Genomic DNA, 57,671 nt, shown 5'->3' with positions numbered 1-57,671 from the left:
CATGTCGAAACCGACACGGGCGATACGGCGGATTTCACTCTCGCTGTACGGCAGGGTGTCGTAGGCCTGACGCTCGCCATTTTCCAACTCGCGCACGCCCCGTGGCGAGCCGAAGTAGATACCGCCGGTCAGTTCGCGGACGATCAGGATGTCCAGGCCGGCGACGATTTCCGGCTTCAGGCTGGAAGCGTCCGCCAGTTGCGGGTAAAGGATCGCCGGGCGCAGGTTGCCGAACAGGCCCAGTTGCGCACGGATCTTCAGCAGGCCGCGCTCAGGGCGGATGTCACGTTCGATCTTGTCCCATTTCGGGCCACCCACGGCGCCCAGCAGCACGGCGTCGGCTGCGCGGGCACGCTCCAGGGTTTCGTCGGCCAGAGGCACGCCGTGCTTGTCGATGGCCGCGCCGCCGATCACGTCGTGGCTCAGTTCGAAGCCCAGGCTGTACTTGGCGTTAGCCACTTCCAGCACCTTGACCGCTTCGGCCATGATTTCCGGACCAATGCCGTCGCCAGGGAGAATCAGAATCTGCTTGCTCATGGGTTCCTCATTTCATCAAGCGACCCGCCCGTGGGCAGGTCGGGAAAAATTAATCAGCGTTCGGCCCACACCACCAGCACGTCGGTGCTGAAGGTGCCGTCGGCTTGAATCTCGAAATAATCGCGCACTTCCTGGCCCATTGCCTTTTGCAGCTCCAGGATCGCGGCACGCAATACCTCTGGGGTGCGCATGCGCTCGACCCACGAGGTGTATTCCAGGCGCAGGCGCTGGCGGCTGCTGTTGCGCACATGCAAACCGGCTTCGCTGAGCTGGCGCATCCACTCGCCGGCGGAATAGTCACGCACGTGGCTGGTGTCGCGCAGCACTTCGACGGTTTGCAGGTAAGTGTCCAACAGCGGGCTGCCCGGTGACAAGACGTCCACGAAAGCGGCCACGCCACCCGGTTTGAGCACCCGGCGCACTTCACGCAGGGCCAGGCCCAGGTCGCTCCAATGGTGCGCCGAGTAGCGGCTGAACACGAAGTCGAATTCGCCATCGGCAAACGGCAGGCGCTCGGCGGCGCCGTGCACGGTGCGGATGTTGTCCAGGCCACGGTCCACGGCAGCGGCGGCGACCACGTCAAGCATCTGTTGGGACAGGTCGTACGCCACCACTTCTTTAACCAACGGTGCCACGTTGAAACTCACGTGACCGGCGCCGCAACCCAGGTCCAGCAGTCGTGCAGCGCCCTGCCCGGCCAGTTCGGCCTGGAGCAGCGCGAACTCGGTGCCTTGAGCATGTACTGCGCTGCTCAGGTAGGCCGAGGCCTGTTCGCCGAATTGTTTTTGCACGACTTGGGTGTGGGCGGTGCTGGTCATGATGATGTCCCTGGTTTTTGTGTTGCTGTTGCTGGCCCTTTCGCGAGCAAGCCCGCTCCCACATTCGACCGAGTTCCTTCAGTTGAAATGCAATCAAATGCGGGAGCGGGCTTGCTCGCGAAGGGGCCAGTCCGGTCTACATGGAATCAAGCGTCACGAAATAACCAAGGCTGGCTGGCCCGGTGTTTGGTTTCAAACGCTGCAATCGCATCGCCGTCCTGCAAGGTCAGGCCGATATCGTCCAGGCCATTGATCAGGCAGTGCTTGCGGAAGGCGTCCACTTCAAAGTGATACACCTTGCCGTCCGGACGGGTCACGGTCTGTGCCGCCAGGTCGATGGTCAACTGGTAGCCCACATCGGCTTCCACCTGCTGGAACAACTCATCCACTTCGGCATCGCTCAAGATGATCGGCAGCAAGCCGTTCTTGAAGCTGTTGTTGAAGAAGATGTCGGCGTAGCTCGGCGCGATGATGCTGCGAAAGCCATATTCTTCCAGGGCCCACGGCGCGTGCTCACGGCTGGAGCCGCAACCGAAGTTTTCCCGGGCGAGCAACACGCTGGCACCCTGGTAACGCTCGGCGTTGAGTACAAAGTCCTTGTTCAGCGGGCGCTTGGAGTTGTCCTGGTAGGCGTAGCCCACGTCCAGGTAGCGCCACTCGTCGAACAGGTTCGGGCCAAAACCGGTGCGCTTGATCGATTTCAAGAACTGCTTGGGAATGATCTGGTCGGTGTCCACGTTGGCACGGTCCAACGGCGCGACTAAACCGGTGTGTTGAGTAAAAGCTTTCATCGGGTATTCCTCAGATCAATTCGCGAACGTCGATGAAACGACCGTTGACGGCAGCCGCAGCAGCCATGGCCGGGCTGACGAGGTGGGTACGGCCACCGGCGCCCTGACGCCCTTCGAAGTTACGGTTGGAGGTGGACGCGCAATGCTCGCCCGACTCCAAACGGTCCGGGTTCATCGCCAGGCACATCGAGCAACCCGGCTCGCGCCATTCAAAACCGGCTTCGAGGAAGATCTTGTCGAGGCCTTCGGCTTCAGCCTGGGCCTTGACCAGGCCCGAACCTGGCACCACGATCGCCTGCTTGATGGTAGAGGCGACTTTGCGGCCCTTGGCGATCACCGCCGCAGCGCGCAAATCCTCGATCCGCGAGTTGGTGCAGGAGCCGATGAATACGCGATCCAGCTGGATGTCGGTAATCGCCTGATTGGCTTTCAAGCCCATGTACTTCAAGGCGCGCTCGATGGAACCACGCTTGACCAGGTCGGTTTCCTTGGCCGGGTCCGGCACGTTCTGGTCAACGGCCAACACCATTTCCGGCGAGGTGCCCCAGCTGACTTGCGGCTTGATCTGGGCGGCGTCGAGGGTGACCACGGTGTCGAATACGGCATCGGCGTCGGACACCAGGTCTTTCCAGGCTTCGACTGCAGCGTCCCAATCGGCACCGCTCGGTGCGAATGGGCGACCCTTGACGTAGGCAATGGTCTTTTCGTCCGCCGCTACCATGCCCACACGGGCACCGGCTTCGATGGACATGTTGCAGATGGTCATGCGGCCTTCGATGGACAGGTCGCGAATCGCGCTGCCGGCGAATTCGATGGCGTGGCCGTTACCGCCGGCGGTGCCGATCTTGCCGATCACCGCGAGGACGATGTCTTTGGCGGTGACGCCGAAAGGCAACTCACCTTCCACCGACACCAACATGTTCTTCATTTTCTTGGCGACGAGGCACTGGGTGGCGAATACATGTTCCACCTCGGAAGTGCCGATGCCATGCGCCAACGCGCCAAACGCACCGTGGGTAGAGGTGTGGGAGTCGCCGCAAACCACGGTCATGCCAGGCAAGGTGGCGCCCTGCTCCGGGCCGATCACGTGAACGATGCCCTGGCGCACGTCATTCATCTTGAATTCGGTGATGCCGTATTCGTCGCAGTAATCATCGAGGGTCTGCACCTGGAGGCGCGACACGGTGTCGACGATGGCGTCGATCCCGCCTTTACGCTCCGGTGTGGTCGGCACGTTGTGGTCCGGGGTGGCGATGATCGAGTCGACGCGCCAAGGCTTGCGCCCGGCCAGTCGCAGGCCTTCGAACGCTTGGGGCGAGGTCACTTCATGGATGATGTGACGGTCGATGTAGATCAGCGACGACCCATCATCGCGCCGTTTCACTTCATGGGAATCCCAAAGCTTGTCGTAAAGCGTTTTGCCGGCCATCACGCGGTCCTCATCAGGTGTTTCTATGCCCCGGGCCTTGAACGATTCAATAACCCTTTGGCTTGTGAGGCTGATGGTATGGCGCTACATTAAATAACTCAAATTCATATTTTTTATGCTTTGGATTACCAACTGGAATAGCACAATGGACCTGGCCAACCTCAATGCCTTTATCGCCATCGCCGAGACCGGCAGCTTCTCCGGTGCCGGTGAACGCCTGCACCTGACCCAACCGGCCATCAGCAAGCGCATCGCCGGCCTGGAGCAACAATTAAAGGTGCGCCTGTTCGACCGGCTGGGGCGTGAAGTCGGCCTCACCGAAGCCGGACGGGCGCTGCTGCCCCGGGCGTATCAGATTCTCAATGTACTGGACGACACCCGCCGCGCCCTGACCAACCTCACCGGCGAAGTCAGCGGGCGCCTGACGCTGGCCACCAGCCATCACATCGGCCTGCACCGCTTGCCACCGGTCCTGCGCACGTTCACCCGGGAATACCCGAATGTCGCGCTGGACATTCAGTTCCTCGATTCGGAAGTGGCCTACGAAGAAATCCTCCATGGCCGCGCCGAAGTGGCCGTGATCACCCTGGCGCCGGAACCCCACACGCTGGTGCGGGCCACCCCGGTGTGGGACGACCCACTGGATTTCGTGGTGGCGCCGGAACACAGCCTGATCAGCAACGGCAGCGTCAGCCTGGCGGACATCGCCCGGCACCCGGCGGTGTTTCCCGGCGGCAACACCTTTACCCACCATATCGTGCAGCGGCTGTTCGAGGCCCAGGGCCTGACGCCAAACATCGCCATGAGCACCAACTACCTGGAAACCATCAAGATGATGGTCTCCATTGGCCTTGCCTGGAGCGTGTTGCCGCGCACCATGCTCGATGACCAGGTGGCACGCATCGCTTTGCCGGGCATACAGCTCAGTCGCCAGCTAGGCTATATCGTGCACACCGAAAGGACGCTGTCGAACGCTGCGCGGGCTTTCATGAGCCTATTGGATGCACAGGTCGATCTGCCAGGGAATCAGGCTTGAATCGCCGTGGCCCGTAGACCGTGGAACCCGCGCCGAACGCCCATCGAGCCAAGGCCCTTTGATAATGCGCAACCCCGTCGATACCGTGCCACCCCTGCCCCGCATCTACGCCCTGGACCCACAGGAGGCGGAGCAAAGCTGGGACAGCGCGCCGCAACTGCTGGCGGCGCTCAACGCTGCCCGGCTGGGCGCCTGGAGCTGGGAAATCGATACCGGCCGGATCAGCTGGTCCCGAGGCACTCAGGCCCTGTTCGGCTTCGACCCGCGCCAGCCGCTGCCTGAAGACCTGGAGTACCTGGACCTGCTGGCCCCCGAGGACCGCGCCAAGGTGGTCCGGGCCTTTCATGCGGTGCTGGCCGGCGAACCCGCTGTCCAGGCCATGCACCACCGTATCCAATGGCCCGATGGCAGCCTGCACTGGCTGGAAATCAACGGCAGCCTGCTACCGGACAAGGCCGGGCGTCGTCGAATGATCGGGGTGATCCGCGAAATCACCCACCAGCGCGAGCGCGAACACGCCCTCAGCCATTCGGAAAAGCGCTTCGCCACCCTGTTCCATTTGTGCCCGCTGATGGTCCTGCTGACCCGCCAGGCGGACGGCCTGATCAGCGAAGCCAACCAGTATTTCGAGAGCCTGTTCGGCTGGCCGTTGGCCGATGCCATTGGCCGCAGCACATTGGAGCTGGGCCTCTGGGTACACCCGGAACAACGCGCGCATCTGGTCAAGGCCACCCAGCGCAAAGGCGCCCCCATCACCATGGAAGTGCAGTTTCGCGCCAGCAACGGGCAGGTCCACGATGGCACCCTCAGCGCCCAGAAAGTCGAGCTGGACGGCGAGGACTACCTGATCAGCACCTTCCTCGACACCACCGAGCGCAAGAATGCCGAGCAGGCCCTCAAGGACAGCCAGGAGCGCCTGGACCTTGCCCTGGACTCGGCGCAACTGGGCACCTGGGACTGGCACATCCCCAGCGGCATGCTCTATGGCTCGGCCCGCGCCGCCCAATTGCACGGGCTGGAACCCCAACCGTTCCACGAATCCTTCGAGGCCTTCTTTGAAGGCATGCCCCAGGAAGAGCGCGAGAGCATGCGCAACGCCTACCGCACCCTGCGCGAAGGCCCGGCGGGCAACTACCAACTGACCTACCGCGTGCAACTGGAAGACGGCAGTTCGCGCTACCTGGAAAGCCGCGCCCGCCTGTATCGCGATGACACGGGCGTACCGTTGCGAATGGCCGGGACCCTGCTCGACATCACCGACCAGGTTGAACGTGAGCAGCGCCTGATCGCATCCGAAGAAAAATTCGCCAGCCTGTTCCTCGCCAGCCCCGACCCGATCTGCGTGACGCGCCTGGAGACCGGCCAGTTTATCGAGATCAACCCGGCCTTCACCCAGACCTTCGGCTGGACCGCCGCCGAGGTGCTCAACAACAACGCCGAGCAGATCGGCTTGTGGGAGGAGTCCAGCCAACGCCTGCAGCGCATCGAGCAGGTGATCCGCGAACAATCCCTGAGCAACGTGGCAATCACCGTTCATCACAAGAACGGCCAGACCCTGAACTGTGTGATATCCAGCCGCCTGATCCAGGTCAGCGACCAACCCTGCATCGTCACCACCCTGCGGGACATCACCCAACAACAGCGCTCGGAAGCGGCGCTCAAGGCCAGCGAAGAGAAGTTCGCCAAGGCCTTTCATTCCAGCCCCGATGCGGTGTCGATCACCGAGCGCGATACCGGGCGCTACGTGGAGGTCAATGACGGCTTCTGCCGCCTCACCGGCTACCGCGCCGAAGAAGCGATCGGCCTGACGCTGTACCAGATCGGCATCTGGGCCGATGAAAACCAGCGCGCGGCGTTATTGGCCGAGTTGCAGATCAAGGGCCGCATTCATCACCTGGAAATGCTCTGGCACAACAAGCGCGGCGAAGTGCTGGCGGTTGAAGTGTCGGTGGAGCCCATCACCCTCAATGAAACCCCCTGCCTGTTGCTGACCGCCCGGGACGTCAGCCTGCTGAAAAACGCCCAGGCGCAGATTCGCCACCTGGCCTATCACGACCCCCTGACCAACCTGCCCAACCGCGCCCTGCTGATGGACCGCCTGAGCCAGCAGATCGCCCTGCTCAAGCGCCACAACCTGCGGGGCGCCCTGCTGTTTCTTGACCTGGACCATTTCAAGCACATCAACGATTCCCTCGGCCACCCGGTCGGCGACACGGTGCTGAAGATCGTCACTGCACGCCTTGAAGCCAGTGTGCGCATGGAAGACACCGTGGCACGCCTGGGCGGCGATGAGTTTGTGGTGCTGCTCAGCGGCCTGGAAGGCACGCGCCCTCAAGTCAGCACTCAAGTCCAGGAGCTGGCCGATACCCTGCGCGAACTGTTATCCGAACCGATGTTCCTGGATGGCCACCGCCTGCAAGTCACCCCGAGCATTGGCGTGGCGCTGATCCCCGATCACGGCTCAACCCCGGCCGATTTGCTCAAGCGCGCCGACATCGCCCTGTACCGGGCCAAGGATTCAGGGCGCAACACCATCCAGATGTTCCACAACAGCATGCAGAAAACCGCCAGCGAGCGGCTGCGCATGGAAACCGACCTGCGCCTGGCCCTGTCCCGCGGTGAGTTCAGCGTGCATTACCAACCCCAGGTGGATGCGCGCGGCAACACCATCGTCGGCGCCGAGGCCCTGGTGCGCTGGCAACATCCGCAGTTGGGCGCACAGTCCCCGACGGAATTCATCAAGGTCCTGGAAGACAGCGGCCTGATCCTTGAAGTCGGCACCTGGATCCTCGACGAAGCCTGCAGCACCTTCGCGCAGTTGATTGCCGAGGGCCTGGTAGACCCGCTGAACTTCAGCCTGTGCGTCAACATCAGCCCGCGGCAGTTTCGCCAGAATGATTTTGTCGAACGGGTAGAACGCAGCCTGCGCACCCACCACCTGCCTTATACCCTGCTGAAGCTGGAGATCACCGAAGGCATCGTGATCCAGAATCTGGACGACACCATCAGCAAAATGCGCCGCCTGAAAAAGCTCGGCGTGAGTTTTGCGATGGATGATTTCGGCACCGGCTATTCGTCGCTGACCTACCTCAAGCGCCTGCCGGTGGATGCGCTGAAGATCGACCAGTCGTTTGTGCGCGACGCCACCCATGACCCCAACGATGCGGAGATCATCCGTGCCATTGTGGCCATGGCGCGCAGCTTGAACCTGGACGTCATTGCCGAAGGAGTGGAAACCCCTGAGCAACTGGCGTTTTTGCAGGGGCTTGGGTGTCATTTGTATCAGGGGTATCTGCACAGTCGGCCCTTGCCGGTGGAAGGGTTCAGGCAGGTACTGAAGCGAATGCCTCAGGCCACTTCATCGGAATAAGTCGCACCGGATTTTCCTGATGGGCAGCTGCTTTTTGAGCCTGTAGGTTCAGGTGCTTTCCATTTTCGGACACGCCTACCATGCAGGATGCAAAGCACTCCCCGGCGCTGCTGGGCGGCGCGACGCGTATGCCTGCGGTGCAACGGATGGTTGCCGCATTGTTTGGCCGTCTCCCCTACCGTCACCCATTGATGGTAGGCCTCGTTGAGGTGACGTGCATGGCCGTTGTCCGCCAGGGACAACATGCCGAACAACTGGTCGCGATCATTGTTTCCCCAGCTGCCGTCGAGATCAATAGGGGAAGGACCCGCATGGAAAGCCGGCTCGAGATAACCGGCGCCAGGGTTGATGGACACCATGGGAGCAGACAGGGCATACAGCCAATGCTGTTGAATTTCATCCATGACCAGGAGGTTCCAAGAGTCGATGAGAGTAGCCGAGGCCAACTACGTATGCGGACACAGATTGCAAGGCATATGCAGCCGGCCACCATCGGACTTGTCTTTTCTGCGCGCAGAAAAAAGACCACGAGATCTCGTGGCCTGTGTTTCTCAAACTTTGCACCTTTGAACCTAAACCAGCGTTAGCGCGGTGCCCTCTTCATCCATCCAGCTTGATGATTTCAGTGGGTGTTTATACCCGTAATCATCAAAAGCCCCATCAACGACGACAACAGAATGCATGAAGTTCGCCAACGTGCCGGTTGCACCATCTGCCAGCGCCTGGACGCTGCTGCTTCGGGTAAAGGCGAACAAACCCAGACGCCGCAGTGCATCACCGGGGGTCTCGCCATCATTGAGCGTACTCATCGCCGCTTCAAAGCTCTCGCCGGCACGAAACTCGTGGTTCTCCATTTGCGCCCGCTTGGCGCTGACGGCGTACAGGAAATTCGCATCCTTGAGCAGGCCGGCGTCGGTGCCTTTGAAATTCGAGTGTTCCCGGGCTGTTTTCAGTTCTGCATGGGTCAAGCTGACCTTGCTGGAATCGCGCATCGTCACGGTGTAACCGTCGCGGGTCTCGGTGATGTTTTTATAGATGCCCCGGGGACTTTGCCCATACTTCATCATCGCCGCCTTGATCGCCGATACCGTGACACAGTTCCCCTCGACGCCTTGATAGAATCCACGCCAGATATCCCCAGGCTTGACCCCGACCGGCACATTGGAAATAGGCAGGGGCCGCGAGCTTGAACCAACGGGCACTCCGTCCGGTACCTCCTCGGCGAGCATGTAGCCATAAGATTTGACGATCGATGGCTTGTCACCATTGCTGTGCTGCAGGCCATCCAGTACCAAGGCACTCGAATAGCCAAAAGTACTGACCACCCCGACCGCGCCCTGCTCCTGCATCTTGGCGGGTGGCACGATGCGCAAGAAGCCAGTCATGCCCAAGCCCTTCAACACGCGGTATTCCGTATCGCCTTTGAGCGTGTTCGATAAAACCTTTTCAAACGATGCCCCAGGGTCCTGGTCACCGCGGGTCATCTGCTTGCGCTTCGTGTACGCCGCCAGCATGAAGTTGGCCTGCTTCACCGCGTCGGGGTTGTTCCCAGCGAAACGCGAGGCCGTGGTCGCTTGCTGCAACTCTTGCAGGGAAAAATGCAGTTCGAAACCGTCCTTCATCGTGATGTCATAACCGTCTCCCGCCGGGGTGACTTTCTCGAACATATCCGTGGCGTCTGGACCAAACCTCATCATCATCATTTTTATGACGCAGGCATGGCTGCTGCCATCAACAACCTCACCGAATCCTCGCTCGGCCGCGTTAAATCCGCTGAGAATGTCAACGGGCTTGCGGCCACGCCGGGTGGACGGCGTATCGACGTGGGGAACATCGACCGGAGCAACCGGCACATCTCGCTTGACCGGCTTAGCCGTTTGCCCCTCCTTGTCCAGCACGTAGACGTAGGGACGGTCGGGGCGATATTGACGGTCAAACCGATGCGCCACCCCATCCCGAATCAACGCGGCACCGAAGTTATGCGCCTCCATGACGCCGACAGAGTTCTTGCCGACGAGTTGCTCCGAAGGGATCTGCTGCATAAAACGGCCCATGCCCATGCCCTTGAGCAGGTTCGATGCAGTCTCACCCTGTAAGGACGTGGTCAAGGCCGCGTTAAAGCTGCTGCTGATACGGCTGTCGGAACTGGACAATTGTTTGCGCTTGACGAAGACAGCCAATGCGAAATTCGCGTTTTCCACTGTACTGGCATCACCACCGACAAATCTCGACGCTGAGGCAGTGCCATGCACTTCATGATCGGCAACATGCAACTTATAACCGTCTTTCAGCGTAACGTCATACCCCGAGCCAACGCGCTTTACTTCATCAAATAGATCAGCGCGCGCAGGACCGAAGGTCGATATCATCATCTGGATAACAGCAGAATGGCTGCTCGTATCAAAATGCTCACCGAACTGTCGCTCGGTAGAATTCAAAGTACTTACACTGTCGACGGATTTATTTTCACCCCCGTATACACGCGCAGGATGATGGACCGCCGTACTCATTGCATAACCCGTATTCATCGAAATCATGGAGCACTCCTTTAAAGGGCGAACACACAATAGCCCGTGGTAAACGCTGCCACCTGCACGTTGCGTTCAGGCATTAAAAGAAAGTGCATGAACACGGCATACAGTATTTTCTGCACGCGATGAACTGCACTCAGTCAGATAATAAGTTCAACAAGATCTAGTTATAGATTTAACGTGTTGCGCAGCAACGATCATCTTCTTATTGTTTTATGGACGGCCCGTTAGCCAACCAATGCAATAGCCCGTCCAAACCGCGGTCTTCCCGCTTTAGTCCCATACATCTCCTCACACCCATCAACCACTGCTACAGAGTGCCTGCTCCTGTTGACCATACCGATCAATGATTTATCAGCAAACGCACTGACCGGAACTTCTTTCATATGCTGGCGCAAGCCCAGACGCTTGAAGCCTTCCCCGGGCCCCGTTTCGTCCTCACCGTCGTTGAGGCTGTTTATCGCGGATTGAAAGCTCCTGCCTGCAGTCCCGTCATTGTTTTCCAGCATCGCTCGCTTGGCGCTGACGGCAAATAGAAAGTGCGCATCCTTGAGCATGCCGGGATCGCGCATCGGGACAAACTTCGAGCCACGCCTGGCCTGGGCCAATTCATCCTTGCTCAAATCCAGCGCGTACCCGTCACGCATGACAATGTGATAGCCATCACCCTTGGCTTGAACAGACTTGAAGATATCAGTCGGGCTTTGACCGAACTTCGCCATCGCCGCCTTGATCGCCGAAATGGTCACGCAATTACCGTCAGGGCCCTGGCGAAAACCGTTCCATATATTTGCCGGCTTGGCGCCGTTGCGCTTATCGGACAGATCAGGAAGCGGCTGCGGTGTTGGATCCGGCAGGGGGGCATCCGGCTTGGGCAGCACTGCCGGCGGGGGCGCAGGCGTTACCTTGGTCGCCACTGTATTCGCCAGTTCCTTGCCCGCCAGCAGGCCTTGCAACTGTGTAAAAAACTGGGTGAACAGTTCGAGGAGCTTTGCTAACAGCGGGGTGTCGCTGGCTGTGTTCCCAGCGGTACTTTGATCGTTATTACCGAACGATGAGAGGACTTGGTTATTAACGAATACCGGCTGCACGGGAACCGATCGTCCTGGTGTGTTGCCGGTTTGCGAATGTTGATAATAGTTTCTGACCGCGCCCGCATTATTGATTTCTGAACAAGACATATAACCATCCTTCATCAAGGGCCCCCCGACGTTTTTTATCGGGAGCGCCTTGTTGAAAAAAACTGAGGAAGTGGCCGACTTACCTGCTTATCCGGCGGCCGGGATTAAACCGCCAGTCGTTGTCGAACGCTCGACGCCTGCCGCTGGTTTCGAACTCAAAGAAATCCTCAGACGGCCCTGGCGAAGTGATGTCCGGCTCCGGCTTATCCGGCTTCGGAGCATCTGGTTTAGGCGCATCCGGCTTCGGTGGGACCGGAGCGTCTGGCTTCGGCGGGACCTGTGCATCGGGCTTCGGCGGAACTGGCACGTCTGCCTTCGGCGGAACCGGTGCATCGGGCTTAGGCGGAACCGGCACGTCCGGCTTCGGCGGGACCGGTGCATCGGGCTTCGGCGGAACCGGTGCATCAGGCTTAGGCGGGACCGGTGCATCGGGCTTAGGCGGGACCGGCACGTCCGGCTTCGGCGGGACCGGTGCATCTGGCTTAGGCGGGACCGGCACGTCCGGCTTCGGCGGGACCGGTGCATCGGGCTTCGGCGGAACTGGCACGTCTGGCTTCGGCGGGACCGGTGCATCGGGCTTAGGCGGGACCGGCTTCGTTGCATCCGGGTGAGGACAATGGCAGTTCATCACTTGGACCGTGACGTTCACGTCGGAACTGCTCCGGGCGTTCGGCTGCACGTCCTTGCCCGATGCGGGGTCTGGCCTGCGGGGCTCTGGCAGGGGTTTAGGCGTTACCTTAACCTCGGAACTCGGGACCGCTGGATTGTTTGCTGGCTTGTCTTTCTGTACCGACACCTCAGGGTTGGGCCCGGACTTGTCCTTGAGTGCAGTGTTCAATACCGGCGAGTTGGTCTCGGCTTTGTCCTTGGCTACAGTGTTCGGCACTTGCGAGTCAGTCCCCGCCTTGTCCTTGGCCGCAGTGTCCGGCACATTCGACTTACTGTCCGCCTTATCCTTCACCGGAGTATCGCTACTCTTTTCGGGTTTAGGCAGCGGGCCAGCATCGGGTACCAACTTGGGCATCCCGCCCTGTCCGGACAGCATGTTCCGTATGGCCTTGAATGCATATTCAAACAACTCGAACAACTTCTCGAGTGCATCCTTGTTGAAGGTAACGGTTCCATCCGTCACCACGGCAGGATTGTTTTTCAATACTGTGCCGGGCGTGTTCGCCCGGATTTCGCCGGCGCTCTTGTCGACAGACTTTGGCAGGTCTGCATTCTGCTGATTGAAGTCATTAGTCAAGCGAGGGAAATTATTGACCGACAAATTAGACATAAAAAAATCCTTATTCAGTGATTGCCAAAACTACTTCAGCGGTCTGCAAACAGACCGTCCAGGTTCTGGACTGGAAACAAACCCGAGTGCTGCACACTCCCTACTTTCGTGGGTGTTGCGAGCATCGGGTTCCGAAAATCGGCCTTCACATAAGGAAATCAAATGAAAATAGAGACTTTATCCTATGGACTTTCCGTAAAACATCATGCTTACCCGGTGGTCGCCGTGGGCAAAATGGATATATCAGGCAACAGTCAGCCGTTAAGGCAAATTGATGAAATCACTCACCCACGCCAGTCATTCATATCTGTGTTATTGCGCGCGCCCCTCATACTCCAACTAACAAAACTTAAAAATATGCGCCGCTGACACCGCAAGACTCTGTAGCAAACAAGAAACTTGCTCACATATATAAAGCAATCAAAAAGCTCTAGTCACGTGCCCACAAACACTCGCTGTTAACGATCCGCGGCCTTATTTCAAGCAAAAAAAAGGGCGCCCACGGCACCCTTTCCTAGTGAATTGAAACGCTTATATATATGTACTCAATTTTGCAGCGCAACCGAATCAGGCACCCCTAACAATCGTCCTACCTGCTCCAGGTCGGTTTCCCGCCGCATCAGCGTAAATAGTTCAACTGCTTCGGGATAGTTGCGGGTCAGCATCGCCAGCCATTGCTTCAAGCGTCCCGGCGCCTGGCGCTCGGTCAATTGCTCAACGGATTGCCGCCAGAATTCCTGGAGCATGGGTTGCATCTGCGCCCAAGTCATCTCGACCACCTCTTCCCCGGCCCGCGCGGCAGCAATCTGCCGGGCCAGGTCGGGACGGGCCACCAGGCCGCGACCGAGCATGATGTCTTCGACACCGCTGATTTCGCGACACCGCCGCCAGTCTTCAACGCTCCAGATATCACCGTTGGCGAACACCGGCACCTTGACCACCTCTTGCACACGCGGGATCCACTCCCAGTGCGCCGGAGGTTTGTAGCCATCAGCCTTGGTGCGGGCATGCACCACGATATGCGCTGCGCCGCCTTCGGCCAGGGCCGTGGCGCACACCAAGGCACCGTCGGGGCTGTCGAAGCCCAGGCGCATCTTGGCCGTGACGGGAATATGTGCCGGCACCGCACGCCGTACGTGTTCGACGATCTGGTTAAGCAGCTCCGGCTCCTTGAGCAGCACCGCACCGCCACGGGACTTGTTCACGGTCTTGGCCGGGCAACCGAAGTTGAGGTCAACCACCTGAGAGCCCAGCTCACACGCCAGGGCGGCGTTTTCCGCCAAACACACCGGGTCTGAACCGAGTAACTGCACACGCAGCGGCACGCCGGCAGCGGTCTTGGCACCGTGCAGCAACTCAGGGGCGAGTTTGTGGAAATAGGCAGGCGTCAGCAGGCGGTCGTTGACCCGGATGAACTCGGTCACGCACCAATCAATACCACCGACCCGGGTCAGCACGTCCCGCAGGATGTTGTCGACCAACCCCTCCATGGGCGCCAAAGCAATTTGCATGGAAAACACTCAACGAAAAACGTGGCGCAGTTTACTGGTTTCAGACGCTGGCAGGTAATTCGCCTTGCAGCGCAGGGCCATAACCCTCAAGAAATTCCGACGGCATGCGCTTGGGCTTGCCGCTGGACAGTTCGATGCAGACAAAGGTGGTTTGCGCTCGCAGCAAGGTAGCGCCATCACGCGGGCGTACCAGCTGGAAGCGTCGGGTCATTTTCAGGCGCTGGTCCCAGTCGACGATCCAGGTCGCTAACTGCAGCTCATCGCCCTCGTAACCGGCGGCGAGGTAATCGATCTCATGACGCACCACGGCCATCGCGCGATCCAGCCTGCGGTACTCGCTAAGGTCCAGCCCCAGGCGCTGGGAATGGCGCCAGGCGCAGCGTTCGAGCCAGGACACGTAAACGGCGTTGTTGGCGTGCCCCAGACCGTCGATGTCGTCGGCACCGACCTGCAGATCAATGATAAACGGCGTTGCCAAATCCCAGCCCATGGGGTGCTCCCGGTCGATTAATGTCGGCGGCGAGCAGTGTAACCCATGGCTCAGGCGGTTTGGCGCTCCGGCACGTGGCGGCCGGCCAGCAGCGCCAGCACGCCTTCGATCACACGCGGATCCGCCAGCACTTTCTGGTGCCCGCCCTGCTCCAGGCGCAGCAGGCGGCTGTCGAACCAGGCGTCATGGATGACCTGGCAAGCCTTGACCGAGACGAAGGTATCGTCTTCGGCATGCACGATCAGGCCCGGGATATTCATTTGATAGTGGGCGACATCGAGGTGCTTGAGGGGCATGCCCATCGTCAGCTCGACCTCCTGGATAAACGCCGAACGCGCTCGCGCCGGCAAACCGACCATGCCGGCAAAGCCGCGCAGTACGTCGAGAAACCGCGAGGGTGCGGCGATGCTGACCAACGCCTTGGTGCGCAAGCCCAACTGCACCGCCAACATCGCGCTGGCCCCACCCATGGAGTGACCGACAACCGCATGCAGCGGTGGCAGTTCGGCAGCCGCTTCCAGCATGGCGCGGGCAAACAGCAGCACATGGGCTTCGCGCCCCGGCGAACGCCCGTGAGCCGGACCATCCAGCGCAACCACCGAATAACCCGCCTCCACCAATGCGCTGATCAGGCTGGCGAATTGCGTTGGGCGCCCTTCCCAGCCGTGCATCAACAGCACCGCAGGGCCCTGGCCCCACTTCAGCGCCGACAGGCCGAAACGCAAAGTGATGCGCTCGGACTGCGCCAGCAGCGGCAGCTCCCAGTCACGGGGCGGCAAATCGCGAGGCGTCATGAACACCCGACGCATCTTACTAGCCACCGTTTGCGGCGCCAGCCGGCCCAAGGTGCCATTGACGCCACGAATCCATTTCAACGTGCCCATCGCTCATCCCTCAGGCCAGAAGCCGTTCTTAACGCACTGCGGACTTGGCCGCACGCAACACACGATCCGATAACTCACCCGGGCCCAGGGCGCGGGCCAGCGACAAGCCACCGATCATCAGTGCCATGTCGGCCAAGGCCTTGTCGGTGTCTTCCGGGCTGGCGGCCAGCTGTGCTGCCATCAGTTCGCAGTGTTCGTTCAAGGCCTGGCGAAATTCGTCCGGCAGGCGGCTCATCTCGCCCACGGTGGACGGGATCGGGCACGCCTGGCTGGTGGAGTCACGGTGTTTACGCGACAGGTAGAACGCTGCGACCAGCGCGCGACGCTCTTCACCGGTCAGCGAGGAGTCCATGTCATCGACGGCGGCGCGACGCCGGGCCAGCAACTCGGTGAAGGCCTCCAGCATCAGTGCGTCCTTGCTTTCAAAGTGCGCGTAGAAACCGCCGACGGTAAGCCCCGCCGCGCCCATGACTTCACCCACACTCGGCTCGGCCGGGCCGCGTTGTACCAGGGCGGCGCCGGCAGCTTGCAGAATGCGTTCACGGGTTTGCGCTTTTTTATCGTTCATCGTTGCCTCCGAATCTCATGCTTCGAATATTATTACCATAATAATATTTCGCAAGCCACAGGCATGACCATTGGTCAGAAGAACATTCAGGGAAAAAGGAAGGAGGGTTGGCCAAACGCCAGACAAACAAAAGGGCCATTCAATAATTGAATGACCCTTAAAAATCCCGCAGAGCGGGTAATCGTGGCGTCCCCTAGGGGACTCGAACCCCTGTTACCGCCGTGAAAGGGCGGTGTCCTAGGCCACTAGACGAAGGGGACACAAACCTTCTGTACAACTGATCAGCGCTGAGAACTGATCGAATTCAAGGACGGTGTGGCCAGACCTTGAACCTGTAAATTGGTGGAGCTAAACGGGATCGAACCGTTGACCTCTTGCATGCCATGCAAGCGCTCTCCCAGCTGAGCTATAGCCCCGGATTTTTCGCCTCGCGGCGCAGCAGACCTTTCGAACTGCTTGTTGAAACTGGCGTCCCCTAGGGGACTCGAACCCCTGTTACCGCCGTGAAAGGGCGGTGTCCTAGGCCACTAGACGAAGGGGACACAAACCTTCTATACAACGTGATCAGGCTGAGTCTGATCGAATTCAAGGACGGTGTGGCCAGACCTTGAACCTGTAAATTGGTGGAGCTAAACGGGATCGAACCGTTGACCTCTTGCATGCCATGCAAGCGCTCTCCCAGCTGAGCTATAGCCCCTCGTCGGTGAGGACGGGGCGAATCTTAATGGCGTATTCGAAACGTGTCAAATTTATTTTCAACAATTTTCAAAATTTTTTGCCGAGATAACAATCACTTACCGAGCAAACCCCGGAAAACCGGGGTTTGGCCGTTACAACAGCGTGCTTAAGCGATAGCGCCGAGCAGCTTTTCCCATTCCTTGTTCTCTTTCTTCGACACACCACCAAGCAAATCAAGGGCTTGGCGCAGACGGAAGCGAGTCAGGTCCGGGCCCAGAATTTCCATCGCATCGAGCACCGACACCGAACTCGCCTGCCCGGTGATCGCGGCAAACATCAGCGGCATGGCATCGCGCAATTTCAGCTCCAGGGATTCAACCACCGCCTGGATAGTCGCGGTAATCGCATCCTTCTCCCACTGGCGCAGGCTTTCGAGCTTCCACAGGATCAACTGCATTAACTGGCGAACCTGGTCACCCGAGAGTTTCTTCGACTCAAACAGCTTCACGTCCGGGTTCACGCCACCGGCAAAGAAGAAACTCGCCAACGGTGCGACCTGGCTGAAGGTCTCCACCCTGCCCTGCACCAGCGGCGCGATCTTCATCATGTACTCGGGGTTCAACGCCCACTGCTGCACGCGGCTGGCGAACTCTTCCACCGGCAGGTCACGCAGCCACTGGCCGTTGAGCCACGACAGCTTCTCGATGTCGAAGATCGGCCCACCCAGGGACACGCGGGACAGGTCGAAGTTATCGACCATTTCCTGCAACGAGAACTTCTCGCGCTCGTCCGGCATCGACCAGCCCATGCGGCCCAGGTAGTTGAGCATCGCTTCGGGCATGAAGCCCATGCGCTCGTAGAAAGTCACCGAGGTCGGGTTCTTGCGCTTGGACAGCTTGCTCTTGTCCGGATTACGCAGCAGCGGCATGTAGCATAGCTGCGGTTGTTCCCAGCCGAAGTACTCGTACAGCAGGATCAGTTTCGGCGCCGATGGCAGCCACTCTTCGCCACGCAGTACGTGGGTAATGCCCATCAGGTGGTCGTCCACCACGTTGGCCAGGAAGTACGTCGGCAGGCCGTCGGTCTTCATCAGCACTTGCATGTCCATGCGGTCCCACGGGATCTCGACGTCACCGCGCAGCATGTCCGGCACCACGCACACGCCTTCGCTCGGCACCTTCATGCGGATAACGTGCGGCTCGCCGGCGGCCAGGCGCCGGGCCACTTCTTCCTTCGACAGCAGCAGTGCGCGGCCGTCATAACGCGGGGTTTCGCCACGGGCCTGCTGCTCGGCGCGCATCTGGTCCAGCTCTTCGGCGGTGCAGAAGCACGGGAAGGCATGGCCCATGTCAACCAGTTGCTGGGTGTACTGCTTGTAGATGTCGCTGCGCTCGCTCTGGCGATACGGGCCGTGGGGGCCGCCGACGTCCGGGCCTTCAGCCCAGGTAATGCCCAACCAGCGCAGGGCATCGAAAATCTGCTGTTCCGACTCGCGCGTGGAGCGCAGTTGATCGGTGTCTTCGATCCGCAGGATGAATTCACCGCCATGCTGCTTGGCAAAGCAGTAGTTGAACAAGGCGATGTAAGCAGTACCTACGTGGGGATCCCCAGTAGGCGATGGCGCGATGCGCGTGCGGACGGTGGTCATGGCGGGTCTCGAATTGGCGATAAAACTGAAAATGAAACAAGGGGCGAATGGTAACAGCCCCAAGCCCTTGGGCTCCAGCGTGGGGAGGCGAACAAAGGGCATATGAGACAAGCTCCGGTCTCAAGTCTCGACATGGCTATTTGCCAGACCGTTCGCTGGCTATATTCCATTACCTTTTGTCGACGACATCATCGCCATGCCTGCCCCGCTCAAACGCCGCCTGTTTATCTTCCTGTTTATCGTGGTCCTGATCGCCGGGGGCTTTTTCGCCCAGTGGTTCTTCAAGGGCCGTTTTTATGAAAGCACCGACAACGCCTACGTCCAGGGCGAGATCACCCGGGTCTCCAGCCAACTGGGTGCGCGCATCGTCGAGGTGCTGGTGGGCGACAACGAGCACGTGGAAAAAGGCCAACTGCTGGTCAAGCTCGAAGGCGACGACTTCCACCTCGCCGTCGACCGCGCCAACGCCGCCCTGGCCATGCGCGAAGCCGAGCGTGTGCAGGCCCAGAGCAAACTGACCCAGCAAGCCAGCCTGATCGCCGCCGGTGCAGCCAAGGTCTCGTCCAGCCAGGCCACCCTCGGCCGCTCGCAGATCGACCTGAACCGCGCACAAACCCTGCGCAAACCCGGCTATGTCTCCGAAGAACGGGTCACCACCCTCGACGCCGACAACCACATCGCCCGCTCCCAGGTGACCATGGCCCAGGCCGACCTGCAGGGCCAGCGCCAGCAGGTCAACGCCCTGAACGCCGAGATCAAGCGCCTCGACGCGATGATCGCCAACGCCAGGACTGACCTGGCCCAGGCCGAACTAAACCTGACCCGCAGCGAAATCCACGCGCCCATCAGCGGCCTGATCGGCCAGCGTGCCGCGCGCAACGGTCAATACGTACAGGCCGGCGCCTACCTGCTGTCGATCGTCCCGGACCAGGACATCTGGGTGCAGGCCAACTTCAAGGAAACCCAGATCGGCCACATGCAGCCTGGGCAAAAAGCCGAGCTGACATTCGACGCCTACAGCGATACTCCAATCGAAGGCCGCGTGGCCAACCTGTTCGGCGCTTCCGGCGCGCAATTCAGCCTGCTGCCGCCGGACAATGCCACGGGCAACTTCACCAAAGTCGTACAACGGATTCCGGTCAAACTGACCTTCGCCACCGACAACCCGCTGCAGGGCAAAATCCGCCCGGGCATGTCGGTGACGGTCAAAGTGAACATCCAAGACCCGCACGATGGCCGGTGATCAACTGCTGCCGCCGGTAGGCGAACCGAGCCGGCGCGACTGGATCGCGGTCATGAGCGTGATGCTCGGCGCCTTCATGGCAGTGCTCGACATCCAGATCACCAACTCGTCCCTCAAGGACATCCAGGGCGCGCTGTCGGCCACCCTGGAAGAAGGTTCGTGGATTTCCACCTCCTACCTTGTGGCCGAAATCATCATGATCCCCCTCACCGCCTGGCTGGTGCAGCTGCTGTCGGCGCGTCGGCTGGCGGTGTGGGTCTCGGGCGGGTTCCTGATCGCCTCGCTGATGTGCTCCATGGCCTGGAGCCTGGAAAGCATGATCGTATTCCGCGCGCTGCAGGGCTTTACCGGCGGCGCGCTGATCCCCCTGGCGTTCACCCTCACGCTGATCAAGCTGCCCGAACATCACCGCGCCAAAGGCATGGCCATGTTCGCCATGACCGCCACCTTCGCCCCGTCCATCGGCCCGACCATTGGCGGCTGGCTCACGGAAAACTGGGGTTGGGAATACATCTTCTACATCAACATCCCACCGGGCCTGATCATGATCGCCGGGCTGCTGTACGGCCTGGAGAAAAAGGACTCCAACTGGGACTTGCTCAAAAGCACCGACTATCTCGGCATCCTTACCATGGCCGTAGGCCTTGGGTGTTTGCAGGTGTTTCTGGAAGAAGGCCATCGCAAGGATTGGCTGGAATCCAGCCTGATTGTCAGCCTGGGCACCGTCGCCCTGTTGAGCTTGATCACCTTTGTGATCGTGCAGATGTCCAAGCCCAACCCGCTGATCAACCTGCGGATCCTCGGCAATCGCAATTTCGGGCTATCGAGTATTTCGAGCCTGGGGATGGGCGTGGGGTTGTATGGCTCGATTTATCTGCTGCCGCTGTACCTGGCGCAGATCCAGAACTACAACGCCCTGCAAATCGGCGAAGTGATCATGTGGATGGGGGTTCCGCAGCTGTTTTTGATTCCGCTGGTGCCCAAGCTGATGAAGTACGTGTCGCCCAAATGGCTGTGCACCCTGGGGTTCGGGCTGTTCGGGTTGGCGAGTTTTTCATCGGGGGTGCTGAACCCGGACTTTGCTGGCGACCAGTTCAACCGCATCCAGATCATCCGTGCGTTGGGGCAGCCGTTGATCATGGTGACAATTTCGTTGATTGCCACGGCATACATCATGCAGAAGGACGCGGGGTCGGCGTCGAGCCTGTTCAATATCCTGCGAAACCTGGGCGGGGCGATCGGGATTGCGTTGCTGGCGACGCTGCTGGATGCGCGCACCAAGACCTACTTTGATTACCTGCGTGAGGCGATTGTGCCGACCAATCCACAGGTGGCAGAGCGCATGGCCAGGCTGACGGAGACGTTTGGGAGTGAGACGGCGGCGTTGGGCAAGTTGAGTGAGATAGCGCATCAGCAGGCGCAGATCATGGCCTACAACGATGCGTTTCACTTTGTGGGATTGGCGCTGGGGATCAGCATGGTGGCGATCTTGTTGACCAAGGCGTTGCCGGCGGGGCTCAAGGCTGGGGAAGCCCACTGAAATAACCTGTGGCGAGGGAGCTTGCTCCCGCTGGGCTGCGAAGCGGCCCCAAAATTCTGGGAGCGCTTCGCACTCCAGCGGGAGCAAGCTCCCTCGCCACAAAGAGCTTGAAGATCGTTCCCACGCTCTGCGTGGGAATGCCTCACTGGACGCTCCGCGTCCGCTCTTGGGACGCAGAGCGTCCCGGGCTGCTTTCCCACGCAGAGCGTGGGAACGATCATCAGACCGCCAGCAACCGCTCCCGCAACTTGCCGATCTCATCGCGCATCTGCGCCGCCGCTTCAAACTCCAGATCCCGCGCCAACTGGTACATCTTCTCTTCCAGCTGGCGAATACGCTTGGTGATCTCGCTCGGCGAACGCAATTCCGCTTCGTACTTGGCATTCTCCTCCGCAGCCTTGGCCATGCCCTTGCGCTTCTTGCTGCGCGAACCCGGCACCGTTGCGCCTTCCATGATGTCGGCCACGTCCTTGAACACACCCTTCGGCGTGATGCCATGCTCCAGGTTGTAGGCAATCTGCTTGTCGCGACGACGCTCGGTCTCGCCAATCGCCCGTTCCATGGAACCGGTAATCCGGTCCGCATACAGAATCGCCCGGCCATTCAGGTTGCGCGCCGCCCGGCCAATGGTCTGGATCAACGAGCGCTCGGAACGCAGGAAGCCTTCCTTGTCCGCATCCAGAATCGCCACCAGGGACACTTCCGGCATATCCAGGCCTTCACGCAGCAGGTTGATCCCCACCAGCACATCGAACGCCCCCAGGCGCAGGTCGCGGATGATTTCCACGCGCTCCACGGTGTCGATGTCCGAGTGCAAATAGCGCACGCGCACGCCGTGGTCGGCCAGGTAATCGGTCAAGTCTTCGGACATACGCTTGGTCAGCGTGGTGACCAGCACCCGCTCTTCCAGGGCCACGCGCTTGGTGATCTCCGAGAGCAAGTCATCCACCTGGGTCAGCGCCGGGCGGATTTCGATTTGCGGGTCCACCAGGCCGGTCGGGCGCACCAGTTGCTCAATCACACGCCCGGCATGTTCGGCCTCGTAGTTACCCGGCGTGGCCGAGACAAAAATCGTCTGCGGGCTGATGCCTTCGAACTCGTCAAAACGCATCGGCCGGTTATCCAGCGCCGATGGCAGGCGGAAGCCGTATTCCACCAGGGTCTCTTTACGGGAACGGTCACCTTTGTACATCGCGCCCACCTGCGGCACGCTGACGTGGGACTCGTCGATCACCAGCAAGGCATCGTCCGGCAGGTAATCGAACAAGGTAGGTGGCGCCTGCCCGGACTCGCGGCCCGAAAGGTAGCGCGAGTAGTTTTCGATGCCGTTGCAGTAGCCCAGCTCGAGGATCATCTCCAGGTCGAAGCGGGTGCGCTGTTCCAGGCGCTGGGCCTCCACCAGCTTGTTGTTGGAACGCAGGTATTCCAGGCGCTCCACCAGCTCAGCCTTGATGCCCTCGATGGCGCCCATCAGGGTTTCGCGCGGGGTCACGTAGTGGCTTTTCGGGTAGAAGGTGAAGCGCGGCAGCTTGCGGATCACCTCGCCGGTCAACGGGTCGAAGGCCGACAGGCTCTCGACTTCATCGTCGAACAGCTCGATACGGATCGCTTCCAGGTCGGATTCCGCCGGGTAGATGTCGATCACATCGCCGCGCACGCGGAAGCTCGCCCGGGCGAAGTCTATGTCGTTGCGGGTGTATTGCAGGCTCGTCAGGCGACGCAACAGTTCGCGCTGGTCGAGTTTGTCGCCGCGGTCGACGTGCAGCACCATCTTCAAATAGGTTTCCGGGCTGCCCAGGCCGTAGATGCACGACACCGTGGTGACGATGATCGCGTCTTTACGTTCCAGCAGCGCCTTGGTCGCCGAGAGCCGCATCTGCTCGATGTGGTCGTTGATCGAGGCGTCTTTCTCGATAAAGGTGTCGGACGACGGCACGTAGGCTTCCGGCTGGTAGTAGTCGTAGTAGGAAACGAAGTACTCCACCGCGTTGTTCGGGAAGAACGCCTTGAACTCGCCATACAACTGCGCGGCCAGGGTCTTGTTCGGCGCCAGCACCAGGGTCGGGCGGTTCACCTGGGCGATCACGTTGGCGATGCTGAAAGTCTTGCCGGAGCCGGTCACCCCGAGCAAGGTCTGGTGCGCGAGGCCGGCCTCAATGCCTTCGACCATCAGGCGGATGGCTTCCGGTTGATCGCCGGCAGGCTCGAAACGGGTGACTAGCTGGAAATCCGACATAACGTACCTCTTGAGTCACCCCGGGGCCGGAAAAAGCAACGGGGACGAAAAAGACCGCGACCCGCGACTGTTCGGCGCAGGTTGCAGGAAAAAACCATGATAGCTGTAGAAGTGGAGGCGAATGTGACGGGTTTCAAGGCAATCGTCCTACATGCCGTTGGTCACCCATGTTGCAATAAGACTAACGGTCGGTAAATAAACCGAAAAACTTGGCCGAAAAGCCGTTTCGGCTGTCGCCGTGAGCAGTGATGGCCTCTATACTAGCTCCCCGTTTGTGCACCGCTCTAGTGCATTCGGCTGGAGCGCGACACGTCCCTCCACTCTCTATAGAGCTGCCGCAAAAATGAGCCTGTTCTCCGCTGTCGAAATGGCACCACGCGATCCAATCCTGGGCCTCAACGAAGCATTCAACGCCGATACCCGAACCACCAAGGTGAACCTTGGCGTGGGCGTTTACTGCAACGAGGAGGGGAAGATTCCACTCTTGCGTGCCGTTGCCGAAGCGGAAGCCATTCGCGTGGCGCAACACGCCGCCCGTGGCTACTTGCCGATCGACGGTATTGTCGCCTACGACCAGGCCGTGCAAAAGCTGCTGTTCGGCGCGCAATCGCCGCTGATCAGCTCCGGCCGCGTCATCACCGCCCAAGCGGTCGGCGGCACCGGCGCCCTGAAAATCGGCGCTGACTTCCTCAAGCAACTGCTGCCCAACACCGTCGTCGCCATCAGCGACCCGAGCTGGGAAAACCACCAGGCGCTGTTCGAAAAAGCCGGCTTCCCGGTGCAGACCTATCGTTACTACGACGCCGCCACCCACGACGTAAACCGCGCCGGCCTGCTGGAAGACCTCAACGCCCTGCCGCCACAGTCCATCGTCGTGCTGCACGCCTGCTGCCACAACCCGACCGGCGTCGACCTGAGCCCGGCCGACTGGCAACAAGTGCTGGACGTGGTCAAGGCGAAAAACCTCGTGCCGTTCCTCGACATGGCCTACCAGGGCTTTGGCGACGGCATCGACGAAGACGCCGCTGCGGTGCGCCTGTTCGCCGAGTCGGGCCTGACCTTCTTTGTGTCCAGCTCGTTCTCCAAGTCGTTCTCGCTGTACGGCGAGCGCGTGGGCGCCCTGTCCATCGTCACCGACTCCAAGGAAGAAAGCGCCCGCATCCTGTCCCAGGTCAAGCGCGTGATCCGCACCAACTACTCCAACCCGCCGACCCACGGCGCGGCGATCGTGGCAGCGGTGCTGAACAACCCTGAGCTGCGCGCCCAGTGGGAAGCGGAACTGGCGGAAATGCGCCTGCGCATTCGCGGCATGCGCGAGCAGATGGTGGCTGACCTGGCCAAGGCTGCTCCGGGCCACGACTTCAGCTTCGTCGGTCGCCAGCGCGGGATGTTCTCTTACTCCGGCCTGAGCGTTGAACAAGTGACACGCCTGCGCAACGAGTTTGGTATCTACGCGCTGGATACCGGCCGTATCTGTGTGGCGGCGTTGAACCAGAAAAACATTGATGCAGTGACCAAGGCCATCGTTCAGGTGCTGTAAGCCTGTTGTGATGCAAAAAAAGGGGAAGCCAATGGCTCTTCCCCTTTTTCATTCTGAAAACCGCGCCCCCTGTGGCGAGGGAGCTTGCTCCCGCTGGGATGCGAAGCGGCCCCAAAACCTGCCACCGTGAACTTTATGAATGAATGCGGTGCCTGAATTGGGGCTGCTGCGCAGCCCAGCGGGAGCAAGCTCCCTCGCCACAGGGTGGGTGGTTTGCCTTCAAGAGCGGGTGTTCAGCCCCTAAAAATTCGCTGCTTTCAGTCCGCTGCCCCTAGACTGACAGCAAGACAGTCCCTTCCCCTTGAGTATCCTATGAGAAACGACGACCTGGACCTGCGTGCCGACCGCGACGAACTGGACCACTTCACCCCGCGCCCACCCCCCGCCAAGCGCCAGAAAAGCCTGGTGCTGCAAGTCGCGCTCGGCGTATTCCTCGGTGGTTTGGCCTTGTGGCTGGTGCAACTGGGCGCCGGCGCCCTGATGGCCAAGCTGGCCATGGGCACCTTCCAGTTCGGCGGCTGACAAAGATCAAATGTGGGAGCCGTCGAGCTTTAGCGAGGCCGCGATAGCGGTGGGTCAGGCACCCTCAATATCGACTGTGCCGACGCCTTCGCAGCCTCGCTGAAGCTCGACAGCTCCCACAGGGGATCTACTCCCGCCTTCAGTCCGCGCTCGTGTGGCTGGTTCAACTCGATCCAAGCAGTCCCCCTGCAATTTGGCGGCTGACAAAGATCAAATGTGGGAGCCGTCGAGCTTCAGCGAGGCCGCGATAGCGGTGGGTCAGGCACCATAAATGTCGACTGTGCCGACGCCATCGCAGCCTCGCTGAAGCTCGACAGCTGCTACGGCTACGATGCCAGGGCCACGCCACGCTCTTCCAGCAACTGCACAAAACTGTTCAGACTCTGCGACACCGTACCCCGGCGCCAGATCAGCCAGGTATTCAGAATCCGGAACGTATCGGTCAGCGGCCACACACTCACCGCCGTAAACCCCGGCATGCTCTCCAGCATGCTCCGCGGCATCAGCGCCAACCCGGCACCGGCACTCACACACGCGAGCATCCCGTGGTAGGACTCCATCTCAAAGATCTTCCCCGGCACCGCGCCATCCTGTGAAAACCAACGCTCGAAGTGATGCCGGTACGAACAGTTCGAACGAAACGTGTAGATGCTCTCCCCGCTCACATCCCGCCCCCGGGTGATCGGCGCGTGATGCAACGGCGCGATCACCACCATTTCCTCCTCGAACACCGCCACGCCCTCCAGCGTCGCGTGCAACACCGGCCCATCGACAAACGCCGCTGCCAGCCGCCCCGACAACACACCCTCGATCATCGTGCCGGACGGCCCGGTGGTCAGGTCCAGCTCGACCTTGGCGTGCTTCTGGTTATACGCCGCGAGCAATGCCGGGATGCGCACCGCCGCCGTACTCTCCAGCGAGCCCAACGCAAACGCGCCCTGGGGTTCCTCCCCCGCCACCGTCGCCCGGGCCTCTTGCACCAGATCCAGAATGCGCCGCGCATACCCGAGGAAATTCCACCCGGCCGGTGACAAACGCAATCGGCTCTTCTCGCGAATAAACAAGTCCACGCCCAGGTCCTGCTCCAATTGCTTGATCCGCGTGGTCAGGTTCGACGGCACGCGATGGATCAGCTGCGCGGCAGCGCTGATGCTGCCTTGCTCGGCAACGGCTTTGAAAATTTCCAGCTGGACCAGATCCAAGTCATTCTCCAAACGTGAACGTATTGCTTAATATTATTCAGTTTCCGAAAAAGATACAGCCCCGTACGCTGGCCTCCATCCCATTCACTGCGCAGGACGGTGCCATGAACTCCATTTCCTCCCAGACCCACGCGTTGTCGATCAACCCCGCCAACGGTGAAACGGTCGCCAGCTACCCGTACGAAACCGAGGCGCAGCTGGATGCCGCCCTCACCCGCTCGATCAACGCCTTCCGCAACGGGCGCAATACCCCCGTCGCCCAGCGCGCCGAATTACTGCTGGCCCTGGCCAGCACCCTGCGCGACCAGGCCGAAGAAATGGCCCAGATGATCACCCTGGAAATGGGCAAACCGATCGCCCAGGCCCGTGGCGAAATCGAAAAATGCGCGCAACTCGCCGAGTGGTACGCCGCCCACGGCCCAGCCATGCTGGCCCCGGAAGCCACCCTGGTGGACAACGGCACCGCCCAGATCGAATACCGCCCGCTGGGCCCGATCCTCGCTGTAATGCCGTGGAACTTCCCGGTGTGGCAAGTGCTGCGCGGCGCGGTGCCAACCATGCTCAGCGGCAACACCTACGTGCTCAAGCACGCGCCTAACGTGATGGGCAGCGCGTACCTGATGAAACAAGCCTTCCAGCGCGCCGGCTTTGCCGATGGCCTGTTCGAAGTGATCAACGTCACCCAGGACGGCGTGTCCAAAGCCATCGCCGACCCGCGCATCGCCGCCGTGACCCTCACCGGCAGCGTGCGCGCCGGCATGGCCATCGGTTCCCAGGCCGGGGCCGCGCTGAAAAAATGCGTACTGGAGCTGGGCGGTTCCGACCCGTTCATTGTGCTCAACGACGCCAACCTCGACGAAGCCGTGCAAGCCGCCCTGATCGGCCGCTTCCAGAACTCCGGCCAGGTGTGCGCCGCCGCCAAGCGCCTGATCATCGAAGAAGGCGTGGTGGAAGCCTTCACCGCCAAATTCCTCGAAGCCAGCCGCAACCTGGTGATGGGCGACCCGACCGCCAGCGAGACCTACATCGGGCCGATGGCCCGCTTCGACCTGCGGGACGAACTCGACGGCCAGGTCCAGGCCACCCTGGCCGAAGGCGCCACCCTGCTGCTGGGCGGCAGCAAAGTCGAAGGCGCGGGCAACTACTACGCCCCCACCGTGCTGGCCAACGTCACCGACCAGATGACCTCGTTCAAACAGGAACTGTTTGGCCCGGTCGCCTCCATCATCACCGCCCGCGATGCGGACCACGCCGTGGCCCTGGCCAACGACAGTGAGTTCGGCCTGACCGCCAGTGTGTTCACCACCGACCCAGAAAAGGCACGCAGCATCGCCAACCAACTGGAAACCGGCGGGATCTTTATCAACGCCTACAGCGTGTCCGATCCCCGGGTCTCGTTTGGTGGTGTGAAAAAGAGCGGCTTCGGGCGGGAGTTGTCGCACTTTGGTGTGCGGGAATTCTGCAACGCGCAGACCGTGTGGCTGAACCGCCGCTAAGCAAGCGCTGCAAACGATGGCCCGCCCTGCGGGTCATCGTGTTGTCTGGTTCAGCACCGTCACGTACGCACCGAACATATCCGCCATGGCGTCCGCATAGGCGGTGATTTGCGCCTCGGTGCGCGGGCTTCCCGAGAATTCCTTCGCCACCGAACTGAAGGTGGTGGCGATCAAATCGCAGGCCAGGGCGCGGGTGGCTTCAGGCACCTGCGGCAGCAGTTCCAGCATGAACGCCTGGAAAATCTGTTGCCCTTCTGCGCGAACCTCATGGGCTTCGGGCGCATCACGGTACAGCGGCGCGGCGTCGCTCAGGGCGACGCGCATCTGCGCCTCCTCACACTCCGAACGAATAAACGCATGCACCAACGCCCGCAACCGCTCAAGGGCCGGCTGGCTTACGTCCTGCAGAATGCGGCTGAGCATCTGCGAGGTTTGCTGCCACTCATCGGTCTGCAGCCGAAACAGGATGGCCGCCTTGTTGGGAAAGTACTGGTACACCGACCCCACGCTGACACCGGCCTTTTCCGCGACCCGTGCGGTGGTGAAACGGCTGGCGCCTTCCTTGGCCAAAACCTGAATAGCCGCTTCGAGAATGGCCGTCACCAACCCGGTGGATCGCGCCTGTTTGGGCTCTTTGCGTGAGGAAATCTGCGAGGTCTGGCGATCGGTCATGGGGCGTTCCTGCTGCCGTTGGAATGCGAATAGCGAATGTGACGAATTGTTCGCATACTTTAAATGCGACGAATCATTCGCATACTAGCCCGGCGCCTCACGGCGCTCAACCTGCAGCAGGACATCCCCATGAATACGCTTACCTCGGCCCCGATGGCGGCCCTGATTGAACGGCTGTACACACAGGCCGATGCCGCCACCAGCCCCGTCATCAACACAGTGACCCACGAAGAACGCGACCGCCTGATGCGCAGCAAGACCGACTACCTGGCACTCTACGGAATGCTGAAAGACCTGTGGTTGCCCGTCTCCCGCGACACCGGCACCCTGCTGTACATGCTCGCACGCAGCAGCAAAGCGCAGGCCATCGTCGAGTTCGGTACTTCGTTCGGCCTGTCCACCCTGCACCTGGCGGCCGCCCTGCGGGACAACGGCGGCGGCACGCTGATCAGCAGCGAGTTCGAGCCCTCGAAGATCGCTCTCGCCCGGCAACACCTGGAGCAAGGCGGCGTGAGCGACCTTGTGGAGATCCGCCAAGGCGATGCCCTGGTTACCCTGGCCACCGGCCTGCCCGACAGCGTCGACCTGCTGCTGCTTGACGGCGCCAAGGCGCTGTATGGCGACGTGTTGAACCTTGTGGAAAGCCGCCTCAAGCCCGGCGCGCTGATCATCGCCGACAACACCGACTACTGCCCCGACTACCTGGCCCGGGTGCGTTCGCCAGCAAACGGCTACCTGTCGGTGCCGATCGGTGACGACGTCGAGCTTTCCGTTCGCCTGGGCTGATGCCCGTCAGAGGATTCAACTCATGTCTGGATTGGTAAGCCCAGTGGTACTGAAATTACTGCCTATCACCCTGGCGGTGTTTGTCGGGTTCCTGATCATCGGCATGCAACTGCCGCTGCTGCCGCTGCACCTGCACAACACCTTGGGCATGGACCCGCTGGTGGTGGGCGTGGTGATCGGTGCGCAGTTTGCCGGGGCATTGTTGTCGCGATCCTGGGCCGGCAATTTTGCCGATATGCGCGGCCCCAAGCGCGCCATGCTTGTGGGCATGCTGGTGGCGGCCAGCTCCGGCTTGATCTACCTCGCGTCCCTGGCGTTTGTGGCATCACCGGTGGTCTCGGTGTGGGTGTTGCTCGCCGGGCGCGTGGTGCTGGCGCTGGGGGAAAGCCTGATCGTGACCGGCTCGATGGGCTGGGGTGTCGGGTTGGTGGGGCCGCAAAATACCGGCAAGGTCATGGCCTGGATCGGCATCGCAATCTACGCCGCGTTTGCCCTGGGGGCGCCCCTGGGAGTGGCGGTGAATAGCCAGTGGGGTTTCAGCGGGATCGCCGTCGGGACCATGGTGATTCCGCTGCTGGCACTGGCCATCGTCGCCGGAGCGCAAGGCGTTGCGCCGACCAGCCAGCGGCGCACCTCGTTTTTCAAGGTGCTGCGCTCGGTGTGGGTACCGGGGTTGGGCCTGGCCTTTGCAAGCGTCGGGTTTGGCGTGATTACCGCGTTTATCGCGCTGCTGTTTGCCACCAAGGCCTGGGGCAATGCGTCATTGGCGTTTACCGCCTTTGGTCTGGCGTTTATCGGCGCGCGGATTTTCTTTGGGCACCTGCCCGACAAGATCGGCGGTGCCAAGGTCGCGCTGGTGTGCGTGATAATCGAAGCCGCCGGGCAGCTGTTGATCTGGGGCGCAGACAGCGCCTTGACCGCCTACCTGGGCGCGGCGCTGACCGGCTTCGGCTACTCCCTGGCGTTTCCCGGCTTTGGGGTGGAGGCGATAAAGCGCGCGCCGCCCCAATCCCGCAGCCTGGCGATGGGTGCGTATGTGGCGTTCCTGGATATTTCGCTGGGGGTCAGCACCCCGGTGATCGGCGCCTTGGCCGGCGTGGCCGGAGTGGCATCGGTGTACCTGGCGGGCGCAGTGGCCGTGGCGCTGTCGGTGATCGTGGCGCTGGCGTTGCTTTTCAAGGCGCCAGTGGCGGAGCGCGAGGTTTATACTTCGCCACCTCGCCCTTAACCCACATCACCCGAGATTCCCGATGAGCCTTTCCCTGTCCACAACCCCAGCGCGCAAGCCGGTCGCGCCATTGCTGGCGTTTGCCATCCTGCTGTTCGGCGCCGTCTTCCTGCAAAACAGCGTCGGCTCGCGCCAGGTGCTGTTGCTGGTGGTCGGCGCCGCACTGGGCCTGACGCTGTACCACGCGGCTTTCGGCTTCACCTCGGCCTGGCGAGTGTTCATCACCGACCGGCGTGGCGCGGGCTTGCGTGCGCAGATGGTGATGCTGGCGATTGCCGTGGTGCTGTTCTTCCCCGCGCTGGGGGCCGGCACCCTGTTCGGCCAACCCGTGGTCGGGCTGGTGGCGCCGGCCGGGGTTTCGGTGGTGTTCGGGGCATTCATCTTCGGCATCGGCATGCAACTGGGCGGCGGTTGTGCGTCCGGCACCCTGTTCACCGTGGGCGGTGGTAACGCGCGCATGCTGGTGACGCTGTTCTTCTTTATCTGTGGTTCGTTGATCGCGACTCACCACGTCGACTGGTGGTTCTCGCTGCCTTCGTTCCCGGCGGTTTCCATCGTCAAAAGCTTCGGCGTGGTGCCGGCCTTGCTGCTGAGCCTGGCCGTATTTGGCATCATCGCAGCAGTCACCGTGCGCCTGGAAAAAGGTCGTCACGGGCAACTCGAAGCCGGCGTCACCAGCGAACACCAGGGCCTGCGCCGCTTCCTGCGCGGGCCATGGCCATTGGTGTGGGGCGCGATTGGCCTGGCCCTGCTCAACTACGCCACCCTGGCACTGGCCGGGCGGCCATGGGGTATCACTTCGGCGTTCGCCCTGTGGGGCGCCAAGGTTGCCGGCGGGTTGGGCCTGGACGTAGGCAGCTGGGCGTTCTGGCAAATGCCGGGCAATGCCAAGGCCCTGGCGGCGCCGGTGTGGGAAGACGTCACCAGTGTGATGGACGTCGGCATCATCCTCGGTGCGCTGTTGGCTGCGGGATTGGCCGGGCGTTTCGCTCCAAGCCTGAAGATTCCGGCACGCTCGCTGTTTGCGGCGGTGATCGGCGGCCTGCTGCTGGGTTACGGCTCGCGCCTGGCGTATGGCTGCAATATCGGCGCGTACTTCAGCGGGATTGCCTCGGGCAGCCTGCATGGCTGGGTGTGGTTGGTGGCGGCGTTTATCGGCAACAGCGTGGGCGTGCGGTTGCGGCCGTTCTTCTTTGCAGGTGAGCGTCCGCAGGTAGCGTTGAGCGGTTGCTGACTGATCGTTCCCACGCTCCGCGTGGGAATGCCGCCGGGGACGCTCTGCGTCCCGCTGTTGGTGACGCGGAGCGTCACGGGATGCATTCCCACGCGGAGCGTGGGAACGAGCAGCATCATCGGCTTTTTGAAATCACTCCGCTCATGTACTCGTTCAAATCGCGGAAGTCCTGAACTTTCCAGGTGAACGGTGACAACTTCACACCGTTCTCCCGCAACGTTCTGGGAATCAGGTCGCCATTTGGACGAAGAATGACGGACGACACGATAACGCCCGGATAATCACTCAAGCGTTTTTTGAAAGTAGCCGTTGTCAGGTCAGGCGTAGGCGGATTGCTTTTATTCGCCAAGGGTCCCGTGCCTTTGATATCCGCGCCGTGGCACATGGCGCATCGCTGCAGATAAATGTTTTTCCCGTTAGCGTTGTCCGCAAAGGACAGTGACGTTTGAACCAGCGATAAAATCCCCAGCGACGCGATGAACGACTTTCTTATTTTCATCTTTCCATGTGGCCTTGTTGTAAAAATCCAATATCAACCAACCGAGCGTAAACGACCCGTTATCCACTCGCGACTGTAAGCCAGCACGCGGCCCGACATCGCCGTCGGAAAATGAATAAACCCATGAGCCGCCTGCGGTAACAAAAACACCTCGGACCCCGCCCATCGCTCGGCCATCTGCAGCGTGTCGTCCAGCAACGGGTCCAGCTCCCCCACAAACATCAGCGCTGGCGGCAGCCCGGCAAGGTCGCCATACAACGGTGACAACGGCGGCTGCCGACGCTGCTCGTCACTCAGGCCCGGCGTCAGCAAACGCAGCGCCTCCACCATGCCCGGCCCGTCCAGCAACAGCGTTTCCCGCCCCGCCGTGCGTACGCTCGGTGTACCGGTCAAATCGTAGACGCCGTAATACAGCACCGCCCCGCTCACCCGCGCCAGCAATTCGGGCGATTGCTTCAGCGCCAGCAGCGTGGCCGCCGCCAGATGCCCACCGGCAGACTCGCCGACAACGATCACCGGCAGGCCGGCGAACTCCTCACAGTCCCCGAGCAACCAGCGCGCCGTGGCCAGGCAGTCTTCCAGAATCCCTTCGACCGGTGTATTCACCGCCAGCCGGTAATCCACCGACACCACCCCCACCTCGCACGCATTCACCATGGCCACGTTGAGGTCGTCATTCATCTGCGCATTGCCGATCACCCAGCCGCCGCCATGGATATCCAGCACCACGCCTTTGGCCTTGCCCTTCGGCCGGATGATGCGCACCGGCACCGAGCCCACCCGCCGGCTTTCAGCCTGCAGGCCATGCTTGAGCAACTTGTTGCCGGCCACCATCTGACTGGAGCGCAACAGCGCCTGGATCACCCGGGGCGTCACGCGGTTGCGGATGCGAAAGCGCGGCATCCAGGCGAGCTTCTGGTTAAAGCGCTGCATTTGCGCCAGTTCATGTTCTTCAGCAGGCCACAGCGTGTGAGTTTCCAATTCGATATTCCCTCTATCTCTAAAAGAGATGTTCACCTTGGCCAGTGTGCGTGGGCATCATGGCAATGATGTTTCCGCCCTCTGCCCACGCCGCCAGGCTCAGCGGTTATTGCGCAGGATGGAGAAATTCAACGCAGCCGCAACGCTGAGCCACACCAGGTACGGGAACAGGATCAGCCCGGTGATCAAATCCAGCCGCACCGTCAGCAGCACCATGGCGGCCACTACCAGCCACAGCAGCGTGATGATCACCATCCCGGCGAAAATCCGGTGGGCACCGAAGAACACGGGCGTCCACAGGGTGTTGAGGGCGATCTGTGCGGCCCATAGAGCCAGCACGATTTCGCTGCTGGGAATCAGGGTCAAGCGATAGCCAGCCCAAGCCAGCAGCAGGTAGATGATGGTCCAGGCGACCGGGAACAGCCAGTTGGGAGGGGTGAAGCTGGGTTTGACCAGGGTGGCGTACCAGTCGCCCGGTTTGAAGATAATGCCGGTGCTCGCAGCAGCACCGCAGGCCAGAAGAAAAATAAACAACGTCACCATGATCGGTCCTTAGCTGAGAGCAGCTGCCTGGAGATGAAAGCCTTGACGGCGGTTTCAGGGTTGGACGCCCCGCGCAGCAAAAAGTGTATTTTTCTTTGCTCCGTGCCCCGCCACAGATGCCCTAGCTGAACGCGATGTAAACAGGCTGCTGCTCCACCGCCGACTGCTCACAAGCACGCACCAGATCCCGTACACAATAAAGTCGCCAGCCCTTGCCCGCGCCCCACTTGGCAGCCACATCATCAAACGACGCCGCTTCATCCCGCGCGGCCCGCTCCCAATCATCGTGGCCGATATCGGCGATCAAGCGTGTTTGGTAGTCCTTCAAAAAGGGAAGCAAGCCCTGCGCATGATCAACCTCCAGCAGCACAACGTCAGCCGAGTCCAGTTGCTGCCTGGCCGCCTCGACCCAGTCCCGCGCCTGCAACGGCAGCGCGTCCAGCACCGCCTCAAAGGCCGACCCCGACTTGTCGCTGCCCTGAAACGAACCACACCCAATCTCGCCACCCGCCATGTCGCTCTCCTTGATAGTGATTCATACGCGCTGGGTTACTGCCGGCGACTACTTTTCCGGACAGGGATTGAACACTTCCGTCGCCGCCACCGCAGACACATACGGAATTTTCGTGCCTGGAATGATCCCGACGGAGTAGGCATTTTTGCCGGTGTCACGCACATAGGTCTTGTCGGTGGTCAGATCGCCCGGCTGGTTCTCACCGAGCAGGTAATCCAGAAACTGGATTTTCACCGGCGTGTTGAACTGCCCCTCGGCCGTCAGCGGAATGATCTGAGCAGCCCCCGCCCGAGTGAACGCGAAAAACGCCGCGGCGGCTTCACGGCTGCGGAAGGTTTTCACGCACAGCACATCGCGGGTACGCAGTGTGATAAAGCGCTGATAACGGCCACCGGAATAGGTGCTCAGAATCAAGCCATCGTCCACCAGAACGCCCAGCCCCTGAGTGGCACGGCACTGGCCATCGCCGCCATTCTCCGAGCCGTAGGGCAAGTAGCACCAGTTGGTCTGGCTCAGGGCCCGCACCGAACCGGGGGCAATCTGTAGGTCGTGCTCGATTTGCTGCCGGGCTTCGGGTGTTTGATACGGAATGCTGCAGCCGCTGAGGATCAGGGCCAGTAACACGTACAACAGGCGATAAGAGCGCATAGGTTTTCCATAACGGGCACGGCAGGTCGTTGCGCGCGTTGCCAGGGGGTCATTCCTTTGAAAGCTGCGCAGGTTTTGTCACATTCTACGACAAGTACCTTTCGGCGAAACTTTATGGAAATACAGATTTCGGAAACGTCCGACTGGCAATTGTTCGCGGCCACCGCCGAAGTGTTGGAGCACGGTTTGAAAGGTGAATGGACCGTAAAGGCCGATGGGCTGGTGGTTGCATTTGCGGGATAAAGGAGACTTTGCGTAGGCCGTAGCACCTTGCTCCTTTGCCTACGCTTGCGTCAGAATCCGCCGGCTTGTGCACCTGGTTGGTCATCTCTAAGGTTGCTCGGTCGCTGAAAACTCAGTGATCGGGTTTAGTAGCCCTAGGGTCAATTACACATAGTGCATGAGCTGCATCTATCAGACGTTCCTGTCTGTGCTTGATGGTGGCTGTGCGTAGGGCGCCTTCGGGTGCGCCGGCTTTGTGTAATTCCCCGGTCTACTAACCTGCGTACAGCTGCCACCCTCTTGTGTAGTAGCGAAAGGGTGTCGGCCCCATTCAGGAATTGCACCATGTTCAAAGTAACGCCGAATCCTCCGAAGAAACCGGATCTAAAACTCCACCAGGCTGCCCAGCGCGCCATTGATCACTACCTCAATCCCGGCACCGAGACAGTCCCAGAGACAACCGCCCTCTTCAGCGTCACCTCCGGCGTCAGCAGCGAAATCCTGATCGCCAACAGCTACGAAACCGTTTCCTCCGTCAGCGCCCTGCTGCTCGACCTGTCCGACGAACTGACCGGCAAAGACCGCGACGTGGCATTGGCCATTCACCAACTGAGCGAATTGAGCGTACTGCTGATCGGCAAACTGATGGATCGCGAAACACCTCGGGCATAGAGCCCAACGCAGTCCAGCGGGACTAGCCCTTCAACTCACCCAACCGATTACTCGCCGCGTCGTCGTATGTCATATACAGCGACGCGGCGAGAGGCGCACGGTGCATTCAGCCATTGCTGAACCCCGCCTGGTTCGTTGTAATGGGCCTAGTCGAAACCCAACAGGTGATTCATGGACGCTGATCCGCTATGCCTAGTATTTGTACCAGCCCTCGTAGCCGTTCTCACCGCCGCTGAAGACAGAAAGGGTTCACCTCTTACCGAGGCTGAGGTCTGCAATATTCGAGACCAGGCGGTTTGTATTACCCTGCCATTCAGCGTGGCGCTTGATATGGAAAGGGAACGCGGCTATCCGGATATAGTTGCGGAGAACTGCTGGAGTGAATGGCAAAGCCGCAAATGTCATTGATTGATGTGGTCAGAATCACTTCACGTCTTTTCTAAAAGACTGTATGTGATGGTTGCCTAACTCAATTTTAGCGAGCGTGCTATGCCTGAATTAAAATGTTTCTTTCTTGATCATGACGTTGATATTGATCCAGATCCTCAGGCATATGCTGAGTTCTTCTTGAACTATCAATCTTCAAAGTGGCAGAAAGGGTCCGGTGATGGAGTATTTAGCTATATTAGTGACGAAGGTGACAAGTCCGAGCTATCAGTGCTAGAGAATAAAGAGTTAGGTATTTCAGTTAGATACAACATCCGAATATCCGGAGAACGAACAGGCGCTGAGTTTTATTCAGTGGGTACACTGAATAAAATTAATGTCGTTAAGAATTGTGGTGATGATCAGTTCGTACCTGAAGGCTCATTTTTAAAGCCCGATGTAGCATGGTTAGCGGTGGAAGATTTTTTAAAGAATCCGAGAGTTAAATCAGCTCGGATAACATGGTTGAATTCTGATGATATTTCCTGGCCCGACAGGTAATGAAATGACTTGATATGCCTGGATAACCCGGCACCACGCTGAACAGAAAGGGGCTTTATTTTTTCGATTAAAAAACCAGACTTCTTTTCCTTCTTGATCACGGCCTGAATCCCGCTACCGTCCCAGAGACGACCGCCCTTTTCAGCGCACTCTCCGGCGTCAGCAGCGAAATTCTGATAGCCAACAAACACAAAACCGTTTGCTCAGTCGGTGCCCTGCTGCTCGAGCTGTCCGACGAACTGACCGGACAGACCGCGATGCGGCACTGACCATCCACCAACTGAACGAATTGAGCGAATTGCTGATCGCAAACTGATGGACCGCGAAACACCTCGAAGCTAAAGCCGAACGCGGTCCAGCGGGACTAGCCCTTCAACTCACTCAACCGATTACTCGCCGCGTCGTCGTATGCCACATACAGCGACTCGGCGATTTGGCTTTTGATAGCCTTGGCGCTTTCCAGACCCAATACAAAACCTTCAGCCTTCCCGCCTGCGCGGTTGAGGTCTTCTTTGGTGTCAGCACCGGTGATGGCGTCGAGGAGCTTGATGGCGTGAGGGCCTACGCCTTTTGGGAGGCTGATTTGGTCGATGCTCATTGGGATGCCTCGGATGAGGTGCGGGATGGGGTGATGCGGGGTGAAGAGGTCATGGGCGATACCTTGAGATTGAGGTCGGTAGCGCGTGGAACCACTGCCGGGGGGGCCATGGTAGACCGGTATGGGAATTAAAGGGCTGGTTTCGGCCAAAAGCTGCCTGTCGGTTGCCCACGCTTTGACCGATGGGGTAGATGAAATTTTGAGTATCGCTAGAGTCTCATCGTCATTGCCTAACTGTGCCATCCAGGGGCGACGGATCGACTGTATGCAATAAGCGTCTGATCGGTACACCCTCGGGCAATTGCACGGAGCTGAAGATAATCCGGCCCTTGACCTCGGTGCTCAGCTTCGCCAGTCGCCGCTCCGGCACGTCGTAGATAAAGGCTTGCCGGATCAAGGGATGGTCCATACAAAACGCCAACAGATTGAATCGAAAGCTTGTCGCCAAGCTAGCATTTATCATTACCAAGTCGAAAACGCTGTCGCCGTACTCCAGTAGATTTAGCATTTCTTCCAAGCTCGATACAGGTGCTATGGCGTAGTAGCCCTGGTAGTTGAAGTCTCGCTCCAGACGCAAACGTTGAAAGTGTTGCGGATCGGCAATCATGATACGCAAGGCTTTATTGGTCATGGGAGGCTCCTAGCGACCTGCGCCGTTCGCTGTAGCCAACGTAGCAGGTCGGCGCCGTCCATTGGCCGGGCGTGCCAGTAACCCTGACCCTGGGTGCAGCCAAGCTCCAAAAGCTCTCGATGTTGCTCGGCGGTTTCAATGCCCTCGACTACCACGGACATGCCCAGGGTGCTCCCCAAGGCTAGGGTGCTCCCGATCACAGCTCGGCAACGGGGCTCATCATTGAGGCCACGGACGAACTCAGCGTCGAGCTTGATTTCGTTAAACGGTAACTGACACAGGCGCTGCAACGAGGAAAAGCCTGCACCGAAATCATCGATCGACAAGCGACACCCCATCATGCGCAGCCGTATCAGGTTTTCCAGGCACATCGCCGGTACTTCGAGTAATCCGCTCTCGGTCAATTCGAAGGTTAAGCTTGAGCCCGGAGTCTGGTTTGACGCCAATATCCGCTTGATCTGCGACGTCAGCTCAACACTGGCAAGTTGGCTCGCTTGAAGGTTGAACGCAAGGTCCAGAGCCGCGCCCTGGCTCCTGATCTGCCACTGCAAGCTCAGCGCCTGACGCATCAGGCTGAACAGCAGTTCATCGATCAAGCCACAACGCTCAACCGTCGACAAAAACACAGCGGGCGCGAGCAGGCCCTTGGTGGGGTGATTCCAGCGCGCTAGGACTTCCACCCCCAATACCTCGCCGGTCCGCAAATCGAATTTGGGTTGATAATAGGGCTCCAGTTGCTGATCGATAAAAGCATGTCGTACCTGCTCTTCGCTCGCCTCCTCTACACGCGCCGGGATGGACTGCACGGACCGCCGCCCGCTCAGATACGCCTCTAGAAACTGACGCAAAATATCTGCGTGCAAAGGCTTGGCAACATCACCGAGCATATTCAGCCCCAACAGTGAGCCCATCTGCCTCACTGCGCGACGCACATCACTTGGCATGCAACTGCTGATCAAGACGGCGCACAGTTGCCCGGCGGTACCAGCACGCTGAATGAACTCAAGGCCATCCATGCCTTCCATTTGCAGGTCGCACAACACTACATCTACAGAGCCAACAGCTTGCAATAGGGTCAATGCTTCCACACCATTGCCGGCCTCCAGTACCTCGGCGCAGCCCAATTGTTTCAGCAAGCTGACCGCTACGGAGCGCTGGAACAGGTGGTCTTCAAGCACCAGGACACGAAGTGGCAGGCTAGGCATTTTGATTCACTCGGCTTCAAAGGAATACGCCCATTTTCGAGGATTGACCTCTAGGATTAGCGTGGAAAATGGCCGAGCTTTTGTAGGAATTTTCCCAAAGGATCTTCTGCTCCAGACACAAAAAACCGCGCAGAACACAGTCCGGCGCGGTTGACCTGATGAACTACTTGTAGGTAATCGTGAAATTCGCGGTAGCGTTGGCTACGCCTGGTTCAGGGCCAATGGTGCTGCCGGCGGTCTGAATATATCGAGCCCCGAACTGCAGGGTGGTAACACCGTCGCGTACTGGCATTACCGGTGTATCCACACCCAATGGCAACGGCGTGCCATCTTGCTTGAGCACTTGTACGGCAACCCCCTTGGCGGTCGATTCTGCGTTGAGACCCATCACGCCATTCCCTGCGTCAACAATTGCCGAACCGCGGACGCCTTCAAGGCGGATATTGGCGTTATTGCCCTGGAAGTAGTTCCAGGCCTGGCCCGAGACGTAAGTGCCGGCCAGGCAGTTATTCAAGGTGATGGAGAAGTTCTGGGTAGTGGTGGTGGTGCCAGGACCGTTGAATACTCTGCGCTCCCAGGTGCCCATGGGCACGTCAACGATGTTGCCGGTCTCCTGGGGCAGGCTACAGCCGGCTACGGTGATGCTGCCATTCAAGACGCCGGTGGCCCAGCGCTCGGGACCGCTGCCATTGTTGATGTCAAAGGAGTAGATCTCCAGTCCGTTGAAGTCATGACTACCCGCACCAATTGGACCGGTCTTGACCAGGAAGATGCTGATGCCCGCGACCGCCCAAGACCCTCCGGGACCACAGCTTTCAATGCTGATGGGAAAGGTGCTATCGCCGACGCGGCACCAGTAACCGACCCCACCATCGTAATTGACTATGGCGCCTACCCCCGGAATATTGGTGCTGTACACCGACTCACCCAGGCCCTTGCCAACGGCCACCGGTACACTGCCGACCTTCGCGCTCAAGACATTTCCCTGCGCGGTAAAGAGTGTGGAGGTCGTGCAGGTTACGCCTTTGTTGACTGAATACTTCCGGATACCAATGGTCGAGCCAACCGGCGCATCCTGGGGAATATACAAAGCCCCAACGTTGTAGGTCAGCGTCGAAGGGTTTATGTCGCATTCCGCCCAAGCCAACTGGCCCACACACATCTGTAAAACACCCAACACGATCAAAGCCAAATACTTGTTCATCACAACCTCACAAAGATGCTGTCATTGATAGAGAACGGGGGGCTCAAGGCGCAACCCGGCACAGCGCTTCCATCACGCGATAACCATCGGTGATCGGCGCCTGACTGATATCCAGTTGAATCTCGCAGCGTTGCGAGGCTTTCTCGCCCCACTTCATGCTGTAGGTTTTGCCCTCGCCTGCCGACAGCAACACCTGTCCACCCTGTCCTACCACGCCCACGCTGGTGCCCTTGTCGTCCTCGACAGTGGTGCCAAACGGCAGTAGTGAACCGTCTTGCATGCGGACGTTGAGCACGACTTTTTCCGAACGGCTCGCGGCGAATTTGGCTTTCACCACGGCGCCACGACGCGGCACAACATTGGTCACGCCTTCGGCGATGTCGACGTTGGTGTCCAGCTCGCTGGTGTCCACGGTCACGCGGTTCTTGCGGTACGGCGTGACATACGGCACCAAGGCGTAGCCCTGCTTGTTGGTGAGGATGCCCGGAGCGTTCTGCACGCCAACATTCGGGGTATCCTTGACTTCCACCAGGGCCACGGTTTCGCCCAGGGTCTGGCCGAACTCAATGCCTTCGCTGTGGGCCAGTACCGAACCCGAGGCGCTGATCGAAGCTTGCTTGTAACCTTGGCCAACACTCACGCCGGCGCCCAACTGTGCAAACGGTGCGCGGTAGCCGATCAGGGCCGAGCCATTGTTACCGGTGTTTTCCACGCGGTTGGCGTCGACGTTGTACGTCATCTCGCCATTGCGTCCGCTGATGCCGGCACGCTGATCAAGGCTGCCATCGTTGTTGCGGGTGACGCTGAACGTACCGGTGCTGCGGGTCTGGCCGAGAGGCATCGATACGGTGAACACCACCTGATTGCTCTGGCCATAGTTGTCGGTCAGGGTCTTGCTGGCGTAGACGCCGTAGGTCACACCCTTGACCTGAGTGTTGAAGCCCAGTTGCATCTGTTTGTCTACACGGGACGAGCCCCAATAGTTCTGCTGGCTCACGTTTAGGTACAGCGAGCCGTAGCTGTCCAGTGCCTGGTTGACGCTTGCCTCGACCTTGCTGCGCTTGGAGATGTTGGCGTAGTCGTTGGGCTGTTGCAGGCTTACCGCTTCGGAGAAGTCACGGTAGCCTTCAGTGGAGTAGCGATAGCCGGCGAACCGCACCGATGTGCCGGTCTCAAAAGCCTTGCCGTAACGCACGCTGACGCTCTGGCCTTTCTCGCTGCCCGCCTTGGCCGACCGCGCGTTGGGAATGTCGGTCTGAGCCTGAGTCACGTCCACAGATACCGCGCCGAGGCTGCCCAGGCTCTTGCCGACACCCACCACACCGGCACGATAAAAATCTGCGCCGAGGGCGCCTCCGTAAAGAGTCAGATCGAATGGCAAACCGTAGGCCAGCGACGCCTGGACAAACGCGGGGTGTTCACCGCCCTGTGCGGCATTGTATTGACCAGCGGTGAAGCTGTAGCGCCAGGTTTTTTCCCGAAGCATGTTGGCCAGAGTCGCATAAGGCTGGGTGAAGCGACGCTCACGGCCATCGGCTTCGGTGATGATCACTTCCAGGTCGCCACTGCCGGAGGCCGAGTTCAAATCGTCGATCTCAAAGGCACCGGGCGCCACGTAGGTGGTATACAGCGAATAGCCGTTCTGACGCACTTCCACCTTGGCCTGGGTTTCGGCAATACCGCGAATGATCGGCGCATAACCCTGCATCGAGTCGGGCAACATGCCCATGTCCGAAGCCACTTGCATACCGCGAAACGGCACGCTGTCGAACACATCGCCAGGCGTGAAGCTTTCACCGACGGTCAGGGTGCCCTTGATGGCAGTCAGGTCGCGCTGGGCGTAGGTGTTGCTGCGCTGCCAGTCGCGGCCGCCTTGGTCATCCTGGCGGAACGAGGAGCTGGAGCGAAAACGCCAGTCGCCATAGTTAAAACCGCCGGTGGCATACAGGTTGTACTGGTGGCCGCTCCCCCGGGCATCGCTGCTGGTTTGCGCAGCCGAGAACTGATAATTGAGCATTGCCGCATTGATCCCCCGGTCCCATTCCTGCGGGTCCACGTAGCCAGCGGCATCGCGGCGCAAGGCGATCTGGGGCACACTGATATCCAAGACCAAGCGGCTCGCATCGAAACTTACCGAGGCTCCTTCAATCAGGCTTTCCAGGTTGACGCATTCCGGCAGGATTTCACCCGGGGTGACGAAGCCATCAAGCTTGATCCCAAGTTCCTTGAGGAAGTCTTCAGACAGGCAAGCCTTCACGTCACCACTATCGGCGTCCTTGGCAAAGGTCATGTCGCGGCGGCCAAAGAAGCTCTGGTTCAGGCGCACCGCCACCGGGTAAGTGCCGGGGCCGATGCTGCCACTGTTGGCGATCGCGTCCAGGTCGAGGTTAGGGCCGGCACTGGTGCCGCCAAACGACTGCATGAAGCTGGAATCAAACTTCGCAGGCTCCCCCGCTTGCGCCAGGCTGCCGACAAACGCGGCCAGGACAGCAACGCACAGCGGCAAAAGTGCAAAGGGCACGTTTGAATGGCTGATACTCGGGATATGGATTCGCATGGCAATACTCAATACGAGCCCGTCGCACCACACAGGCGGCACGCGGTTTCGTTCGCAGGTAAAAGGGATGGAGCGTGTTAGCGGGGGCTGCCCAGCGGGGCTTTTTGTGGGTCGGTGTAGCCGCCGTAATCGTTGATGGCGCTGAACTCGACCTCTCCGCTGGTGCCGGTAAAACCTCGTAGCGAATAACGCTGGCTGCTCATTGGCGCGACCATCGTCGGCTCGTTGACCTCGACCGAGCGGCCACTGGCGTTGACCTTCACGCCGATAAACGACACATGGAACGCCGACGGGTTATTGACCACCAGCACCGGCTTGCCCTGCGTCTGCACCAGGCTCCACTGCAACTTCGGCAGCGCGTCCAGTACCGAACCCTTGAGGCCGGCAGGGCGATAAAACAGCTTAATCCTGGTGCGCATAGCGATCTTCAGGGTGTTCTCGTCGCCGGCACTCGCCACCGGGATTTCCTGGGCGTTGAAATAAAATACCGACTCGCGATCCGCCGGCAGGTTGCCCGGCACCTTCTGGATGCGCACTACTTGCTCTTTACGTGGGTCGAGGCGAAACAGCGGCGGGGTTGCCACAAACGGCGTCGGGGTGCTGTTGTCATCTGCCTCGGTGTTAACCCAGGTTTGCACGGCATACGGCTGGGAGGTGGTGTTGCTCACCGTGATGGCGGCGTCACGCTTGCTGCCATCAAACACTACCCGTGTACCGCCGAGCATGATGCCGGCCTGGCTGACGCTGCTGAGCAAGCTCGCACCAACCAGCAGTGCCGCCAGGGACAGAGTTTTGAAGGGAAAGGCTTTCATGTCGATCATCCTCTTGCCGTTGGGATGGCAGCCGGAGCGCGTTGCTCCGGCTGTGCATCGAGGGGCTTACTGGTAGTCGATGGTGAACGCTGCCTTGGCGTTGGCCGGACCCGCAGTGGAAGCACCGGTAGCGATGTAGTTGGCGGTGAAACGCAGTGGCTGGGTCAGGTCGGCGTAGGGCGAGGAATCCAGGCCCAGTTGCACGTCCTTGCCTTGGGCGTCCTTGATCTGTACCGCGACGTTGGTAGCTGCGCCGGCGTCCGGGGCTATGCCAACCCATTGGCCACTGGCACCAGCGTTGCCGCTCAGGGACAGGAACTTGACCACGGCTTTCTTGCCGGCAACGGTGCAGCCAGGGGCCGACGTGTCGATGGTCAGGCTAAAGGCGCCGCCGCCTGCGATGTCGCCTATTTTTGCCAGGGAGGTGGCAGGTACGTTACCCAGGCTCACATCACCGGCACCGGCCGAACCGTTCAGGTCGCTGACCACTACCGGGCAGGTGTTATCGGTGACGCTACCGATGAAATTGATTTCGCCATCGGCGGCCATCGCGGCTTGGGAACCTGCGGCGAGGACTACAGCGGCAACCAGACTTTTCAGAGCAAACTTGTTCATAGCGGTATCCAGATAATAAGTGGTAGGGAGTCGGCCCGCTGGGGCCTTGACCTCATGTTGGTAGCGCTGCCGGTGGCAGGTTTTTCGCTTCAACGGGTTCATTATCGGAATTGGAGGAGTGACAAAATGTAGGAAGCAGCTATTCGATTTGTAGGAAATTTCCCAGTGATTTTTCCAGCGTTCAGCGGCGTTTCCAGGTGCAGGAAACGCGGCTGAACGCGACGTCGTGAAGGGCTAGTAGTAATTGATGGTGAAGGTCGCGGTGGCATTCGCCGGGCCGGCGGTGATGCTGTCTGCGGTCTGGATGTAGCGGGCTTTGAGCGGAATGCTGTAGCTGGCGCCTTCTTGAGCAAGAGGGGTGATACCGCTGGCATGCAACGTAGCTAATGACAACGGAGAACCACCGCTATCAGCAACTTGCAGGCCGACTCCTGTGGCTGCGGGCGAGTTGCCTTGAGCACTGGGGTTAAGGCTTAAGATGCCTAGGGATGGGTTGATCGCGGCCAGAGTCGGATCAATACGTACTTGCAGAGTGTTGTTCTTACGTGAGCCAAGATTGCTGCTGGAGCCATCGTCCGCCCAACGCGGCCCGGTATCCTGATAATAGCCATTGAACGCAGGACAGTTGTTCAGTGCGATATTGAAATCCTTCCACTGAGTGAAGGTGTTCTTGCCGGAAAACTCGTTGGTCAGATGCGTGCCCATTGGTACGTTTACGTCCGGGGTTAAACAGGTACGCGAGACGATGTTGATGCTTCCGGAATAGTTGACCCTCATAACCTCAAGACTGTTGCTGGAGATCCAGGTCTGCGAAACCGTCGGCAGCGAGGCTCCCTGGATAGTGCCTGCTGTGACCTCACCGATTTTTATGAACGAAAGATCAAATGACAGCGTGTTTGAAATGGTCCACACACACTCAACTTCATTGTTGCCACAATTACCAATGCTGGTTGAGGTTGGCATAGCATTGCCGGCGTACCAGACGACGACGCCAATGCCCTTGACCCCGGACTCGTAAACCTTGCCCCCGTAAGGAACACCCACCCAACTGGACAAAGGCATAGGTGTGACAGACGGCCAACGCCTGGTCTCGATGTTGTAAATACCAGGCGAGCAGCCGAACCTGACGGGTGAAACTTGCGTGAACGTTTGTCGATAGATCTCCGCACCTAACGGTACATCCCTGCCGACAGTAAGATTGCCGCCCAAAAGCGGTTGAGTGCGAATCATCGGGGCCGTATCGCTGTAAAAGTTGCAATCCGCCATAGCCATCCCTGTCACCAACGACAGCCCTATCACGGTCACACCGGCTTTCAGCCCCCTTATCCACTTCATTATCTGCTCTCCCGTGCGTTGCTCACTGAGGCAACGCGACTATCCAATTGATCGACCGCACACACCGCATCCACTTGGCGCAATGTCTTGCCGTCACTTTTCCCCGCAGGCAATGGCAACGAGCATTGCTGCCCCGCTTGCGTGCCCCAACTGATCAACAACCGCCGGGCATCTTCCTTCACCCGGGCATAGAGCTGACCGCCCTGGCCGACCACGCCCACCGATACGCCTCGGTCATCCACAACACTGGCGCCAAACGGTAGCGGGCTGCCATCAGCCAGGGTCACGTTAAGCAGCAGGGCCTGACCATTACTGGTGCCGTACTTGAGCGCCACCACGGCACCGGCCCGCGGCGCGACTTGCTGGCTGGTTTCAGTCAGTTCAACGTCCAGGGACGTGCCCAGCGGATCGATGGCTACCTCGTTCAATTCATAAGGACGCAGGTACGGCACCACGGCATTGCCGCGACCGTCGAGGCGCAAGCCAGGGAAGCCCACCACCTTGGCACCCTCAGCGCCCTTCGCACTGACCACCGCCATGGTTTCACCGCGATAAGGGGTAAAGGTCACTCCGCTGGGGTGTGCCACGACACTGCCGCTGGCATTCAGGGACAGGCTGTTATAGCCATCACCCTGGCTGACGGTGGCGCCGACAATGGCTTTAGGGCCGGTATACTGGCCGTTGACCGAGGTATTGTTGGTGTGGCTGGCGCCTTCATGGCTGCCGGTCAGGCTGTAGTTGTACTGGCGGTCTTCACCGGCCGTGCCGCTTAAGGTCGTTTGTTCGCTGTAGCTGCCGTGGGTATCACGCAGTACACGACCCGACAATTGCGGCGAGTTGACCGAACCGCCGAACTCCAGTGGCATGCTGACGGTGAGCAGCAGGCTGTTGTCCATCTCGCCCAGGCCAATGCGGCTGCGGTTGGCACTGATGCCATAGCTGACCTGCCGTACCTGTTTGTTGTAGCTGAACTGGTACTGCACGTCCCGTCCCGGCTGGTTCCAATAGTTCTGGGTAAAACCACTGAACGCCACCTGGCCCCAGGGCCCCAGACTCTGGTTGGCCGTCAGGGTCAATCGGCTACGCGGGCGCCCGTAAAGGCTGGTGTCCAGGCCGTTGCGCTCGGCATCCAGCAACTGCATCGCGTTGCTGAAATCCAGGTAGTTCTCGGTGGAAAACCGCGTCGCCGCCACGGCAAAGTTACTGCCGGTACTGAGGATGTTTTTGCTGTAACTCATGCGCACACTCTGCCCGCTGGCCTTGCCGCTCTTGAGGTCGGTCTGGGCCTGGGTCAAGTCGATTCCCATGGCACCGATCGGCGTACTGAACGCCAGGCCGCCAAGCAGCGCGCGGTAATCATCACTGCCCTGAACACCGCCATATCCGGTGAAGATATTGCTCAGACCCAGTTGGTAGGTACCTTGCACCAGCTTGGCCTGGCGCTCGATGTAGTTATTGCGGGTTTCACCAGCAGTAACGTTGAAACGCGAAGTGCCGGGGCGAAGTAACTGCGCGGTGGACGCGTAAGGCACTATGAAGCGTTGCTCGCTGCCGTCAGCCTCATAGACGGTTACTTCCAGGTCGCCGCCGTAGCCGGTGGAATACAAGTCGTCGATGACAAAGGCCCCCGGCGACACTGTCGTCTCATACAGCAGGTTACCGGCCTGGCGCACCGTCACCCGTGAGGCAGTGCGGGCGATCCCGCGAATCACCGGGGCATAACCGCGCTGGGATTCGGGCAACATGCGGTCGTCGGTGCCCAGTTGCACACCGCGATAGGCCAGGGTGTCGAAAATCTCGCCACTGGTGTTGGCTTCGCCGACGGTCAACTGGCTCTTGAGCGAGGTAACGTCACGCTGGGCGTAGGTATTGAGGGTTTGGTAGTTCTGCCCCGTATCCTTCTGCCAGTTCAACGAACCGTTATGACGCAGGCGCCAGTCCCCCAGGTTCAAACCGGCGTTCAGGCCCAGGTAGGCTGAGTCGTAATTGCCGGTGTTGGTGGTGTTGTGGTTGGCGTTGAAGGTGTAGCTCAAGGTCCCGGCGGTGACGCCACGGTCCCACAGTTCAGGGCTGACATACCCACGTGCATCCCGGCGCAGGGCAATTTGCGGGATGCTGATATCCAGTTGCTGGCTGGAAGGCGAAAAGCTTACCGTAGCACCCTCGATCAATTGGCTCAGGTCCAGACAGCTTGCGCCGCTCTCCAGCTCGGCCGTGGCCTGGGTCGACAGCTTGTGCAGGTCCACGCCAATGAGCTCCAGCAAGCCACGGCTGAAGCACACCACCGGATGGCTACCGTCTTCGGCGGCATTGATGCGAATGTCCTGGCGACTGACCAGCTTGCCATTGACCGCAACATCGGCCCGGTAATCACCTGGCAGCACGGGGTTGCCCTTTTCGTATTGAGTCAGGTCCAGGCTGCGAGAGTCCTCAGGCAAAAAGGCATCGTTGAACTGCACGTCTTCAGCCCAGACCAACGGAGCCAGGCATATACCCGGCATTACGGCCAAAGTCTTGAGAATCAGCACCGTCAGCGGATTTAGGGCAAAGCGGCGGCTCACCTGCGGGCAGTGGCCCAGGCGTGGGATAGTCGTCATAAGTCACTCGTGCGCTAGAACATTCGCGGGTGTATCAGGGCTTGAGCGCCTGCTTGATCGGCATCAGCGCGCCGTAGTCATTGATCGCGTTGAACTCCACCTGGGCAGCGGCACCTGGCAGCGACTTGAGGCCCGGCAAGGCAAACACCTGGTTCTCGCCGGGGTTGATCATGCCGTTGTCGCTCTCGAAGCGCTGGTTGCCGACGGCAAGGGTCAACTCCACCAGAGAGACGTGAAACGCCGTCGGGTTGAATGCTTGCAGCGCATAACCCTGGCCCTGGGGGATAACCTTCCATTGCACCTGCGATGGCGCCTCGGCAGCTGTGCCCGGCAGGCCGTCGGGTCGATAGAAAATCTTGATCCGCGAACGAAAGGCCATTTGCAGCACATTCAGGTCCACCGGGCCCTCGGCCTTGGGCGGGATTTCCAGCACGTTGAGCCAGAACACTGACTCCTTGCCCGTTGGCAGTGCCGCCCCCGTAAACATCAGGCGCAAGCTCTGGCCCTTACTCGGGTCGATCCTCGAGACCGGCGGCGACAGCACAAACGGTGCCTTGGAACTGGTAGGACTGGACTGCACGTCCCCGGTATCCACCCAGGCCTGCACCAGCGCGGGGTGCAAGCCGTTGTTGTTCAATTTGACGGTGATTTCTTTCTGGCCCGCCGGGTAAATCAAGCGGGTACCGGTGATCACCACACCGGCCATGGCCTGGGAACAGACCAGCGTGGCCAGCACTAACCACGCGCTGCGACGAAGATTTTTCAGACAGGACATAAAACACCTCATCAGCCCGACATCGGCGCGCCGGGTCGCGGCGCGCTGACGTGAACGCGGCTTACTGGTAGTCGACGTTGTACGTCACGGAGCTGACCACAGTGCCTGGGGTGGTGGCGCCGGTAGCGAAGTACTGCACGGCGTAAGGCATGTTGGCTGCGCCATTACCGTCGATGGTGTTGCGGGTGGTCTTGGTGCGCTGGTTGGTGTTACCGGCCTGGATCACCGCGCCGCCTTGGGCGTCAACCAATTGCAACTGCACGTTGGTGGCGGTGCCAGTCATGTTGTTCAGGTTGCCGCTGATTGGGTCGACTGTAGCGCCGGAGTTGAAGAAAGCGGCCGCGGTGGCGGCGGTGCCAACACAGTTGCTCAGTTGAATGTTGAAACCGGTACGGCCTTCAGCCTGGCCGGCAGCAGTCAGCAGGCCGGTAGAGATGGTTGGCAGGGTCACGGTGGCAACGGCAGGGGTGACCACGCCGTCTACCGCGATGGTGCAGGTCTGGTTAACCAATTCACCGTTGAAATTGATGGTGCCGTCGGCAGCGTTGGCGAACTGAGCGCCAGAAGCGCAAACCAGTGCAGCAAGCGTGAGGGCTTTAGTTTTCATGGTGCAACTCCAATGGGAAAGTTTTAAACACGGTCGCCAAGCGCTGATGAGTTGCCAGGTGCTGAATGCGCGCTGGAATAAACAAAGCATCTGCTGTGTGCGACGGGTTTATCTTCCTTTCATGGAGTTTTGAGTCATGTAGTACCAATCCCTCGGGCGTGTAGGAAGTTTCCGAAGGCGCGTCAGTCAGCTGTCAAGCCAGATACTCCTCCAATCGCTGATCCAATTGCTCCATAGCCTGCTGCAAGTTATCCACCGCTTCGGTCAGCAATGCCGAGTTCAGCCCCTTGCAGGCGGTCTCCAGTTCTTCACAGGTATGGATTAGCCGTCGGGCCTTGATGATTCTCGCCCCACCCTTGACCCGATGGGCAAGGTCTCCCAGACCGGGGAGATCATGTTGGGTAAACAGTTGCATCAACCGCGACATATCTTGCTGATTGCTGGTTGCGAGGTCTTGGAGCAGACTCTTGATCGAAGCTGCGTCGCCACGGCTGAGTTGTTCGAGGCTAGTCAGGTCAATATCGTCGAGGGTTTCGCGACGCTCTTCCTCGGTGGGCACAGGCACAGTGTCAGGGGCCAGGGGAGCGAGCCGCGCACTGAGGTCCTGGAGGCTGATGGGTTTAAATAGGCAATCGTCCATCCCTGCCTCGATGCAGCGGTCTTTCTCTTCTGGCTGGGCATTGGCAGTCAGGCCGAGAATCAGCCCCGGTTGTAAGCCCCTGGCGAGTTCCTCGTCCCGAATCGCCCGCGCTAGTTTGTAGCCATTCATCAGCGGCATGTTGCAGTCAGTGATCACCACGTCGAAATGTTGACCTCGCCAAGCACGTAGCCCGTGGGCGCCGTCTTCTGCGTCGGTAACCCGGTGACCGAGATAGTTGAGTTGCTGCGCCAACAAAAGGCGGTTCGCCGGGTAATCGTCGATTACCAAGATATTCAAGACCTGTGGTGTAACGGGCTGAGTTACATCAGCAGCGGCCGGCTCCTCCAACGTCATTAAGGTTGGCAAGCTGACCCGCACTTCCACTTGAGTGCCCTGTCCCAGCACACTGCTGAGCACCAAGGTGCCGCCCATCATTTCGCTCAGTGTGCGGCTGATCATCAAGCCCAACCCCGAACCGCCCCGGGCTGATTGTGCGTTGTTGCTCGCCTGGGCAAACGGACTGAACAGGCGCTGCTGATCTTCATTGGAAATACCTATCCCAGTGTCCTCGACCCGCAGGCACACCGCCAGGCGCTCGTCATTACTGTTTGGCTCGGCAACGACCCGCAGGTGCACCTGCCCTTCGCTGGTGAACTTGATAGCATTGCTCAACAGGTTGGACGCGATTTGCTTGAAGCGCAGCGGATCAACCAGCACATCACGGTTTACGGTGGAGTCGAGGTCGAGGATCAGGCGCAATTGCTTCTGTCGCGCCAGCCCCTCGAAAATCCGTACCACCGACTCCAGTAACTCACGCAGGTTGGCGCGTTCCGGAGCCAGCGAAAGCCGACCGGATTCGATACGAGCAATGTCGAGGATGTCGCCGATCAGATCCAGCAAACCCCGGGCGGCTCCGGATGCGACCTCGATAGAAAACCGGTCCATAAAGCCTTGATCGGCCTTTTTTAGGGCCAGTTCCAGCATGCCGATGATGGCGTTCATCGGTGTGCGAATTTCATGGCTCATGGTTGCCAGGAACGTGGTCTTGGCACGGCTGGCATCATCGGCGCCTTCCTTGGCCTCACGCAACGCTTCAAGCAAATGCTGGCGCTCGCTGATGTCGATCCAGCCACCGATCATGCCAGTGACGACGCCATCGCTGTCACGATACGGTAGCATCCAGTGGTAAATGGTCAGTACATTGCCGGTCCGCATGGTCAGGGAGCGGTCCTGCACTCTCGACACTCCCTCCTCCATGACCTGCAAGTAGTCTTCGTGGTAAGCCGCTGCCTCGCTGGCATTCTTCAGCACACCTTCCACCACGGTTTTACCGAGCACTTCTTCGCGCTCCACGCCAAACACAGAGAGGTAGCCGCTGTTGCAAATCATCAGGCGGGCCTGGCGGTCACGCACGTAGATCGGATGTGGCGTGCCATCGATCAATACCCGCATGAACTCCATCTGGTCATTTAGGGCCAGCTGCGCTTGTTTGCGCTGGCGCATCAGCATCCTCAGGTAGGCGATCCAGCCTAGAGCTACCACCAACAAAACGACCGCTATAGCGAAGCCCTCCAGGATTACCGTGCGATTACGCAGCCAATAACTCTCATCTACAGCAATTTCGCTGCGCCAGCGGTTAGTCACCTCGTCCATTTCTTCCGGAGGGATACTGAGCAGGGCTTTTTCGAGGATCGAATACAGTTCCAGAGAGCCACGAGGAGTGGCGAACGCGGTGAGCGCTGATTGAGTGCCGACGGTGCTGGTTACGCGCAATTGGTCACGGTACTGGCGAGAGATCATGTAGTGCGCAGTGATCAACGAGTTGACCGCGGCATCTGCTTGACCATTGGCCACCAGGGCCATCGCCTGCTGGGCATTGCTCGCGTCTACCAGGATGATGTTGGGGTACTGCTCGATCAACAGGTCACGCACCGGGTTGCCATGAATCAAGGCCAGGCGCTTGCCGGCCATCTCGTCCAGTGTCGCCGGGCTGCCGGATGCATTACGGCTGACCAGAACGTAGGGAGTGTTTAAGTAGGGCCGGGTAAAACGCAGCAACCCTTCGCGTGCGGCACTGGGCGTTAGGGAGATCAACAGGTCAGCCTTGTCAGTCCTGACCTGCTCGAGCATTTGCGCCACCGAGTGAGTGCGCTGAATATCGAACTTCAAACCTGTACGCAGGGCGACCTTGGCCAGCACATCCGCGCTAATACCACGGAACTCACCCTCCTGATTGAAGAACGAAACTGGCAGGTAGGTCTCATCGATCGCCACACGCAGCCGTGGATGAGCATTCATCCAGCGCTGCTCATTGGCGCTGAAATTCAACACCGTGCGTCCTGGCATGCTGGCGCCGCCGGCGCTCCAGCGGCGCAGGATGGTCATGCGTTCAACGGAGGGAATCGTCGCCAGGGCGCTGTTGATAATGCGCAAGAGGCGCTCATTACTACGGTCCAGGGCAAACGAAAAGTTACTGACTTCCATGCGGGAAAAGTCAGCGAGCTGCACGTTGTTCAGGTAGTTCTTATTGATCAGGTAGTGCGCGCTGATGGAGTCGCCCAGGTACACATCGGCACTACCAAACGCCACGGCGCCGATCGCGCTTAGGGTCGAGGGATAGAGCTGCAAGGTGGCCTTGGGGTAAAACGCCTTGACGGCCTCGGGAGGCAGGTAGTGATACAGCATGGCGATTTTCTTGCCTGCCAGGTCCGGCGTCAGGGCCTGGCTGTTGGCAACCTGGGTGACCAGAGTTGGTTGGTCCTCGGCGTACGACGTCGACATCAACAGGTCGGCGTCGGCTTCCTCATAGCCATTGGAGGTGCCCAAGAAGTCCACGCTGCCATTCTTCAGGGCCTGGATCACCTCGGCACGGGACGCAAACCGGCGCACCTCGATGGGGGTGCGCAACAGCTCGCTCAACAGTTGCGCATAGTCCGCAGTTAGGCCCTCATAGTCATGGCCGTCACTGGTGATACCAAAGGGCGCATAGTCGGGCGCGGAGGCACCAAGCACCAGCACGCCCTTGCTCCTCAGCCAACTCCAGTCCTGTTCCGATAGGGAGGCACCGTAACCCTCCACATGTGAGCGGCCCAGTACTTGATAGGTTTCTACCGGCCCATCAGCCAGAACCGTGCCGTTAAAGGTGCCGACCAGCACGATTGCCATCAACCATCTACGCAAGGATGTTCTCATTCAGACCAGTTTATTGCGTTTGGCAAAGTCGGCGAGGTACACCACCGATTTCACGTTGAGCTTTTCGATCAAGCGAGTTTTGTAAGTGCTAACCGTCTTGTTGCTGAGCAACATCGTGTCAGCAATTTCCTTATTGCTCAGTCCTTGAGACAGCTGTTGCAGGATCATCAGCTCTCGGTCAGACAGTTTCTGGATCAATTCTAGGTCAGTGGTCTCGGCATCACTTCGCCGCACCGAACTACTGGCTAAATTGGGAAAAAAGGTATAACCGCCCATTACCGCCTTGATCGCCTTGACCAGTTCGCTGAGGTCGTTGAGCTTGGAGATATACCCCGCGGCCCCGGCTTTCATACAGCGCATGGAATAGAACAGCGGTGACTGGGAGGTCAACACTACAATCTTACACTTGAGACCCAAGGCACATATCCGCGCGATGACCTCCAGCCCGTCCAGCTTGGGCATAGCAATGTCCAGCACAATTAAGTCTGGTTCATGTTCCCGCGCCAGTTGCAACGCGTCCGCGCCGTTATCGGCCTCGCCCACTACCTCAAAGCCCTCTCCCGTCAGTAGCATTTTGACCGAGGAGCGAATAAAAGGATGATCGTCCACAACTAAGGCTTTATGCATAGGAGCTCCTGTGTGACACACCAGATTCAGCCGCTGACTAAAAATATATGGCGTAAAAGCCATGGCGAAACTGACCTGTCTACGCGTCGTTTAAAATACACGAACGCTATTCAATTGTAGGAAATTTATAAAACTTACAGCACTAATTGATGGAAGCCTCCAAGCCTGCTTCATGGGCCTCGATCCAAGGCAAAAGCCGGTAGCCCTCCATCGGCCGAGCCAGATAAAACCCCTGGCCAAACTTACAACCCATTTTCGTGACTGTGTCGCGAATGCGCTGACTACTGACCCCTTCAATCACTAGGCTCATATCCAGAGACTGAGCCAATGCTAGCGTGCTAGCAATCATCGCTTGGCTGCGAGGCTCGCGTATATTTCGGACAATCTCGCCATCAAGCTTGAGCTGATTGAACGGCAGCTGGCATAGCAACCTGAGGGACGAAAAACCCATACCAAAATCATCGACGGAGAGGCCGCAGCCCGACATCCGGAGACGCAGCAAGTTGTCCTGAATTCGTGGCGAAATATCCAGCAAACCGTTTTCCGCCAATTCGAACATCAAGGTATTACCTGGAAAGTCATGTTGTCCCAGAGCCCACTGAATATGCTCGACCAACTGATCGCTGATGAGCTGGGAAGCATGCAGGTTGAACGAGAGCTCCAGTTGCACCTCTTGCCGACGTAATACCCCTAAAAGATTCAGGCCCTGCTCCAGAAGTTGCTTGAACATCTGGTCGATCAAGTCATAGGCCATGACAGCTGCGAGAAAGTCCGCCGGCAGTAGCAGGCCCTTGGCGGGGTGCTCCCAGCGAGCTAAGGCTTCAACTCCAGCCAACTCGCCGGTATCCAACTCAAATTTGGGTTGGAACCAGGCACGAAACTCACCGAGTGCTAATCCGCGATGGATCTCCTCTTCACTGGGCAGAGGCAGGACCGATGGTTGGAGGGCAGGAGGGGCACGTCGATGGGCATAACGATGAAGCATCTTGCTAAGCGCACTGATTTGCACCGGTGGTTTCATGACCCCCAGCAGTTGTAAACCTGAGAGCGAATCCATCTGCTCCAAGGAGCGGCGAAGCTCCGGCCTTAGTTCGCTACACAATGCCACAGCACGCACCATGCCCGACCGGGCAGCGCTCCGCAGGAAGCCTAGGCAATCCAAGCTGCGGTCCGCCAGATCGCATAGCACGATGTCGACACCACCTGACTTCTGAATCTGCTCCAGGGCCTGTTCGCCATTACTCGCTTGAACCACATCGCGCACGCCTAAGTGATCAAGCATTTTGATCAAGACGCTGCGCTGGAATCGTTGGTTCTCCAGAACCAGGACGCGGGGGTGGGCCATGCTTATCAACCACTTTCAGGTACGAAGAATCTGATAGTGGACGTGAGCAGGCTGAGTAAAGGAAGGAAATGGCCTTATGTTGTGTAGGAAATTTCCCAAGCAGCAAGGCTCCCGTTAACTTCGTGGATCCTGATGTAGCTAGGGTGGGCGGCGATACGATTGAGGTTGGGGCGAGAGTGAATGTTTTTGACCGAAATCGGCCAATTCAAAAACGCAATGAGAGATCAATAACTGCTTTCATCAGAGATTTTCAGATCTGAGTCTCGCTAAGCCTTGCTTGATGTGGCCTGCGTTTTCGCTAATCGTATGCAAAGCTCCTCGGACATTTTCGCCCTTCTCGCTTGATCCCTGCTTCTCTGCATGGAGTATCAACTCCATTAGCGCCGCCTCCAGTGCTAGCTGATTTTGATACATCCTTTCAAGTAGGTCTGACAAAGCCTTCGATGCGCGCGACCTTGGTATGGTGGGGATGTGATGCCATTCTGTTGAAAGCTTTCAGCTAGTAGAAAGGTTTGTCGGATCGCTACGGATTGCGCGCTCATGATTAACATCGACCTTTGTCAATACGACGAAAGGCACGATAAAGCTGTGACTGGTCTGTGTAGCGGCGTTCTGGAGCAAGCCCCTTGTACTGGTAAGCGCATGACCTGCGCTCAACCGCTCTTGGCCGATTGCTGCCCGTCACTAGCGGCAGAAATCGGCCAAAAGCTGCCGTCGCATGCCTACGAAACCAGGTGTTCGGTCCACGAACTGCTGGGGGCAGATTGAATACGGCGTTTACATTTAAGGTCACGGGCACGATGTCATAGGCTATGGGTCGACTCCAACCGGCCGAGAGTTAGAGGCTCGGTTTGGATCTAGTGTTATCCATAGCTTCGGTCCGGAAATCAGGTTTTTCCAAGCTGAACGAATGTCAGTAACAGTTGCTTTATTAACAACTTCAAGAAGCTCTTGGCGCGTGCTAAAACTGTAGTCTAGTCGTGATATGTCCGCCCAGTAACCCTCAGTCATTTCCATTAACCCACCGTGATCAAGTTTCAATTTATTAGATGCCCCGCTTTTCAACTTGTTGAGCTGTGTGTCATCCAATTCACAAAACTCTCTATCTAGCGAAGCAAGGAATTCCAAAACTTTAGACTGGATATCGCCACTTCCATAATTGCTAGACTGTATTGATAATATTAAGGCTGGTTTACGCCAGTCACTGCTCGGATATGCAGAAACCGCATAACCTATTTGCTGCTGGGTTCTTATCTTTTGAAAAAAACGGCTAGCAACAAATTGACTGATCAGCATTGAATGGGCCTGCGCGCTGAGCGTACTGCTCGAAAAAGGCACATATGTAATAAGTACGCTATCGTGAGATGATGAACGGACACGAATGGGCGGTAAATTTTCGTCTAAAGTGCGAGGGCCGGAGTAAACAAAATAGCGGGTCCGTGCTGTGGTTTTCAAAACCTCATGAATCATAGACC

Annotated in this window: 51 protein-coding genes and 4 tRNA genes (2 of these 55 only partly in view); 15 read left to right on the top strand and 40 right to left on the bottom strand. The window is 59.3% G+C overall.

Annotated features, from left to right (window positions below):
• The 4 genes from leuB to leuC all read right to left on the bottom strand — a co-directional run.
• Window positions 1-537: the 5' portion of a 3-isopropylmalate dehydrogenase gene (gene leuB / locus HX807_RS22495; protein ID WP_003212664.1), read on the bottom strand. It extends 546 nt beyond the left edge of the window; only the first 537 of its 1,083 coding nucleotides appear in the window; its start codon is at window positions 535-537; its stop codon lies off the left edge, out of view.
• A 53-nt stretch (window positions 538-590) separates the two neighbouring features.
• Window positions 591-1,355 (bottom strand): class I SAM-dependent methyltransferase, encoded by a 765-nt coding sequence (locus HX807_RS22490; protein ID WP_003212662.1) that lies wholly within the window; start codon window positions 1,353-1,355, stop codon window positions 591-593.
• Window positions 1,356-1,501: 146 nt separating this feature from the next.
• Window positions 1,502-2,146 (bottom strand): 3-isopropylmalate dehydratase small subunit, encoded by a 645-nt coding sequence (gene leuD / locus HX807_RS22485; protein WP_003212660.1) that lies wholly within the window; start codon window positions 2,144-2,146, stop codon window positions 1,502-1,504.
• Window positions 2,147-2,156: 10 nt separating this feature from the next.
• Window positions 2,157-3,575, bottom strand: a complete 1,419-nt coding sequence (gene leuC / locus HX807_RS22480) for a 3-isopropylmalate dehydratase large subunit (RefSeq protein WP_003212658.1) — start codon at window positions 3,573-3,575, stop codon at window positions 2,157-2,159.
• 145 nt (window positions 3,576-3,720) lie between these two features.
• Between leuC and HX807_RS22475 the strand changes: the two genes are divergently transcribed.
• Both HX807_RS22475 and HX807_RS22470 read left to right on the top strand, forming a co-directional pair.
• The gene (locus HX807_RS22475; protein WP_003212656.1) at window positions 3,721-4,611 is read left to right on the top strand and encodes a LysR family transcriptional regulator; all 891 of its coding nucleotides are present in this window, start codon (window positions 3,721-3,723) and stop codon (window positions 4,609-4,611) included.
• A 64-nt stretch (window positions 4,612-4,675) separates the two neighbouring features.
• On the top strand, window positions 4,676-7,981 hold the full coding sequence (locus tag HX807_RS22470) for a bifunctional diguanylate cyclase/phosphodiesterase (protein WP_003212653.1): 3,306 nt from the start codon (window positions 4,676-4,678) through the stop codon (window positions 7,979-7,981).
• Here HX807_RS22470 and HX807_RS22465 read toward each other — a convergent pair.
• The 4 genes from HX807_RS22465 to HX807_RS22450 form a co-directional block, all read right to left on the bottom strand.
• Window positions 7,960-8,385: a hypothetical protein gene (locus tag HX807_RS22465; RefSeq protein WP_177051079.1), complete on the bottom strand. Its 426-nt coding sequence runs from the start codon at window positions 8,383-8,385 to the stop codon at window positions 7,960-7,962. The genes HX807_RS22470 and HX807_RS22465 overlap by 22 nt on opposite strands.
• 168 nt (window positions 8,386-8,553) lie before the next feature.
• Window positions 8,554-10,518 (bottom strand): hypothetical protein, encoded by a 1,965-nt coding sequence (locus HX807_RS22460; protein WP_177051078.1) that lies wholly within the window; start codon window positions 10,516-10,518, stop codon window positions 8,554-8,556.
• A 221-nt stretch (window positions 10,519-10,739) separates the two neighbouring features.
• Window positions 10,740-11,693, bottom strand: a complete 954-nt coding sequence (locus HX807_RS22455) for a hypothetical protein (protein WP_218174100.1) — start codon at window positions 11,691-11,693, stop codon at window positions 10,740-10,742.
• A 79-nt stretch (window positions 11,694-11,772) separates the two neighbouring features.
• Complete coding sequence (locus HX807_RS22450; RefSeq protein ID WP_177051077.1) at window positions 11,773-12,972, bottom strand: adhesin; 1,200 nt, start codon at window positions 12,970-12,972, stop codon at window positions 11,773-11,775.
• A 162-nt stretch (window positions 12,973-13,134) separates the two neighbouring features.
• On the opposite strand from HX807_RS22450, the gene HX807_RS22445 reads away from it, so the two are divergent.
• Entirely contained in the window at window positions 13,135-13,341 is a 207-nt protein-coding gene (locus HX807_RS22445; RefSeq protein WP_134326072.1) for a hypothetical protein, read from the top strand.
• 176 nt (window positions 13,342-13,517) lie between these two features.
• Here the strand turns inward: HX807_RS22445 and HX807_RS22440 are convergent, their stop codons facing one another.
• From HX807_RS22440 to gltX, 9 genes are all read right to left on the bottom strand, one after another.
• A complete protein-coding gene (locus tag HX807_RS22440; protein WP_003214454.1) occupies window positions 13,518-14,483 on the bottom strand; it encodes a tRNA-dihydrouridine synthase in 966 nt (321 codons plus the stop codon).
• A 40-nt stretch (window positions 14,484-14,523) separates the two neighbouring features.
• Window positions 14,524-14,973: a thioesterase family protein gene (locus HX807_RS22435; RefSeq protein WP_003214456.1), complete on the bottom strand. Its 450-nt coding sequence runs from the start codon at window positions 14,971-14,973 to the stop codon at window positions 14,524-14,526.
• A gap of 50 nt (window positions 14,974-15,023) precedes the next feature.
• Window positions 15,024-15,857, bottom strand: coding sequence for an alpha/beta hydrolase (locus HX807_RS22430; protein ID WP_003214459.1), 834 nt, complete (start codon window positions 15,855-15,857; stop codon window positions 15,024-15,026).
• Between the two features lie 28 nt (window positions 15,858-15,885).
• Window positions 15,886-16,425 (bottom strand): TetR/AcrR family transcriptional regulator, encoded by a 540-nt coding sequence (locus HX807_RS22425; RefSeq protein WP_003214462.1) that lies wholly within the window; start codon window positions 16,423-16,425, stop codon window positions 15,886-15,888.
• 184 nt (window positions 16,426-16,609) lie between these two features.
• A tRNA-Glu gene (locus HX807_RS22420) sits at window positions 16,610-16,685 on the bottom strand.
• Window positions 16,686-16,765: 80 nt separating this feature from the next.
• A tRNA-Ala gene (locus HX807_RS22415) sits at window positions 16,766-16,841 on the bottom strand.
• 50 nt (window positions 16,842-16,891) lie between these two features.
• Window positions 16,892-16,967 (bottom strand) — tRNA-Glu (locus tag HX807_RS22410).
• A gap of 79 nt (window positions 16,968-17,046) precedes the next feature.
• A tRNA-Ala gene (locus HX807_RS22405) sits at window positions 17,047-17,122 on the bottom strand.
• Between the two features lie 147 nt (window positions 17,123-17,269).
• Complete coding sequence (gene gltX / locus HX807_RS22400) at window positions 17,270-18,751, bottom strand: glutamate--tRNA ligase (protein ID WP_003214464.1); 1,482 nt, start codon at window positions 18,749-18,751, stop codon at window positions 17,270-17,272.
• Between the two features lie 196 nt (window positions 18,752-18,947).
• On the opposite strand from gltX, the gene HX807_RS22395 reads away from it, so the two are divergent.
• Together HX807_RS22395 and HX807_RS22390 are read left to right on the top strand one after the other, a co-directional pair.
• Window positions 18,948-19,994: an HlyD family secretion protein gene (locus HX807_RS22395; RefSeq protein WP_008438770.1), complete on the top strand. Its 1,047-nt coding sequence runs from the start codon at window positions 18,948-18,950 to the stop codon at window positions 19,992-19,994.
• Window positions 19,984-21,534 (top strand): MDR family MFS transporter, encoded by a 1,551-nt coding sequence (locus tag HX807_RS22390; RefSeq protein WP_102368517.1) that lies wholly within the window; start codon window positions 19,984-19,986, stop codon window positions 21,532-21,534. Before HX807_RS22395 ends, HX807_RS22390 begins: the two co-directional genes overlap by 11 nt.
• Before the next feature lie 220 nt (window positions 21,535-21,754).
• Here the strand turns inward: HX807_RS22390 and uvrB are convergent, their stop codons facing one another.
• A complete protein-coding gene (uvrB, locus tag HX807_RS22385) occupies window positions 21,755-23,770 on the bottom strand; it encodes an excinuclease ABC subunit UvrB (protein ID WP_008438773.1) in 2,016 nt (671 codons plus the stop codon).
• Between the two features lie 343 nt (window positions 23,771-24,113).
• Between uvrB and HX807_RS22380 the strand changes: the two genes are divergently transcribed.
• The gene (locus tag HX807_RS22380; protein WP_177051076.1) at window positions 24,114-25,310 is read left to right on the top strand and encodes an amino acid aminotransferase; all 1,197 of its coding nucleotides are present in this window, start codon (window positions 24,114-24,116) and stop codon (window positions 25,308-25,310) included.
• 312 nt (window positions 25,311-25,622) lie between these two features.
• Window positions 25,623-25,832, top strand: a complete 210-nt coding sequence (locus HX807_RS22375; protein ID WP_017478782.1) for a hypothetical protein — start codon at window positions 25,623-25,625, stop codon at window positions 25,830-25,832.
• A 326-nt stretch (window positions 25,833-26,158) separates the two neighbouring features.
• Here the strand turns inward: HX807_RS22375 and HX807_RS22370 are convergent, their stop codons facing one another.
• Window positions 26,159-27,034 (bottom strand): LysR family transcriptional regulator, encoded by an 876-nt coding sequence (locus tag HX807_RS22370; protein ID WP_177051075.1) that lies wholly within the window; start codon window positions 27,032-27,034, stop codon window positions 26,159-26,161.
• A gap of 104 nt (window positions 27,035-27,138) precedes the next feature.
• Between HX807_RS22370 and HX807_RS22365 the strand changes: the two genes are divergently transcribed.
• The gene (locus HX807_RS22365; RefSeq protein WP_177051074.1) at window positions 27,139-28,530 is read left to right on the top strand and encodes an aldehyde dehydrogenase family protein; all 1,392 of its coding nucleotides are present in this window, start codon (window positions 27,139-27,141) and stop codon (window positions 28,528-28,530) included.
• 33 nt (window positions 28,531-28,563) lie between these two features.
• Here HX807_RS22365 and HX807_RS22360 read toward each other — a convergent pair whose 3' ends face one another.
• On the bottom strand, window positions 28,564-29,202 hold the full coding sequence (locus HX807_RS22360; protein ID WP_102605762.1) for a TetR family transcriptional regulator: 639 nt from the start codon (window positions 29,200-29,202) through the stop codon (window positions 28,564-28,566).
• 129 nt (window positions 29,203-29,331) lie between these two features.
• On the opposite strand from HX807_RS22360, the gene HX807_RS22355 reads away from it, so the two are divergent.
• The 3 genes from HX807_RS22355 to HX807_RS22345 are packed head-to-tail and all read left to right on the top strand — an operon-like array spanning window position 29,332 to window position 32,450.
• Window positions 29,332-29,988 (top strand): O-methyltransferase, encoded by a 657-nt coding sequence (locus tag HX807_RS22355; protein ID WP_008438792.1) that lies wholly within the window; start codon window positions 29,332-29,334, stop codon window positions 29,986-29,988.
• 22 nt (window positions 29,989-30,010) lie between these two features.
• Window positions 30,011-31,216 (top strand): arabinose transporter, encoded by a 1,206-nt coding sequence (locus HX807_RS22350; RefSeq protein WP_177051073.1) that lies wholly within the window; start codon window positions 30,011-30,013, stop codon window positions 31,214-31,216.
• Between the two features lie 22 nt (window positions 31,217-31,238).
• Window positions 31,239-32,450, top strand: a complete 1,212-nt coding sequence (locus HX807_RS22345) for a YeeE/YedE family protein (protein ID WP_177051072.1) — start codon at window positions 31,239-31,241, stop codon at window positions 32,448-32,450.
• A gap of 115 nt (window positions 32,451-32,565) precedes the next feature.
• Here the strand turns inward: HX807_RS22345 and HX807_RS22340 are convergent, their stop codons facing one another.
• The 5 genes from HX807_RS22340 to HX807_RS22320 all read right to left on the bottom strand — a co-directional run bounded on the left by HX807_RS22340 (window position 32,566) and on the right by HX807_RS22320 (window position 35,635).
• Window positions 32,566-32,949, bottom strand: coding sequence for a cytochrome c (locus HX807_RS22340; protein WP_134326064.1), 384 nt, complete (start codon window positions 32,947-32,949; stop codon window positions 32,566-32,568).
• A 33-nt stretch (window positions 32,950-32,982) separates the two neighbouring features.
• Window positions 32,983-33,882 (bottom strand): alpha/beta hydrolase, encoded by a 900-nt coding sequence (locus tag HX807_RS22335; RefSeq protein WP_177051085.1) that lies wholly within the window; start codon window positions 33,880-33,882, stop codon window positions 32,983-32,985.
• A 147-nt stretch (window positions 33,883-34,029) separates the two neighbouring features.
• Window positions 34,030-34,470, bottom strand: coding sequence for a TspO/MBR family protein (locus HX807_RS22330; RefSeq protein ID WP_008438802.1), 441 nt, complete (start codon window positions 34,468-34,470; stop codon window positions 34,030-34,032).
• A 124-nt stretch (window positions 34,471-34,594) separates the two neighbouring features.
• Entirely contained in the window at window positions 34,595-34,987 is a 393-nt protein-coding gene (locus tag HX807_RS22325; RefSeq protein ID WP_008438809.1) for a hypothetical protein, read from the bottom strand.
• Between the two features lie 48 nt (window positions 34,988-35,035).
• Window positions 35,036-35,635: a hypothetical protein gene (locus HX807_RS22320; RefSeq protein ID WP_008438818.1), complete on the bottom strand. Its 600-nt coding sequence runs from the start codon at window positions 35,633-35,635 to the stop codon at window positions 35,036-35,038.
• A gap of 114 nt (window positions 35,636-35,749) precedes the next feature.
• On the opposite strand from HX807_RS22320, the gene HX807_RS31755 reads away from it, so the two are divergent.
• The 4 genes from HX807_RS31755 (at window position 35,750) to HX807_RS22310 (ending at window position 37,456) form a co-directional block, all read left to right on the top strand.
• Window positions 35,750-35,878: a hypothetical protein gene (locus HX807_RS31755; RefSeq protein ID WP_256346977.1), complete on the top strand. Its 129-nt coding sequence runs from the start codon at window positions 35,750-35,752 to the stop codon at window positions 35,876-35,878.
• A 324-nt stretch (window positions 35,879-36,202) separates the two neighbouring features.
• Window positions 36,203-36,529: a DUF6124 family protein gene (locus tag HX807_RS22315; RefSeq protein WP_008438824.1), complete on the top strand. Its 327-nt coding sequence runs from the start codon at window positions 36,203-36,205 to the stop codon at window positions 36,527-36,529.
• A gap of 171 nt (window positions 36,530-36,700) precedes the next feature.
• On the top strand, window positions 36,701-36,937 hold the full coding sequence (locus HX807_RS31750) for a hypothetical protein (RefSeq protein ID WP_083853257.1): 237 nt from the start codon (window positions 36,701-36,703) through the stop codon (window positions 36,935-36,937).
• Window positions 36,938-37,018: 81 nt separating this feature from the next.
• Window positions 37,019-37,456: a hypothetical protein gene (locus tag HX807_RS22310; RefSeq protein WP_157222886.1), complete on the top strand. Its 438-nt coding sequence runs from the start codon at window positions 37,019-37,021 to the stop codon at window positions 37,454-37,456.
• A 364-nt stretch (window positions 37,457-37,820) separates the two neighbouring features.
• Here HX807_RS22310 and HX807_RS22305 read toward each other — a convergent pair whose 3' ends face one another.
• The 15 genes from HX807_RS22305 to HX807_RS22235 form a co-directional block, all read right to left on the bottom strand.
• On the bottom strand, window positions 37,821-38,054 hold the full coding sequence (locus tag HX807_RS22305; protein WP_008438825.1) for a hypothetical protein: 234 nt from the start codon (window positions 38,052-38,054) through the stop codon (window positions 37,821-37,823).
• A 223-nt stretch (window positions 38,055-38,277) separates the two neighbouring features.
• Window positions 38,278-38,685 (bottom strand): chemotaxis protein CheY, encoded by a 408-nt coding sequence (locus HX807_RS22300; RefSeq protein WP_102605769.1) that lies wholly within the window; start codon window positions 38,683-38,685, stop codon window positions 38,278-38,280.
• Complete coding sequence (locus tag HX807_RS22295) at window positions 38,682-39,890, bottom strand: EAL domain-containing protein (protein WP_177051070.1); 1,209 nt, start codon at window positions 39,888-39,890, stop codon at window positions 38,682-38,684. The genes HX807_RS22300 and HX807_RS22295 overlap by 4 nt, the downstream gene beginning before the upstream one ends.
• Window positions 39,891-40,053: 163 nt before the next feature.
• On the bottom strand, window positions 40,054-41,094 hold the full coding sequence (locus HX807_RS22290) for a fimbrial protein (protein WP_177051068.1): 1,041 nt from the start codon (window positions 41,092-41,094) through the stop codon (window positions 40,054-40,056).
• Window positions 41,095-41,137: 43 nt separating this feature from the next.
• Window positions 41,138-43,651 (bottom strand): fimbria/pilus outer membrane usher protein, encoded by a 2,514-nt coding sequence (locus tag HX807_RS22285; protein ID WP_177051067.1) that lies wholly within the window; start codon window positions 43,649-43,651, stop codon window positions 41,138-41,140.
• A gap of 77 nt (window positions 43,652-43,728) precedes the next feature.
• Entirely contained in the window at window positions 43,729-44,463 is a 735-nt protein-coding gene (locus HX807_RS22280; protein ID WP_177051065.1) for a molecular chaperone, read from the bottom strand.
• A gap of 66 nt (window positions 44,464-44,529) precedes the next feature.
• On the bottom strand, window positions 44,530-45,078 hold the full coding sequence (locus HX807_RS22275) for a fimbrial protein (protein WP_102605773.1): 549 nt from the start codon (window positions 45,076-45,078) through the stop codon (window positions 44,530-44,532).
• 234 nt (window positions 45,079-45,312) lie between these two features.
• A complete protein-coding gene (locus HX807_RS22270; RefSeq protein WP_177051063.1) occupies window positions 45,313-46,413 on the bottom strand; it encodes a fimbrial protein in 1,101 nt (366 codons plus the stop codon).
• Complete coding sequence (locus HX807_RS22265; protein ID WP_256346978.1) at window positions 46,413-49,010, bottom strand: fimbria/pilus outer membrane usher protein; 2,598 nt, start codon at window positions 49,008-49,010, stop codon at window positions 46,413-46,415. The genes HX807_RS22270 and HX807_RS22265 overlap by 1 nt, the downstream gene beginning before the upstream one ends.
• Before the next feature lie 34 nt (window positions 49,011-49,044).
• Entirely contained in the window at window positions 49,045-49,785 is a 741-nt protein-coding gene (locus HX807_RS22260; RefSeq protein ID WP_177028872.1) for a fimbria/pilus periplasmic chaperone, read from the bottom strand.
• A 61-nt stretch (window positions 49,786-49,846) separates the two neighbouring features.
• On the bottom strand, window positions 49,847-50,392 hold the full coding sequence (locus HX807_RS22255) for a fimbrial protein (RefSeq protein ID WP_102605776.1): 546 nt from the start codon (window positions 50,390-50,392) through the stop codon (window positions 49,847-49,849).
• Window positions 50,393-50,585: 193 nt separating this feature from the next.
• Window positions 50,586-54,224 carry a transporter substrate-binding domain-containing protein gene (locus tag HX807_RS22250; RefSeq protein ID WP_177051061.1) on the bottom strand — a complete coding sequence of 1,213 codons (3,639 nt, stop codon included), beginning with the start codon at window positions 54,222-54,224 and terminating at the stop codon, window positions 50,586-50,588.
• Window positions 54,225-54,851, bottom strand: coding sequence for a response regulator transcription factor (locus HX807_RS22245; protein WP_102605778.1), 627 nt, complete (start codon window positions 54,849-54,851; stop codon window positions 54,225-54,227).
• 142 nt (window positions 54,852-54,993) lie between these two features.
• Window positions 54,994-56,196 carry an EAL domain-containing protein gene (locus HX807_RS22240; RefSeq protein ID WP_256346981.1) on the bottom strand — a complete coding sequence of 401 codons (1,203 nt, stop codon included), beginning with the start codon at window positions 56,194-56,196 and terminating at the stop codon, window positions 54,994-54,996.
• An 810-nt stretch (window positions 56,197-57,006) separates the two neighbouring features.
• Window positions 57,007-57,671: the 3' portion of an insulinase family protein gene (locus HX807_RS22235; RefSeq protein ID WP_177051059.1), read on the bottom strand. It continues 2,104 nt past the right edge of the window; 665 of the gene's 2,769 nt are visible here — the last part of the coding sequence; its start codon lies beyond the right edge, outside the window; its stop codon occupies window positions 57,007-57,009.

This window comes from Pseudomonas sp. D8002 (assembly GCF_013385695.1).
Classification (GTDB): domain Bacteria; phylum Pseudomonadota; class Gammaproteobacteria; order Pseudomonadales; family Pseudomonadaceae; genus Aquipseudomonas.
Note: the sequence above shows the minus strand (reverse complement) of the source record. Positions and strands in the feature narration are given on the sequence as shown.

Coding starts and splice junctions, on each gene's coding strand:
- HX807_RS22355 (WP_008438792.1), top strand. CDS start 29,332: ATGAATACGCTTACCTCGGCCCCGATGGCGGCCCTGATTGAACGGCTG.
- HX807_RS22340 (WP_134326064.1), bottom strand. CDS start 32,949: ATGAAAATAAGAAAGTCGTTCATCGCGTCGCTGGGGATTTTATCGCTG.
- HX807_RS22315 (WP_008438824.1), top strand. CDS start 36,203: ATGTTCAAAGTAACGCCGAATCCTCCGAAGAAACCGGATCTAAAACTC.
- HX807_RS22260 (WP_177028872.1), bottom strand. CDS start 49,785: ATGTCCTGTCTGAAAAATCTTCGTCGCAGCGCGTGGTTAGTGCTGGCC.
- gltX (WP_003214464.1), bottom strand. CDS start 18,751: ATGACCACCGTCCGCACGCGCATCGCGCCATCGCCTACTGGGGATCCC.
- HX807_RS31750 (WP_083853257.1), top strand. CDS start 36,701: ATGGACGCTGATCCGCTATGCCTAGTATTTGTACCAGCCCTCGTAGCC.
- HX807_RS22390 (WP_102368517.1), top strand. CDS start 19,984: ATGGCCGGTGATCAACTGCTGCCGCCGGTAGGCGAACCGAGCCGGCGC.
- HX807_RS22435 (WP_003214456.1), bottom strand. CDS start 14,973: ATGGGCTGGGATTTGGCAACGCCGTTTATCATTGATCTGCAGGTCGGT.
- HX807_RS22305 (WP_008438825.1), bottom strand. CDS start 38,054: ATGAGCATCGACCAAATCAGCCTCCCAAAAGGCGTAGGCCCTCACGCC.
- HX807_RS22345 (WP_177051072.1), top strand. CDS start 31,239: ATGAGCCTTTCCCTGTCCACAACCCCAGCGCGCAAGCCGGTCGCGCCA.
- HX807_RS22360 (WP_102605762.1), bottom strand. CDS start 29,202: ATGACCGATCGCCAGACCTCGCAGATTTCCTCACGCAAAGAGCCCAAA.
- HX807_RS22325 (WP_008438809.1), bottom strand. CDS start 34,987: ATGGCGGGTGGCGAGATTGGGTGTGGTTCGTTTCAGGGCAGCGACAAG.
- HX807_RS22430 (WP_003214459.1), bottom strand. CDS start 15,857: ATGGGCACGTTGAAATGGATTCGTGGCGTCAATGGCACCTTGGGCCGG.
- HX807_RS22335 (WP_177051085.1), bottom strand. CDS start 33,882: ATGCAGCGCTTTAACCAGAAGCTCGCCTGGATGCCGCGCTTTCGCATC.
- HX807_RS22280 (WP_177051065.1), bottom strand. CDS start 44,463: ATGAAAGCCTTTCCCTTCAAAACTCTGTCCCTGGCGGCACTGCTGGTT.
- HX807_RS22380 (WP_177051076.1), top strand. CDS start 24,114: ATGAGCCTGTTCTCCGCTGTCGAAATGGCACCACGCGATCCAATCCTG.
- HX807_RS22295 (WP_177051070.1), bottom strand. CDS start 39,890: ATGCCTAGCCTGCCACTTCGTGTCCTGGTGCTTGAAGACCACCTGTTC.
- HX807_RS22465 (WP_177051079.1), bottom strand. CDS start 8,385: ATGGATGAAATTCAACAGCATTGGCTGTATGCCCTGTCTGCTCCCATG.
- HX807_RS22450 (WP_177051077.1), bottom strand. CDS start 12,972: ATGTCTAATTTGTCGGTCAATAATTTCCCTCGCTTGACTAATGACTTC.
- HX807_RS22440 (WP_003214454.1), bottom strand. CDS start 14,483: ATGCAAATTGCTTTGGCGCCCATGGAGGGGTTGGTCGACAACATCCTG.
- HX807_RS22250 (WP_177051061.1), bottom strand. CDS start 54,224: ATGAGAACATCCTTGCGTAGATGGTTGATGGCAATCGTGCTGGTCGGC.
- HX807_RS22395 (WP_008438770.1), top strand. CDS start 18,948: ATGCCTGCCCCGCTCAAACGCCGCCTGTTTATCTTCCTGTTTATCGTG.
- HX807_RS22255 (WP_102605776.1), bottom strand. CDS start 50,392: ATGAAAACTAAAGCCCTCACGCTTGCTGCACTGGTTTGCGCTTCTGGC.
- HX807_RS22460 (WP_177051078.1), bottom strand. CDS start 10,518: ATGATTTCGATGAATACGGGTTATGCAATGAGTACGGCGGTCCATCAT.
- HX807_RS22455 (WP_218174100.1), bottom strand. CDS start 11,693: ATGTCTTGTTCAGAAATCAATAATGCGGGCGCGGTCAGAAACTATTAT.
- HX807_RS22365 (WP_177051074.1), top strand. CDS start 27,139: ATGAACTCCATTTCCTCCCAGACCCACGCGTTGTCGATCAACCCCGCC.
- HX807_RS22240 (WP_256346981.1), bottom strand. CDS start 56,196: ATGGCCCACCCCCGCGTCCTGGTTCTGGAGAACCAACGATTCCAGCGC.
- leuD (WP_003212660.1), bottom strand. CDS start 2,146: ATGAAAGCTTTTACTCAACACACCGGTTTAGTCGCGCCGTTGGACCGT.
- HX807_RS22285 (WP_177051067.1), bottom strand. CDS start 43,651: ATGCGAATCCATATCCCGAGTATCAGCCATTCAAACGTGCCCTTTGCA.
- HX807_RS31755 (WP_256346977.1), top strand. CDS start 35,750: ATGGAAATACAGATTTCGGAAACGTCCGACTGGCAATTGTTCGCGGCC.
- HX807_RS22310 (WP_157222886.1), top strand. CDS start 37,019: ATGCCTGAATTAAAATGTTTCTTTCTTGATCATGACGTTGATATTGAT.
- HX807_RS22425 (WP_003214462.1), bottom strand. CDS start 16,425: ATGAACGATAAAAAAGCGCAAACCCGTGAACGCATTCTGCAAGCTGCC.
- leuC (WP_003212658.1), bottom strand. CDS start 3,575: ATGGCCGGCAAAACGCTTTACGACAAGCTTTGGGATTCCCATGAAGTG.
- HX807_RS22470 (WP_003212653.1), top strand. CDS start 4,676: ATGCGCAACCCCGTCGATACCGTGCCACCCCTGCCCCGCATCTACGCC.
- HX807_RS22475 (WP_003212656.1), top strand. CDS start 3,721: ATGGACCTGGCCAACCTCAATGCCTTTATCGCCATCGCCGAGACCGGC.
- HX807_RS22275 (WP_102605773.1), bottom strand. CDS start 45,078: ATGAACAAGTTTGCTCTGAAAAGTCTGGTTGCCGCTGTAGTCCTCGCC.
- HX807_RS22320 (WP_008438818.1), bottom strand. CDS start 35,635: ATGCGCTCTTATCGCCTGTTGTACGTGTTACTGGCCCTGATCCTCAGC.
- HX807_RS22445 (WP_134326072.1), top strand. CDS start 13,135: ATGAAAATAGAGACTTTATCCTATGGACTTTCCGTAAAACATCATGCT.
- HX807_RS22350 (WP_177051073.1), top strand. CDS start 30,011: ATGTCTGGATTGGTAAGCCCAGTGGTACTGAAATTACTGCCTATCACC.
- HX807_RS22265 (WP_256346978.1), bottom strand. CDS start 49,010: ATGACGACTATCCCACGCCTGGGCCACTGCCCGCAGGTGAGCCGCCGC.
- HX807_RS22375 (WP_017478782.1), top strand. CDS start 25,623: ATGAGAAACGACGACCTGGACCTGCGTGCCGACCGCGACGAACTGGAC.
- HX807_RS22300 (WP_102605769.1), bottom strand. CDS start 38,685: ATGACCAATAAAGCCTTGCGTATCATGATTGCCGATCCGCAACACTTT.
- HX807_RS22290 (WP_177051068.1), bottom strand. CDS start 41,094: ATGAACAAGTATTTGGCTTTGATCGTGTTGGGTGTTTTACAGATGTGT.
- uvrB (WP_008438773.1), bottom strand. CDS start 23,770: ATGTCGGATTTCCAGCTAGTCACCCGTTTCGAGCCTGCCGGCGATCAA.
- HX807_RS22270 (WP_177051063.1), bottom strand. CDS start 46,413: ATGAAGTGGATAAGGGGGCTGAAAGCCGGTGTGACCGTGATAGGGCTG.
- HX807_RS22245 (WP_102605778.1), bottom strand. CDS start 54,851: ATGCATAAAGCCTTAGTTGTGGACGATCATCCTTTTATTCGCTCCTCG.
- HX807_RS22490 (WP_003212662.1), bottom strand. CDS start 1,355: ATGACCAGCACCGCCCACACCCAAGTCGTGCAAAAACAATTCGGCGAA.